Source organism: Cryobacterium roopkundense, from assembly GCF_014200405.1.
Classification (GTDB): Bacteria; Actinomycetota; Actinomycetes; order Actinomycetales; family Microbacteriaceae; genus Cryobacterium; species Cryobacterium roopkundense.
In genome coordinates, this window is the sequence record NZ_JACHBQ010000001.1 from 1,141,980 (window position 1) to 1,199,650 (window position 57,671).

The 57,671-nt window shown below is 64.8% G+C and carries 51 protein-coding genes (2 of these 51 cut by a window edge); 28 read left to right on the plus strand and 23 right to left on the minus strand.

Going from position 1 to position 57,671, the window contains the following annotated elements; translation table 11 throughout:
- A protein-coding gene (locus BJ997_RS21170) for a carboxylesterase family protein (protein ID WP_035836331.1) crosses the window boundary here: on the minus strand, positions 1-458 show its 5' portion. Its footprint begins 103 nt before the window's first position; only the first 458 of its 561 coding nucleotides appear in the window; its start codon is at positions 456-458; its stop codon lies beyond the left edge, outside the window.
- Positions 455-1,576, minus strand: coding sequence for a serine hydrolase domain-containing protein (locus BJ997_RS05375; protein ID WP_052542169.1), 1,122 nt, complete (start codon positions 1,574-1,576; stop codon positions 455-457). Before BJ997_RS05375 ends, BJ997_RS21170 begins: the two co-directional genes overlap by 4 nt.
- A 200-nt stretch (positions 1,577-1,776) precedes the next feature.
- Between BJ997_RS05375 and BJ997_RS05380 the strand changes: the two genes are divergently transcribed.
- The gene (locus BJ997_RS05380) at positions 1,777-2,016 is read left to right on the plus strand and encodes a hypothetical protein (RefSeq protein WP_221243927.1); all 240 of its coding nucleotides are present in this window, start codon (positions 1,777-1,779) and stop codon (positions 2,014-2,016) included.
- A gap of 102 nt (positions 2,017-2,118) precedes the next feature.
- Here the strand turns inward: BJ997_RS05380 and bla are convergent, their stop codons facing one another.
- Positions 2,119-3,066 (minus strand): class A beta-lactamase, encoded by a 948-nt coding sequence (gene bla / locus BJ997_RS05385; RefSeq protein ID WP_035836333.1) that lies wholly within the window; start codon positions 3,064-3,066, stop codon positions 2,119-2,121.
- Between the two features lie 217 nt (positions 3,067-3,283).
- On the minus strand, positions 3,284-3,850 hold the full coding sequence (locus BJ997_RS05390) for a hypothetical protein (protein ID WP_035836334.1): 567 nt from the start codon (positions 3,848-3,850) through the stop codon (positions 3,284-3,286).
- Positions 3,851-4,056: 206 nt separating this feature from the next.
- On the opposite strand from BJ997_RS05390, the gene BJ997_RS05395 reads away from it, so the two are divergent.
- Positions 4,057-4,833 (plus strand): MerR family transcriptional regulator, encoded by a 777-nt coding sequence (locus BJ997_RS05395; protein ID WP_052542173.1) that lies wholly within the window; start codon positions 4,057-4,059, stop codon positions 4,831-4,833.
- Positions 4,834-4,921: 88 nt separating this feature from the next.
- On the opposite strand, the gene BJ997_RS05400 is transcribed toward BJ997_RS05395, so the two are convergent.
- The gene (locus BJ997_RS05400) at positions 4,922-6,514 is read right to left on the minus strand and encodes an alpha/beta hydrolase (RefSeq protein ID WP_052542170.1); all 1,593 of its coding nucleotides are present in this window, start codon (positions 6,512-6,514) and stop codon (positions 4,922-4,924) included.
- A gap of 350 nt (positions 6,515-6,864) precedes the next feature.
- Here BJ997_RS05400 and BJ997_RS05405 point away from each other — a divergent pair, with 350 nt between their 5' ends.
- From BJ997_RS05405 to BJ997_RS05415, 3 genes are all read left to right on the plus strand, one after another.
- Positions 6,865-7,791, plus strand: a complete 927-nt coding sequence (locus BJ997_RS05405) for an ABC transporter ATP-binding protein (protein ID WP_183323277.1) — start codon at positions 6,865-6,867, stop codon at positions 7,789-7,791.
- A gap of 42 nt (positions 7,792-7,833) precedes the next feature.
- Positions 7,834-8,670, plus strand: a complete 837-nt coding sequence (locus BJ997_RS05410; protein ID WP_052542656.1) for an ABC transporter permease subunit — start codon at positions 7,834-7,836, stop codon at positions 8,668-8,670.
- A 252-nt stretch (positions 8,671-8,922) separates the two neighbouring features.
- Positions 8,923-10,479, plus strand: a complete 1,557-nt coding sequence (locus BJ997_RS05415; protein WP_052542655.1) for a GMC family oxidoreductase — start codon at positions 8,923-8,925, stop codon at positions 10,477-10,479.
- Between the two features lie 108 nt (positions 10,480-10,587).
- Here BJ997_RS05415 and BJ997_RS05420 read toward each other — a convergent pair whose 3' ends face one another.
- The 3 genes from BJ997_RS05420 to BJ997_RS05430 are packed head-to-tail and all read right to left on the minus strand — an operon-like array spanning position 10,588 to position 14,418.
- The gene (locus BJ997_RS05420; protein ID WP_084141698.1) at positions 10,588-13,335 is read right to left on the minus strand and encodes a helix-turn-helix transcriptional regulator; all 2,748 of its coding nucleotides are present in this window, start codon (positions 13,333-13,335) and stop codon (positions 10,588-10,590) included.
- Between the two features lie 6 nt (positions 13,336-13,341).
- Positions 13,342-13,980 (minus strand): TetR/AcrR family transcriptional regulator, encoded by a 639-nt coding sequence (locus BJ997_RS05425; protein WP_052542654.1) that lies wholly within the window; start codon positions 13,978-13,980, stop codon positions 13,342-13,344.
- Between the two features lie 51 nt (positions 13,981-14,031).
- Complete coding sequence (locus tag BJ997_RS05430) at positions 14,032-14,418, minus strand: SDR family NAD(P)-dependent oxidoreductase (protein WP_244962572.1); 387 nt, start codon at positions 14,416-14,418, stop codon at positions 14,032-14,034.
- Positions 14,419-14,566: 148 nt separating this feature from the next.
- On the opposite strand from BJ997_RS05430, the gene BJ997_RS05435 reads away from it, so the two are divergent.
- From BJ997_RS05435 to BJ997_RS05475, 9 genes are all read left to right on the plus strand, one after another.
- Positions 14,567-15,004, plus strand: coding sequence for a hypothetical protein (locus BJ997_RS05435; protein ID WP_035839635.1), 438 nt, complete (start codon positions 14,567-14,569; stop codon positions 15,002-15,004).
- Positions 15,005-15,035: 31 nt separating this feature from the next.
- Positions 15,036-16,241, plus strand: coding sequence for a sensor histidine kinase (locus BJ997_RS05440; RefSeq protein ID WP_035839632.1), 1,206 nt, complete (start codon positions 15,036-15,038; stop codon positions 16,239-16,241).
- Positions 16,238-16,903 carry a response regulator gene (locus BJ997_RS05445; protein WP_035839629.1) on the plus strand — a complete coding sequence of 222 codons (666 nt, stop codon included), beginning with the start codon at positions 16,238-16,240 and terminating at the stop codon, positions 16,901-16,903. The genes BJ997_RS05440 and BJ997_RS05445 overlap by 4 nt, the downstream gene beginning before the upstream one ends.
- Before the next feature lie 83 nt (positions 16,904-16,986).
- A complete protein-coding gene (locus tag BJ997_RS05450; protein ID WP_035839625.1) occupies positions 16,987-17,748 on the plus strand; it encodes an ABC transporter ATP-binding protein in 762 nt (253 codons plus the stop codon).
- Entirely contained in the window at positions 17,745-19,145 is a 1,401-nt protein-coding gene (locus tag BJ997_RS05455) for an ABC transporter permease (protein ID WP_035839622.1), read from the plus strand. The genes BJ997_RS05450 and BJ997_RS05455 overlap by 4 nt, the downstream gene beginning before the upstream one ends.
- 581 nt (positions 19,146-19,726) lie before the next feature.
- Entirely contained in the window at positions 19,727-21,316 is a 1,590-nt protein-coding gene (gene istA / locus BJ997_RS05460; protein WP_244962573.1) for an IS21 family transposase, read from the plus strand.
- Complete coding sequence (locus BJ997_RS05465; RefSeq protein ID WP_035840905.1) at positions 21,316-22,083, plus strand: ATP-binding protein; 768 nt, start codon at positions 21,316-21,318, stop codon at positions 22,081-22,083. Before istA (BJ997_RS05460) ends, BJ997_RS05465 begins: the two co-directional genes overlap by 1 nt.
- Positions 22,084-22,163: 80 nt before the next feature.
- On the plus strand, positions 22,164-22,904 hold the full coding sequence (locus tag BJ997_RS05470) for an SDR family oxidoreductase (RefSeq protein WP_338080938.1): 741 nt from the start codon (positions 22,164-22,166) through the stop codon (positions 22,902-22,904).
- Between the two features lie 65 nt (positions 22,905-22,969).
- On the plus strand, positions 22,970-23,728 hold the full coding sequence (locus BJ997_RS05475; protein ID WP_035839973.1) for a glucose 1-dehydrogenase: 759 nt from the start codon (positions 22,970-22,972) through the stop codon (positions 23,726-23,728).
- Positions 23,729-24,023: 295 nt separating this feature from the next.
- On the opposite strand, the gene BJ997_RS05480 is transcribed toward BJ997_RS05475, so the two are convergent.
- Positions 24,024-25,445: an AAA-type ATPase lid domain-containing protein gene (locus BJ997_RS05480; protein ID WP_035839970.1), complete on the minus strand. Its 1,422-nt coding sequence runs from the start codon at positions 25,443-25,445 to the stop codon at positions 24,024-24,026.
- A 208-nt stretch (positions 25,446-25,653) separates the two neighbouring features.
- Here BJ997_RS05480 and BJ997_RS05485 point away from each other — a divergent pair, with 208 nt between their 5' ends.
- Genes BJ997_RS05485 through BJ997_RS05495 form a run of 3 tightly spaced genes read left to right on the plus strand, consistent with a single transcriptional unit; the run spans position 25,654 to position 28,552 of the window.
- The gene (locus tag BJ997_RS05485; protein ID WP_035839967.1) at positions 25,654-26,697 is read left to right on the plus strand and encodes an amidohydrolase family protein; all 1,044 of its coding nucleotides are present in this window, start codon (positions 25,654-25,656) and stop codon (positions 26,695-26,697) included.
- Entirely contained in the window at positions 26,697-27,521 is an 825-nt protein-coding gene (locus BJ997_RS05490) for an iron-sulfur cluster assembly protein (RefSeq protein WP_084141742.1), read from the plus strand. Before BJ997_RS05485 ends, BJ997_RS05490 begins: the two co-directional genes overlap by 1 nt.
- Positions 27,518-28,552: an NAD(P)-dependent alcohol dehydrogenase gene (locus BJ997_RS05495; RefSeq protein ID WP_201771755.1), complete on the plus strand. Its 1,035-nt coding sequence runs from the start codon at positions 27,518-27,520 to the stop codon at positions 28,550-28,552. The genes BJ997_RS05490 and BJ997_RS05495 overlap by 4 nt, the downstream gene beginning before the upstream one ends.
- Before the next feature lie 597 nt (positions 28,553-29,149).
- Here BJ997_RS05495 and BJ997_RS05500 read toward each other — a convergent pair.
- From BJ997_RS05500 to BJ997_RS05545, 10 genes are all read right to left on the minus strand, one after another.
- Entirely contained in the window at positions 29,150-30,064 is a 915-nt protein-coding gene (locus tag BJ997_RS05500) for a hypothetical protein (protein WP_152602348.1), read from the minus strand.
- A 1,386-nt stretch (positions 30,065-31,450) separates the two neighbouring features.
- Positions 31,451-32,935: an aldehyde dehydrogenase family protein gene (locus BJ997_RS05505; RefSeq protein WP_183323279.1), complete on the minus strand. Its 1,485-nt coding sequence runs from the start codon at positions 32,933-32,935 to the stop codon at positions 31,451-31,453.
- Positions 32,935-33,579, minus strand: coding sequence for an HD domain-containing protein (locus BJ997_RS05510; protein ID WP_035837985.1), 645 nt, complete (start codon positions 33,577-33,579; stop codon positions 32,935-32,937). Before BJ997_RS05510 ends, BJ997_RS05505 begins: the two co-directional genes overlap by 1 nt.
- 5 nt (positions 33,580-33,584) lie before the next feature.
- The gene (locus BJ997_RS05515; RefSeq protein WP_035837983.1) at positions 33,585-34,877 is read right to left on the minus strand and encodes an NAD(P)/FAD-dependent oxidoreductase; all 1,293 of its coding nucleotides are present in this window, start codon (positions 34,875-34,877) and stop codon (positions 33,585-33,587) included.
- Between the two features lie 2 nt (positions 34,878-34,879).
- Complete coding sequence (locus BJ997_RS05520) at positions 34,880-35,191, minus strand: 2Fe-2S iron-sulfur cluster-binding protein (RefSeq protein WP_035837981.1); 312 nt, start codon at positions 35,189-35,191, stop codon at positions 34,880-34,882.
- A 9-nt stretch (positions 35,192-35,200) separates the two neighbouring features.
- Positions 35,201-36,007, minus strand: coding sequence for an SDR family NAD(P)-dependent oxidoreductase (locus BJ997_RS05525; RefSeq protein WP_035837979.1), 807 nt, complete (start codon positions 36,005-36,007; stop codon positions 35,201-35,203).
- Positions 36,000-37,925, minus strand: a complete 1,926-nt coding sequence (locus tag BJ997_RS05530; protein WP_183323281.1) for a PEP-utilizing enzyme — start codon at positions 37,923-37,925, stop codon at positions 36,000-36,002. The genes BJ997_RS05525 and BJ997_RS05530 overlap by 8 nt, the downstream gene beginning before the upstream one ends.
- Before the next feature lie 101 nt (positions 37,926-38,026).
- Positions 38,027-39,133, minus strand: a complete 1,107-nt coding sequence (locus BJ997_RS05535; RefSeq protein ID WP_035837977.1) for a PEP/pyruvate-binding domain-containing protein — start codon at positions 39,131-39,133, stop codon at positions 38,027-38,029.
- Positions 39,130-40,467 carry a cytochrome P450 gene (locus tag BJ997_RS05540; protein WP_338080920.1) on the minus strand — a complete coding sequence of 446 codons (1,338 nt, stop codon included), beginning with the start codon at positions 40,465-40,467 and terminating at the stop codon, positions 39,130-39,132. Before BJ997_RS05540 ends, BJ997_RS05535 begins: the two co-directional genes overlap by 4 nt.
- A gap of 63 nt (positions 40,468-40,530) precedes the next feature.
- The gene (locus tag BJ997_RS05545) at positions 40,531-41,355 is read right to left on the minus strand and encodes an IclR family transcriptional regulator (protein ID WP_052542473.1); all 825 of its coding nucleotides are present in this window, start codon (positions 41,353-41,355) and stop codon (positions 40,531-40,533) included.
- Positions 41,356-41,583: 228 nt separating this feature from the next.
- Here BJ997_RS05545 and BJ997_RS05550 point away from each other — a divergent pair, with 228 nt between their 5' ends.
- From BJ997_RS05550 to BJ997_RS05585, 8 genes are all read left to right on the plus strand, one after another.
- Complete coding sequence (locus BJ997_RS05550) at positions 41,584-42,765, plus strand: 4-hydroxybenzoate 3-monooxygenase (RefSeq protein WP_035837975.1); 1,182 nt, start codon at positions 41,584-41,586, stop codon at positions 42,763-42,765.
- A 62-nt stretch (positions 42,766-42,827) separates the two neighbouring features.
- Complete coding sequence (gene pcaH, locus BJ997_RS05555) at positions 42,828-43,628, plus strand: protocatechuate 3,4-dioxygenase subunit beta (protein WP_236629066.1); 801 nt, start codon at positions 42,828-42,830, stop codon at positions 43,626-43,628.
- Positions 43,621-44,235, plus strand: a complete 615-nt coding sequence (gene pcaG / locus BJ997_RS05560) for a protocatechuate 3,4-dioxygenase subunit alpha (protein ID WP_084141416.1) — start codon at positions 43,621-43,623, stop codon at positions 44,233-44,235. The genes pcaH and pcaG overlap by 8 nt, the downstream gene beginning before the upstream one ends.
- On the plus strand, positions 44,228-45,679 hold the full coding sequence (locus BJ997_RS05565) for a lyase family protein (protein WP_052542471.1): 1,452 nt from the start codon (positions 44,228-44,230) through the stop codon (positions 45,677-45,679). Before pcaG ends, BJ997_RS05565 begins: the two co-directional genes overlap by 8 nt.
- A complete protein-coding gene (gene pcaDC, locus BJ997_RS21905) occupies positions 45,679-46,896 on the plus strand; it encodes a bifunctional 3-oxoadipate enol-lactonase/4-carboxymuconolactone decarboxylase PcaDC (protein ID WP_052542470.1) in 1,218 nt (405 codons plus the stop codon). The genes BJ997_RS05565 and pcaDC overlap by 1 nt, the downstream gene beginning before the upstream one ends.
- A gap of 12 nt (positions 46,897-46,908) precedes the next feature.
- Positions 46,909-47,709 carry a CoA transferase subunit A gene (locus BJ997_RS05575; RefSeq protein WP_035837973.1) on the plus strand — a complete coding sequence of 267 codons (801 nt, stop codon included), beginning with the start codon at positions 46,909-46,911 and terminating at the stop codon, positions 47,707-47,709.
- A complete protein-coding gene (locus tag BJ997_RS05580) occupies positions 47,709-48,398 on the plus strand; it encodes a 3-oxoacid CoA-transferase subunit B (protein ID WP_052542469.1) in 690 nt (229 codons plus the stop codon). The genes BJ997_RS05575 and BJ997_RS05580 overlap by 1 nt, the downstream gene beginning before the upstream one ends.
- Complete coding sequence (locus tag BJ997_RS05585; RefSeq protein WP_201771738.1) at positions 48,395-49,612, plus strand: acetyl-CoA C-acetyltransferase; 1,218 nt, start codon at positions 48,395-48,397, stop codon at positions 49,610-49,612. The genes BJ997_RS05580 and BJ997_RS05585 overlap by 4 nt, the downstream gene beginning before the upstream one ends.
- 527 nt (positions 49,613-50,139) lie before the next feature.
- Here the strand turns inward: BJ997_RS05585 and BJ997_RS05590 are convergent.
- Entirely contained in the window at positions 50,140-50,490 is a 351-nt protein-coding gene (locus BJ997_RS05590) for a hypothetical protein (RefSeq protein ID WP_035837971.1), read from the minus strand.
- Between the two features lie 550 nt (positions 50,491-51,040).
- On the opposite strand from BJ997_RS05590, the gene BJ997_RS05595 reads away from it, so the two are divergent.
- From BJ997_RS05595 to glgX, 3 genes are all read left to right on the plus strand, one after another.
- Positions 51,041-52,108 carry an iron-containing redox enzyme family protein gene (locus BJ997_RS05595; protein WP_052542468.1) on the plus strand — a complete coding sequence of 356 codons (1,068 nt, stop codon included), beginning with the start codon at positions 51,041-51,043 and terminating at the stop codon, positions 52,106-52,108.
- Positions 52,105-52,362 carry a CDGSH iron-sulfur domain-containing protein gene (locus BJ997_RS05600; RefSeq protein WP_084141410.1) on the plus strand — a complete coding sequence of 86 codons (258 nt, stop codon included), beginning with the start codon at positions 52,105-52,107 and terminating at the stop codon, positions 52,360-52,362. The genes BJ997_RS05595 and BJ997_RS05600 overlap by 4 nt, the downstream gene beginning before the upstream one ends.
- Before the next feature lie 123 nt (positions 52,363-52,485).
- Positions 52,486-54,537 carry a glycogen debranching protein GlgX gene (gene glgX / locus BJ997_RS05605; protein WP_035837965.1) on the plus strand — a complete coding sequence of 684 codons (2,052 nt, stop codon included), beginning with the start codon at positions 52,486-52,488 and terminating at the stop codon, positions 54,535-54,537.
- 121 nt (positions 54,538-54,658) lie between these two features.
- Here the strand turns inward: glgX and BJ997_RS05610 are convergent, their stop codons facing one another.
- From BJ997_RS05610 to istA (BJ997_RS05620), 3 genes are all read right to left on the minus strand, one after another.
- Entirely contained in the window at positions 54,659-55,585 is a 927-nt protein-coding gene (locus BJ997_RS05610) for a response regulator (protein ID WP_035837963.1), read from the minus strand.
- A 526-nt stretch (positions 55,586-56,111) separates the two neighbouring features.
- Positions 56,112-56,879, minus strand: a complete 768-nt coding sequence (locus BJ997_RS05615) for an ATP-binding protein (RefSeq protein ID WP_035840905.1) — start codon at positions 56,877-56,879, stop codon at positions 56,112-56,114.
- Positions 56,879-57,671, minus strand: the 3' portion of a protein-coding gene (gene istA, locus BJ997_RS05620) for an IS21 family transposase (protein ID WP_035840902.1). 797 nt of this gene lie beyond the right edge of the window; 793 of the gene's 1,590 nt are visible here — the last part of the coding sequence; its start codon lies beyond the right edge, outside the window; its stop codon occupies positions 56,879-56,881. Before istA (BJ997_RS05620) ends, BJ997_RS05615 begins: the two co-directional genes overlap by 1 nt.

The window sequence follows — 57,671 nt, forward strand, 5'->3', positions numbered from 1 at the left end:
CGGTCGCCGGTGAATACTCCCGTGCGCGGCTGGAGGGGCTGGGGAGCACGCCAGCGCAGCTTGCCCACCGGGGCGTGGGCATAGGGGATGCCAGCGAAGATCCCTGTTGATCGGTCATCGATGAGTACGCCACGCACCAGGCCGTCGTGAGTCGGGACAACCTCGGTGGGCTGGGGATCATTGCCTCCGGCGTCGCGAACCGTCGGCGGCGGGTACATGCCGACAGCCGTGGTGCACACGATCGCCGCGGCCAGCATCCAGGCGCCGGTCTGCAGTAACACATGGCCTCGAAGCCATCGGCGGGCGGCGGCGCCAGCCGCCACCAGCAGGACGCCGATGAGTGCCCAACCCCACCATGGGCTTCGATTCAGCCACAAGACTAGCGCCGCGGTGGCCGTGAGCGGCACCAACGGAAGCCAGCGTATGAGCGATTTCGTGATGCCGGCATTCCGGCTCATGGAGAGCAGATGGCGGTGTCGATCAGGCCGCGGAGTCGGGCATCCGCTTCTATAGACGTAGCGTTCTGAGTTACCGCGATGGCGGCGGCGCGGCCGTCTTCCGTAGCCGCCACCCGGCTGACAGTGCCGGGAACATCGCCACCGTGTCCCCAAGCTGTCACTCCGCAGGAGACCTCAAAAGAGATGAGGCCCAGCCCGTAGGCGGCGCCCTCCCAGAGCGAATCGGCCGGGATCGTCTTGTGCATTTCGTCGAGCTGCGCATCCGCCACGACGTCGCCGTGCGCGAGTGCGGAGTAGAACAAGGTCAGGTCCTCGGTCGTCGACACCATCGCGCCGGCCGCGTGTCCCCAGGAAGGATCGAAGTCGGTGAAATCGACCGGGGAATCGCCCAGAGGAATATAGCTGTGAGGATGATGGCCACGGATGACTTGTTCGCCCTGTTCGGGGAAATAGGTGTCGTCGAGACCGAGGGGAATGACGATGCGTTTGTCTATCTCTTCGGCCAACGGCCTGCCTGAGACGGCCTCGATGATCAGCCCAGCCAGGATGTAGTTTGCATTGCTGTACGCGAAGCTCGCCCCAGGCGCGTTCGAGACGGGATGCGTGAAGGCGAGATCGAGTGAGGCCCGCGGTGATATGTATCGGTGCTGCCATTCCAGCAGGTGGTCGCCGATGTCGCCGTCCATGTCGGGCAGCCCGCTCGTGTGCTGCAGCAGTTGACGCACGGTGATGTCGTGTCCGGTTACCTGCGGGTGCCGGATTACTCCCGGGAGGTAGGTCTCGACAGCCGCATCGAGAGAAATGGTACCAGCGCCGACCAGTTGCATGACAATGGCGGCGGTGAAAGTTTTGGTGTTGCTCCCGATCCTGATTTGGCTGTCGGCCCGCACCTTGTCGGGCAGGCCGAGCTCCACCACACCAGACGCGTAGGTGCGAACCCTCTCGCCGGAGGAGCGAACGGCGACCAATCCTGCGGGCCACGCGTCGACGGTCATGGTGCGCTCGAGAGCGGCGCCGACAGGGTCGCGGGCCAGTGAGTTGTGCGTGGCCCCAGAGGGAATGCCGGACAGGATGAACATCAATGCGGATGCGGCGGCGATGGTCGGTGACATCTTCATGATCTCTCAATGAGAATCTATGTGCTCAGCACAGGGTCAAGTCTTTTCTTTCGTCCCTTGCATGCTGCTGCCGCCGCCGGGAGTGGAGCTTGACTGTGCGCCGGGAACACAGTCTTGACTATCCCCATGGACAAGATTCTCGATTCGACATCTGCACGCCTACGATTCTCCAGGTCTTCATCCAGTTCGGTCTGGGATCTGTGTACTACCTGGCACGTCGCTTCAGCGGTTCCTTGGTGCCGGCGATGATCTTGCACGGCCTGTGGGACTTCTCGACCTTCTCGTCCAACGTCCCCTACGCCGGGATTGCCTCGCCGTTCATCGGAGTGGCCGCAGTAGTCGTGGTCCTGGTTCTTCTTCGCCGGGACAAGCGCAGGGGCTTGGGCCACGCGGCGCCCCTCCGTGAGGCAGTGCTGACGGAGGTCCCGCATAGAGCCTGAGGGGGAGCCGGTGGGGACGGACGCCTCGTTCGGTGGTTTCGAGGTCTGCGATCGCGGAGAACGCTGCCCTGGTAATCGGTCTGGTGGTCATCCTTGAGCGATTCATGCTGGTGGCCGGTTCTCGCGGGCGGCTGCGATCGTCGCGAGCGCCAATCTCGCCGTCTCCGCGACGAGCGCGTCATCGTATGCCGTGTCGGGGTCGTTTCGAGTTGTGAAGACCGTGATGACCAACGGAATGCCGTCCGGGGGGATCACGACGGCGACGTCGTTGCGGATCGCTCCGGCGCCTCCGGATTTGTCGGCGACTTCCCAACCCTCCGGCGCCCCGGCACGAATCAGGGTGTCCCCGGTCGCATTTCCCGTCATCCAGTCGATGAGGGTGGAACGGTCGGCGTCATCCAGAATCTCGCCCGAGACGATTCGCTCGAGGGTCTTCGTGAAGGCTCGCGGAGTCGACGTGTTGGCCGTGTTGTCGATGGTGACCGTGTTCAGACCAGGCTCGTTGTCGACGACGTCGGTCACGGTGTCGCCGTACCCTTCGAGGATCTTGTCGAGGCCGGCTGGGCCTCCGAATTGCTTGAGCATGAGGTTCATGGCGGTGTTGTCACTCGTGCGTATGGCCGCCATGGCGACATCACCGAGTGGCAGGCCTGTGTCGAGGTGTTCGCTGGTGACAGGGGAGTAGCCGGACTCGAGGACATCCGCCTCAGACCAGGTGACGACACGGTCCAGCTCTTCAGGCGTCGTCTGGTCGAGCAGGGCTGCTGCGGCCAGCATTTTGAGAGTCGATGCGTAGCCAAAGCGGCTGCCGCCTCGGTAGTCGAGGGTCGAGCCGTCAGCGGTATCGGTCACGCTGAGCCCGATCCGAGCGTCGTACTGGTCCTCTAGTTCGCCTAGTGCGGTCTGCAACGCTGAGTCCGCCGGTTCCGTGGCGGCCCGCGAAGGCATACCGGGTGGCGCGTTCGGCTCCGCCGCGGTGCATCCGGAGGATGCGACCATCAGTAGCGATCCGAGGACGATCGTCGTCCACCGTTTGTTCTGGGTAGCCATGACTGCCTCCTTAGTCTTGTGTTGTGTCGGAGCCAGGCCGCTCGGGCGCAATTCTCCCAGCTTGATGCCTCACTCACCCCGGTAGTACCCATGCAGGCGAAGCAGGGCTGGGGCTTCCTCAATCGTGGTCCCGGTCATTCTTCGCCGGGACAAGCGCAGGGGCGTGAGCCGGGCGGCGTTCCTCCCCGGCTGAGAGGAACACCGACCGGTCTGATGCTCACAAGCCGAGGAGGCCGAGGACGCCGGACGCCGCGATCGCGATGACACTCGTCCACAGCACAATCGCCACGATCTGCCACAGCATGACCCAGCCCTTCCGGACGCCTGTGCTGACGAAAAACGCGGCGGTCAGCATCGTGGGGAGGGCGAGAGGGGCGAGGATGCTCGTGCCGGGGACTCCGAACTTGACCATCCAGCGACCCAGGCGCGCCCGGCCCTTCGAGCGTCCGTTCGGCTTCGGGTCAAGCGAGTCAGGCGCGTCGGGCGCGTCGGCGGGCAGCTCCTGCCCGCCAGCACCTACGAGTACAGGCTTCGCCGCACTCCGCGCGACGACGCGCTCGCGGATCCGGGACCCCAGGAAGACCACGCCGAAGACGCAAAGGATGTTACCGGTCGCGCCTGCGATTGCGGCTACGACAGGGTTGATACCCGCGATAATGCCGAAGGCTGCTGCACCTTCGCCCTCGATATAGGGGATCGCACCGGCAATTGCGACGATCAAGGGGTGGAGGATGTCGGGAACCTGCTCGATCAAGCTCCGAAGCCACTCGTAGGGGGTGTCCATGTTGAACCTTTCTGGGGAGTCCCGATCCGGGGCGACCGTTCGGCCGACACGTGAGATAGCTTTAGCAAAGACCGTGTGCTCGCCACAGAGTCAAGCGAGTGCGACAACACAGCGGAACCTTGACCCTGTGGCGGGAACATAGTTTTCACTGGTGTTGACGAGCGCAGCCGATGCTGCCGGCCGCCAGCGAAAGGACGGAGTCTGTGATGACGTGGAGCACGCGCGAGGTGGCAGAACTCGCCGGGACGACGGTGAACACGGTCCGTCATTACCACCAGACGGGCATGCTCGAACAGCCCGAGCGAACATCCAATGGGTATAAGCAGTACGGAGCCCGCCATCTGGTGAGGCTGCTGCAGATACGTCGGCTTCGTGACCTCGACGTGCCCCTCGCGCAGATCGAGTCAATGGATTTCGGCGGAGAGACACCGGCGACGGCGCTGAGGGCGGTCGACGCTGACCTGGCTGTGAGCATCAAGCGGCTTACGCGTGCTCGTGCCGAGATCCGGGCGATCCTGGACGGGACTACGGCCACCGATGTGCCGGCGGGCTTCGAACACCTTGCCGGCCGGTTGTCCAGCTCGGAGCGTGCCCTCATGCTCGTGATGTCGCAGCTCTACGACGAGTCGGCGATGGCCGACATGAAGAAGATGGTTGAGGCGGAGGCGGAGGATGCCGGCGTCGAATTTGATGCGCTGGCTCCCGACGCTGATGACGCCACCCGGCAAGAACTCGCCGAGGCGCTTGCCCCGCAGCTCGCTCAACACATCATTGACTACCGATGGCTGGCCGACCCGAAGGCGCATTCTCCGAAGGGTTCGCGGGTTACGCAGGAGACACTTCTCGAGGCCGCCGTGGAACTGTACAGCGAATCCCAGCTGGACGTCCTCGCACGCGCGAGCGTCATCGCGACCGAGCTGGCCGCTGAGAGCAACAACCCGACCTCGGGCACAAACGATCCTGGAGACCCGCCAGTTCTCTAGCGAGATCCCGCGGGTGCATCCGCTGCTGCCGATGACCCCGCCGCTCTCGTCGTAAACGAGGACAGCGGGGTCATGATGCCGGATTCTGCTACCGCGAGCAGCGCGCCCCTTCCTCAGGAAGCTCGAGGTTGATCAGGTAGTCCGCCACTCTCTCGTCTACACAGTCGATTCCGGAGGAGATCGTGCCGTGTTCGTTGACATCGACGGTTAATAGTCGAGCGCCGAGGGTTTCAGCGAGGCTGATCCCGCCGTCATGAGGCGTTACCGGATCTCCGATGGCGGAGGTCACGAGTACCTGGGGAAGTCCCTCGATGTCCGTGGCGTACGGGAAGCCGAGCGTGGATTTGCCGGGCCAGTCCGCGCATCCATTCAGTGACGCAGGGTCGGTGCCCGAGTCGATGAACGGTGCTGCTTCGTTCACCTTGTTGCCGAGGTCGCTCATCTCCTTCTCAGTGAGGCGTTCCTCGTCGACGCAGTTGATCGCGAAAGTCGCCTCCAAACTATTGGCGTATTCTCCGGTCGCCGAGCGGCCGTGGTGGCCGTCTCTCAGCGCGAGAAGCGCATCCGGCCGGCCTGCTTGCAGCTCGGCCAGCCCGTGTGCGATGCCTGGCCAGAGACTCTCCGAATACAAACCGGAGAGAATTCCGTCGCCCGCGGAGACGAAGGTCAGCTCACGGCCGTCGGCTGCCAGTAGCGGCTCCGTGACGAGCGGCTGTAACAGCCCCTGCACCGCAGCGGTCGCCAGTGCGGGGTCGGTCCCGAGTGGGCACGGATCCTGCGTTGCACAGAACTCTGCAAAACGGTCGAAGGCGGCTTGTATCCCCGCGGATTGTTGTAGCTGGCGTCCCTGGGTGTCTTGGAGCGGGTCCACGGCGCCGTCGAGAACGAGCGCGCGAACCTTGTCGGGGAACATCTCGGCGTACACAGTGCCGAGGCGCGAACCGTAGCTCAGGCCCGCGTAGGTGAGCTTGTCGTCGCCGAGAGCGGAGCGGAGGATGTCCATGTCACGCGCGACATCACGTGTTCCGAGGTGCGCGAGCATCTGCTCACCCCCTGACCCTTCAGCGCACTTGTCTGCGATCGCGCGGGTGGTCTCTTCTGTCCAGGTGCCGAATGCAGAGAGGGGTGCACCGGCGTCGCGTTCTTCGCCGGTGTAGCAGTTGACCGAGGGGCTCGTCAGTCCGACTCCACGCGGGTCGAACCCGACAATATCGAACTGCTCGGCGATGGGTCCGCCCGTCCAGACCGCCGCCATCCAGGCAGCAAAAGTCGTCGCCTGCGTTCCGGGTCCGCCCGGGTTGACCACAACGGAACCCAAACGGTCACTGCCACTGGCAGCGATACGAGACACCGCGATCTCGACCATCTCTCCGCCGAGGTTTTCGTAGTCGAGCGGAACCTCCAGCGTCGCACAATCCGCCTTTTCTGCTGCCGCGATGATCTGGGGGACGGGTGGCTGAGAACTCACAATCGTTGGGTCACAGGGCCCGAACACGAGATCCTGCTCCATGAACTGCTCGAGTCCTGCGCCACCTGCTTTGTCGTCATCGGTGGGAGAGGCGCAGCCCGCAAGGAACAACAGGGAGGCGACCGCTCCGGAGGCAAGTACCGCTGTCATCCATCGGCTGCGGGGAGTGTCATCGTGTCGACTCCGCTTTCGGTCGTCGGTCAGATTCGTCACTGCCCGGGACCTTCCTGGTACGGGGTGATGTCGATGCTTTCTGTGGGCGGTAAGGCGAGCGCTGCGGGGTCGATTGGCTCTGGGCGGTGCACGATCATGGTTCTCCTTAAACTGAGGTTCTGGTTGCCACCTGCGTGACTCCTGAATGAAAGACCCTGTGGATGGCACAGGGTCAAGCCCCGGCAACGAATTCGCTGTCATCCACGACGCGACGGTCCTCACAACCCATCGGTTTGACTGTGTCCTAGGCACATGGAGTTCACTCGAAATCATCGTCGGCGTGGGTCGGCGGTGAACGGGAGGCCACTTGACCTGCCGCTTCTGAGGCACAAGGACACGGAGCTCCTCTTTTGATTGAAGCCCACTCTCTGACCAAACGTTATGGCGCCAAGACCGCCGTCGACGCCATCAGCTTCACCGCGCGCCCAGGCCTGGTGACCGGATTCCTCGGGCCGAACGGCGCCGGCAAAACGACGACAATGCGGATGATCGTGGGTCTCGACCGCCCGTCCGGCGGGTCGGTGACGGTGAACGGCAAACCGTACGCCGAGCACCGCGCGCCGCGGCACCAGGTCGGGGCTCTGCTCGACGCCACAGCGGTGCACGCCGGGCGAAGCGCCCGCAACCACCTGCTCGCGATCGCAGCGACGCATCGCATGGGCACGAATCGGGTGGACGAGGTCATCGGCATGACCGGTCTCGAATCCGTGGCGCGTAAACGCGTGGGCGGCTTCTCGCTCGGCATGGGCCAGCGGCTTGGCCTCGCCGTGGCGTTGCTCGGCGACCCAGCCACCCTCATCCTTGACGAACCGGTCAATGGTCTCGACCCCGAGGGCGTCGCCTGGGTGCGCGTGTTCCTGCGCAGTCTTGCCGCCGAGGGACGCACCGTGTTCCTGTCCTCGCACTTGATGAGCGAGATGGCGCAGACCGCCGACCACATCATCGTTCTCGGGCGGGGGAGGATCGTGGCGGATGCCCCGGTGGGCGACATCCTCGCGAGGGCCGGTGGCGACTTCGTGCGGGTCCGCTCACCCGAGGTGGTGCGTCTCGCGGCGATCCTCGAGGCGGAGGTCGGTGCCGTCACGCTTGAGGGGCCCGACCTGCTGTCGGTGACGGGCATTGCCGCACGGCGGATCGCGGAGTTGGCCGCCGGAGCGGGCATCGCTGTTTACGAACTCACCCCGATCGCGGGCTCCCTCGAAGCTGCCTATATGACGTTGACTCGGAGCGAAGTCGAATACCAGACGACGCAGACGCGTGCGGGGGAGAACCGATGAGCTCCACTGCCACGAAGAGCTTTGCGCCCTCGGGTCACAATCTTGGGTTCGGGGGGCATCCTCTGGTCGGAGTGGGTGAAGCTTCGCAGCATCCGCTCGACGTGGTGGCTGTATGGGATGCTGTTTGCCGTCACAGTAGGTTTGGGCGCGCAAGTGGCATCCGCGCTCGGCTTCGGCACCGCGGACGTCGAGCCCACCCGCGAAGCGCTGCAGGCTCTGGGGGTGTACACGAGCGCTGTCAGCACAGACTTCACGGGCCTGATCGTGAGCGTTCTCGCCGTGCTGTTCATGGCGGGCGAGTACGGATCGGGAATGATCGGCACGACTCTGACGTCAGTCCCCAAGCGCGTGCCCGCCCTGCTCGCCAAAGCGATCGTCTTTGCCGTGGTGACCTTCGCGGTGAGCGCAGTGGCCGTCGTGATCACTGCCCTGCTCTCGGTCGCCATGTTGTCGGGACGGGGCATCGGCATCGACCTGGGCGACGCGCTCTACTGGCGTGCGCAGCTGGGCGTCGTGCTGTACCTCGTGCTTGCTGGTCTCATCGGGTTCGCGATTGGCGCGATCCTCCGCAGCACAACGGGGGGCATTGCGGTGGCGCTAGGCGTGTTGTTCGCGGCGCCGATCGCGGTGAGCCTGTTCATCAAGGGCTCGTCGCAGATGTGGATTCAGAATGTTGGGGGCCTGCTGCCGACAGAACTGGGAGAAGCCCTCTTCAGCCACCCCGGCCAGTGGGCGTTCATCGCTCCCGGCGCGCCCCCGCTGCAACCGACGCCCGGCCTCTGGGCGTTTGAACCCTGGCAGGCGGGACTCCTGCTCCTCGCCTGGGTGATCGCGTTGCTCGCCGTCGCCGCGACGCTTCTCAAGCGCCGCGACGTATGACACCCGCCACAAACGAGAAAAGCGCCACTCCACAAGATGACGGTTCAGAGCTCCATGATGCGTTCGAGGCGCTGCGGGTGGCTTGAACAAATGAGTTTCCGGCAGATTGCCACCCGCTGACGACCAAGCACTGACGGTTCACCGGTCACAACCAAACGTCGGTAGTTACACGGATGGACTCCACTACCCCCGTGCGTAGCGTCGAAGGTGAGCCGTATGTCTGCGGCCTAAACGAACACTTACGGAGAACAGATGTCCACCAGCCACCTTGCCCACGAGCCACGCGAGGCGCCCCAGACCTCTTGCGCTTACGACTACATCGTCGTTGGTGCAGGAACCGCGGGAAGCGTCATCGCCGCACGCCTGACGGAACGTCCCGACGTTCGCGTACTTCTGATTGAAGCAGGTTCTGCCACGGCCCTGCCCGACATGGCCATTCCCGTCGTGTGGCCGACGCTCCTTGGATCGTCGGCGAGCTGGGGCGACCAGACCGTGGTCCAAGACTTCACTGGCCAGACCATCCCTGCCCCGCGTGGCAAGGCCCTTGGCGGTTCGTCCAGCATCAACGGCCTGACCTTTGCTCGTGGCCACCGCTCGAGCTATGACGCCTGGGTAGATCAGGGCGCGACGGGCTGGGGATTCGACGATCTGCTGCCCTATTTCCAGCGCAGTGAATCAGCCCCGGAGCGTGACCCGGCCCTTCGCGGCAACGTCGGCCCGCTGACCATTGGGCCGACGCCCGAGCCCAGCCCTGCCGTGCTGGCGGCGCTCGCTGCTGCGGTGGGAGTTGGATTCGCTGCGGCCGATGACATCAGTGGTGGACTGGAGACGGGTTTTGGCCTGGCCGACGTCAACGTCAAGAATGGTGAGCGCGAAAGCGCAGCGGATGCCTACCTGCGGCCGGTGATGCGCCGCCCGAATCTCGATGTGGTCACCGACTCGATCGTGAGCCGCCTCATAATTACCGACGGAGTGTGCACGGGCGTCATCTACTCGACCGGAGCCGTGACCACCTCGGCAGCTGCGATGAAAGAGGTCATCCTGACGGCCGGTGCCATCGGCTCGGCCCAACTGCTGCTCCTGTCGGGAGTGGGGCCGGCGCAGCACCTCGCCGAGCTCGGAATCGACGTCGCTGTGGACCTGCCCGGCGTCGGGGCAAACCTGCACGATCACCCGATGTCGACGGTGCTCTACGAAGCGGCCGAGCACCTCACGACCAACCCCGCCAACGTCTGGGGCCAGGGCATCGGGCTCGTGCAGACCGACAACGCCCTCGACGGGCCCGACCTGCAAATCCTGCTGATCTCCCAGCCTTATCGAGCGCAGACGTTGCCCGGGACCGACAATGGGTACGCCATCGGCTTCTCCGCAGTGGTGCCCCACAGTCGTGGAACGGTTCGTTTGGCCAGTGCTGACCCGATCGCGGCCCCGGTCATCGATCCGAACTACCTGTCGGACCCGCGCGATGTTGAGGTCATGAAGGTGGGCCTGCGTGTGGCGCGCGAGATCGGGCGCGCCGAGGAGCTCTCCGCGTGGCGTGGCGCGGAGGTCCAGCCGGGGCGTCCTCTTCACGACGAGGCAGCCGTTCTTGAGTACCTGCGCGAGAGCCTGCTGGTCTACTTCCACTACGCGGGCACGTGCCGCGTCGGCACCGACGACCTCGCCGTCGTCGATCTAGATCTGCGGGTGCGTGGCATTGCCTGCCTTCGCGTTGCGGATGCTTCGATCATGCCGTCGCCCGTGTCGGCCAACACCAACGCGACCGTGTACGCGATAGCCGAGCGCGCTGCTGAACTCATCGCGGGATAGCTCCGGCTGATCGGCAACCAACGCTATCGCGTGCGCCGGCTGTCCCTCCGGGGGCCGTCGGCGCACGCGGCCTTCACCGCGATGTTCGTGCGCGAATGCCGACGCCCCCTATTGCGGCGGCTTCCGGAGCTTGGAACGCGAGGCCACGCCCGTTTTGCGCAGAACGGCCGAGACATGCGATTCCACCGTGCGCACGCTCACAAACAGCTCCGCGGCAATCTCTCGATTTGTCTTGCCGCTCAGCACTGCCGCCAGCACCCGGTTCTCTGATGCGGTCAGCCGAGACGGTGAACGACTTAGCCCTGACCCGCCTCGGGTCGCGCTCACCCGCGCGCTGACCCGTGCGCAGACATCGGCGTGATCGCTCTGCCTGGCCCGCTCCATCGCGGTGCTCAGTTCGTTCCTGCCGAGCGTGACCCGGCGCAGTCGAGTGAGAACCAGGGCTCGCTGAAGCCGACTGAGCGCCTCATCGGCCAGGCGCCCGGCCGCCACCGCGAGGTCTACGGCGCGTTCAGCTTCGGCTACGGCGCCGGTCAGGTCGCCCGAGGCCGCCAGATACATCGACGTCACCCGGTGCAATCCGATGCGCGAGATCGGCCGCGAGCGGGTCGCGAGAAACGCCCGAACGGATGCGAGGTGTATGCCCGCATCAGCATTCTCACCGTTCATGATCAACGCTTCAATGAGCGGCAGGTCAACGCGAAACCGGCTGCCCAGCTCAACAAGTTCCAGGCGGTCGGCGCAGTCAGCGGCCCGACGCAGGTGGGCGACGGCACCGGGCCAGTCTTCGGTGGCGAACGCCGAGAAGCCCCGCAGGGCGGGAGCGATCACGTCTCGAAACAGACCGGTTCCGAGGTCAGACGATTCCCCGCGGGCAATGAGCTCGGCGACCCCGGTGTGATCCCCGCGGGCGAGCATCTCCAGGCCAAGGATCGGAAGCGCCGAAGCGGGCAAATCCGCAGAGCGGATGTCGTGACCTGACTCCGTCATCAGTCGTCGGGTGGCAGCGACATCCGCGCCAATGACCTCGACGAGGGCTGCATGAGCCAGGAAGAGGCCTTCGACCCCGTCTTTACCTTCACTCCGTGCCCACTCGACGAGTTCCGCGAGGTCTCGTCGCGACGCGGCGACATCGTCGATGAGGTGAGCGTGGAATCCTCGCGTCGCGAGGCCCGTGTCGTCGAGGCCCACCACCAGCTGAATCCCTTGGCGTCGGGTGCTGTCGTCGACAAGCTGATGATTGAGACCGCCGCCACCGTCGAGCTGGGCCCGAATCATTCCCTTGATGGCACGATGGGTCGCGTTCGGAGCATCCGCCGTCTCGAGCACGGCTAACGCGGCAGCAGCTGCCGCGGCGCGTACGCTCACCGTCATGAGATCGTCGGCCACTGCGTTCGCCTGCACGATGGCCGTACGCACCGCATCAGTCGACACAGTCCCGACGTGACTTTCCAGGAAGCGGGCGACGGCATCCTGACCGTGGTTCCACGCGAGCGCGCTGCTCGACAGCGCGATGAAAGCATCGTACTGGTGCACGTCGAGCAGCGTCGCCGACACCCTGTCCAACGCTCGCAGGCTGGCAGCCATGTCGCCGGCAGAAAACAGCTGTTGGGCCTGGCTGAGCAGGCGATCCGGGTAGTGCTCCGAGCGCGGATCGGTCCGGTCCACAGCTTGGGCCGCGAAGTGCGCTGATCGAAGGCGCGCGCCACGTTGGCGCATCACGACGGATGCGGCGGTGAGGCACACGGCGATGTGTTCGCGGGGCCCGGTGGGCTCCGACAGCTGAAGATGCTGGGCTTGCACCACCACATCGGGCACGGCGTGCGCGATGAACGCGTGCAACTCGCGGCGACGTGCGGGGGTCAGGCGTGCGGCCGCAGCCGAGGCCTGCAGGGGATGTCCGGCCCGTGCCGTCTTCGTGGTGATGACGAGAAAACCAGCGGCCTCGGCTTCGTCCACGGCCGCCGCATCAATCTCGGCGAAGCGCAAAACCGAAGCCAGCAGTTCGAATCGAGGGTGCCCGAGCAGGGCGACGATCGACACCACGTCGGCGGCGGGCTCGCTCAGATTCTGCAATCGTCGGGCAATTGCCACGGCGAGAGAGGGCGGAGCCGCGAGCGTACCGACCGGGCGCGCACCGAGTTCGCCGAGGTGTCCGCCGGCGATGACTTCGAGCGCCCACAGCGGATTCCCGCCTGTGTGCTCGTGAAGTGCGACGACCTGGGCTCGTGTCATCGTGGATGGCCAGTGCGGCCGCGTCACGGACTCCAGCTCGTTGACAGACAGGCCGCCGAGTGGAAATAGATCGCGGCGATCGAACGCCAGCCCCACGGTCCCGCCAGCCGTGTCGGGGGAGTCCCGGCTGGCGGCAAGGAGATAGACCGGATGCCGGTCGAGCCTCCGGGTGGCGCGCTCCACGGCGGCCAGTGATTCCGCGTCGGCCCATTGCAGGTCGTCGATGACGATCACCACGGGAGTGGAGGCTGAGCACTCTTCCAGGATGCTCTCCAGTGCGATCGCCGCGGCCAGCGACGGCAGGTCGGTCGATGCGGGCTGCTGCCCGAGCGCGATCTGGAGGAAGTAGCGATACTCCGAGGGAAGGCTCGGCAGTGATGACAGGTCGAGACGCGCGAGGAGGTCCCACAACATGCTGTACGCGGTGTACCGTTCGGCGAATGCCGGGCTCGCCCGCAACACGACGACGCCCGTATCAGTGAACTGTCGCGCGGCGTCGGCGACGAGGGTGGACTTGCCGACACCCGGCTCGCCGATCACGAGGATGCGTCGCGATGGTCGCTCGGCCAGCGATGCAATCGTTGCCAGCAGCTCTATCCGGGGCATCGCTGATTCGGTCATGGTCGGTCAGGCCGAGGCCGTGCGTGGCGTTGAACCAGCTCGTGGCGTTGAACCCGCAGAGAGCAGGTGTGAGAGCAGAACGAAAACATCGTCCGGGTTGCATCCGTCGGGGTCGGCCAGCCAAGCGATATCAAGGCCATCGAAGACCACGGCACAGAGCTGGGCCACGGCCTCCGGCCCGCCCGGCAGGTCGACCTGCGCCGCCTCAAGCCACGCATCCGTCGTGCGTTTCGCGGTTTGGCGATACAGGGTGTACTGCCGGCGCGCCAAGTCGCGCATTGCCGGCGTTCGCAGCGACAGACTGGTGAGCTCGTAGAGGGCCAGTTGCGCCCCTGGATCATCGGCTTCGACCACCTTCCACGCACCTCGGAACGACTCCAGCAGGGTGGCGGGGGCGCTGACGGCCGCCCGATCCATGGCCTCGCTGAACTTGTCGAGAACGGATGCCACGACGGCCTCCATGAGGTCGTCCTTCCCCGCGAACCAGTAGTGCACGGTGCCGAGCGGGAGGCCGGCCTCCTCGGCGATCTTACGAGTGGTGGCCGCCGACACTCCTTCGCGGGCCAGCACGCGCAGGGCCGCGTCGATGAGTTCCGTGCGCTTTCCTGCGGAGGCGCGATCGCGGGATCTCGACATTACGGTCATCTCGGTATTATCTCACACAATGAGGTCATTTGAACTGGACGTTTGATCCGGTCAGATGACCAGTATCAGGCGCCGACCCAGGACGACGTCAGCCCGTGATCCTGGCTCCATCGAGGTCCGCGAGCTTCGCGCCCACGAATGCCCGGGCTGCCGCCGAGGTCTGCTGTCGGATGCGGAGGCGATATGGTCGAGGACCGCAGTGATGGTCTCTGGCCTGGTGATGTCGAGTACCTGAATGTCGAGTTCGACGCCGGCCGCGGCCGCCGCAGCGCCGAGGTGCTCTGCCGATTCGGGATCCCGCAGCGTGGCGACGGTACTCCACCCGGCTCGGGCCGCGGCGATCGAGACCGCCAGGCCGATACCGGAGGAGGTACCGGTGATCAGGGCCACGTTCGGTGCGGACGACGAAGATTCGGTGGTGTGTGACATTGTTTCCATGTAGTGAGTCCAGAAATCGAGCCCTGACGGAGCATCCGAGGAAGTACCGAGATACCGAAGTGCCGAGATGGCAGAGTCATCCTTGAGAGGTAGGAGCCGGCGACTTCGGAGGGACGACCCCTTAGTGCTGACGCGTCAGGCTGGAAACATGAACACACTGAAGCTCCTCCCTCTCTTCGCCGCCGCCGCTGTTACCGGCCTCACCCTCACCGGGTGCTCCAGCGTCATTGACAAAATTCAGCCTGAGAAGGCCCATGAATTCGCTTCCACCCAAGACCTCGCGCGGGACTGGAACCAGACCGCGGACTGGCTGCCCGCCGACTCGACCCAGATCAAGATACGGGAGGCGTCGACAGGCGGCCCCGCGATTCTGGCGACGACGACGGATGACGACCTCGATCCCGCACAGTGCGTCGAAACCGAACGGCAATCCGCGCCCACCTACTCCGACGACTGGTCGCCCACAGACGTGTACGTGGATCACGTCTTCGCGTGCGGAAACTGGGCCGTCATCAAGACCGACGGCGGATGGTACGGCTGGACGCCCAATGACCCCGACGAGAAGGCCGCGTCGCCGGCACAATGACTGTGAGAAGTTCAGCGCCTACGGTTGAACCATGATCCGCATCCTCTCACGCCGACAACTCACGGTGGATGCCGCGATCGCGGTGGTCCTTCTCCTCGCGCGCAGCGTGCTGGGATACGACACGTACGTAGTGTTCTGGGTGGCCGTGGGCATGGCCGTCGCCCTCCTGGTGCGCCGGCTCAGCCCCGCTGTCGCCCTCAGCGTGGCCTGGTGCACGGTGGCGGTTCAACTCGCTTCAGGGTCGCCTCCCGATGTGGCGAATGTGGCCATCCTCCCGGTTCTCTACGCCACCGGGGCCTATGGCCCCCGCCTCGTCTGCTGGCTCGGCCTGGCATCGGTACCAGTGGGGGCGGCCGTCGCGACCGTCTACGTGCTCATTCTGCAATCGGGCGGTCTGGACAACCTCGCGGGCTTGGTGTTGCAGGTGCGCACTGGCGAGGCTTTTCAGCCCGGCGCTCCCGGTGTGATCGGTTTCACGAGCGCCCTCGCGCTCTTCGGGTTGAGCTGGGCGTTGGGCCTGCTCGCCTCGACCTGGGGTAAGGCACGCGCGGGCTCGGCGGCACTACTGGCGGCGGAGGCCGAGCAGGCGGCGGCTCTGCGCGAAGTTGCCGTAGAGCAGGAACGCACGCGCATCGCCCGTGACATGCACGACGTCGTGGCGCATTCCCTCGCCGTCGTGATCGCTCAGGCCGACGGCGGCCGGTATGCCCGCGCAGCCAATCCCGAGGCAGCGGATGAGGCCTTCCGCACCATCGCGACGACGGCCAGAGAGGCCCTCGGCGACGTGCGCGTGCTGCTGCGCCAGTTGCGCTCGAAAGACACAGCCGGCCCGCAGCCGACGATGGAAGACCTCGATCGCCTCGTTGACCAGCTGCGCGCCGCCGGCCTCACGATCGAACGCGCGGACGAGGGTCAGCCTGTCCGGCTCGGCTCCGGGCAACAACTCGCGATCTATCGCGTCGTGCAGGAATCGCTGACGAACGTGCTGCGTCACGGCGACAGCAGCGAGTCGGTCATCATCCGCTTCACCTGGACGGACACCGCCGTTGAGTTCGCCGTCGCGAGCGGGCTCAGAAGTCCCCGCACGTCTCTCACTGGCCCGCCCGGTCACGGCCTGGATGGGATGCGCGAACGCGCGATCCTCGCCGGAGGAACCTTCGACGCCGGAGTGCGGGGCGATCGGTTCGTTGTGCGTGTGTCGCTGCCGGTCGTCACCGGGGGAGCGACTCCCGTATGACCGACCCGATCCGCGTCGCTCTCGTTGACGACCAGGCCCTCTTTCGCGCCGGCCTGCGCCTGCTGATCTCGTCCCAGCCCGATCTCGAGTGCGTGGGCGAGGCCGGAAACGGAGCCGACGGCATCCGCATGGTCGCGGAAGCGCGGCCCGACGTGGTGCTGATGGACATTCGCATGCCTGTCATGAACGGAATTGAAGCCACCACCCGCATCGTTGACGCGTCGATCGCGGCCGACGGCGGCCCGCGCATCATCGTGCTGACCACCTTCGACCTCGATGAGGCCGCCGCGCGCGCGATTCGGGGTGGAGCGAGCGGTTTCGTGCTCAAAGATGCCGACCCGGAGTTCTTGCTCGCGGCCGTCCGCACGGTGCACGCCGGGGCGTCCGTGATTGCGGCGGCCCAGATCATCGAACTGTTCGAGAGCTTCGGTACGAAGCGGATGCCCGCGGCGCCGCCTGCCGCCTACACCCGGCTCACCCCCCGGGAACAGGAGATCTTCGCCCTGGCTGCCCGGGGACTCAGCAATGCCGAGATCGCGGCGGCTGAGTTTCTCAGCGAGGCGACCGTGAAGACCCACATCAGTCGCACCCTGACCAAGCTCGACCTGCGCGACCGGGTGCAACTGGTCGTCTACGCCTACGAGAACTCGCTCATCGCATAGTTCCACCGTGTCATCCCTGCGGTGTAGACGAAACCATCCCAGCGCCCGACTCGGCCCGAGCGGGTGCTGGGCAGACTTGAGACATGAAACCAACAGCGACCGATCTCGGCCTCGTCGCCCGGGCTGCCCACCTGCACAAGTCATACGGAACCACGAATACCCGGGTAAACGCGCTCACCGACGTGAGTGTCGGCATCCGTCGCGGCGAATTCACGGCCATCATGGGGCCCAGCGGTTCAGGAAAATCAACCCTCATGCACATCATGGCCGGCCTCGACACACCGACCAGCGGATCGGTCTGGCTCGGTGATACCGACATCTCCCGGCTCGATGACTCGAGCCTGACCGTGCTGCGCCGCCGCCGGGTGGGCTTCATCTTCCAGTCGTTCAACCTCGTGCCGACACTGGACATCAGCGGCAACATCCTGTTGCCCTTCGAACTCGACGGCCGTGCGCCGACGGCTGAGGAACAGGCATGGATCGACCGCCTGATCGCGGTCCTCGGCCTCACCGATCGGCTGCGGCACCGCCCCCACGAGCTCTCCGGCGGGCAGCAGCAACGCGTGGCGATCGCCCGCGCCCTGTCGACCCGGCCCGACCTCGTGTTCGCCGACGAGCCGACCGGCAACCTGGACTCCCGCACCTCGCGGGAGGTACTCACGCTGCTGCAGACCGCGAGCCGCGAATACGGCCAGAGCATTGCGATGGTGACACACGACCCGGTTGCCGCGAGCTACGCCAACCGCATCGTGCTGCTGAACGACGGCCGGGTGGTCGACGACCGCGGCCGCAGTTCCGCCGAAGAGATCAGCAGCATCATGCTCGGCATGGAGGCGCTGTCATGACGCTCCTTCTGCGCGCGTTTCGGGAGCACGCGCCGAGCATCCTCGTCGCGGCGCTGTCGAGCGCCTTCGGCGTCAGCCTGATTTCGATCACCGGCGTGCTGACCGAGGTCATCAGCGACGCCGACCTGAACAGCGAAACTCTCACGTTTATCCTGTCGTTCATCGCGGTCGTGTTCATCGTGATTGCCCTCTACGTGGGCGCATTGGTGACGGCGAACACGTTCGCCACGATCATCGCGGGCCGGGTGCGCACGATCGCGCTGCTGCGGCTGATCGGCTCGAGCGCTGCGATGCAGCGGCGTGCCGTGGCCAGGGAAGGGCTCACCGTCGGAGTCGTCGGCGCGCTCCTGGGCGGGATTGTCGGCGTGCTGTTCCCCATAGTGGTCGTCTGGGTCGGGGTGGCCGGCGGCATGATTCCGGGCGGCACCTACACCTACCTGACAGCAACGATGCTGCTGCCCGCGGCGGCGGTAGCCCTCACCACGACGGCGGCTTCCTGGGTGGGATCGCGCCGGGTGCTCTCGGTGTCGCCGATGGATGCCCTCGGTGCTGCCGGCGAACAATCAATCGGTGAGCAGACCGCTCGACGAACGCGCAACCGCGTGGCGCTGCTGGACTTTCTTGTGGGCAACGTGATCCTCGGGGTGGCCGTCTTTATCGGGCAGACGAGCCCGCTCGCTGTTCTGATCGGCCTCGTCGGGGGAATCCTGTCGTTCTCCGGGGTCGTGATGGGGGCATCCGTTGTGATGCCGCGCGCCCTTCGGGCGATCGGCCGGGTGTTCGGATCGAGCCCCACGGCATGCCTGGCGCGCGAAAACGCGGTCCGGTACCCGGAGCGCAGCGCCCGCACGACGATCGGCTTGGTCATCGGCGTCACCCTGATAACGACCTTCGCGGTCACAGCCGCGAGTTACCAGAGGATTATCGAGACGGCACAGGAGGCGATGCCGGGGGTCTACGAAAGCGTAGGCCCGGTATTGACCGTAACGGTGGCGGTGTTCTCGGTGCTGATGGGATTCAGCGCCCTGATCGCGGCCGTGGGAATGGTCAACAACCTCTCGCTCAATGTGCTGCAGCGCACCCGGGAACTCGGACTGCTGCGCGCACTCGGCTTCACCGCGCTCCAGATTCGCCGCATGATCCTCATCGAAAGCGCCCAGCTCAGCGCTGCCGCGGTCGCCGTGGGGCTCGTGCTCGGAACGTTCTACGGCTGGGCCGGGGCGCAGTCCCTGATCGGCGGGATTCCCGGGTCGCCGGGAATCGTAATGCCGATCGTGCCGCTCGACCTGATCGGCGTGATCGTGGCAGCGGCAGCGGGACTCGCGGCGGTGGCGTCGATCGCGCCCTCACGCCGTGCGACCCGCATCACCCCCGTCGCGGCGCTCGCGACCGCATAGGTGCCTGTTCCTGCTCGTCAGGAATTTCTTCCCTGCAGACCGGTAGCGTCTCCGCTGACGTCTTTCTGGAATCCTCCTCGCCGCGGCCCTCCGTCTGCGCGTCGTCCCGTGGACCGCTGCCGGCGCGTAAACGGGGAGCGTCGGGGCGGTTCACTTTGCAACGGGTGCTCCTTCATACGCCGCGACCGTGCACCCAGATCGGCCTCGCCACTGAGGCGGCTGCAGTGGTGCGGGGTCACGTCCGGCCGGGTGGTGTGATTCGTCGCCACCGCGCAGACTTATGGCGGGTTGCCCACCATTTACCTACCTAAATCAACCGTGATCGACCAGGACTGTCCGGCTAAGATCGGAGGTAGTGAACCGCTTGGTTTGCTGCAAAGACATGGGAACCCGTGAGGTTCCGAGACATTCGGTGTCGACCACAACTGCTCCGGTTTGTGGCGAGTAGCGCTTGTAGGTAGCGGTAGTCCAGCGACTCGGTAGCAGGATTCCGGGAACACGGTAGCGCTGGCGCTAATGAACTGCTGGGCTGTGGAAGGACAACGCGCAAGGCGTTGTCGTTCCATTGTTAAGGGCGGGTCATGGCGGATTATCGGAAAATATTGGGGTTGTTGCTCGAGGGGCGGAGCTACCGCGAAGTCGTAGAGATCGCTGGGTGCTCGCATCGCGACGTCGCCCGGGTCCGGCAAGAGGTCCAGGAACGAGGTGTCACCTCGGCGGTCGCGGTCAGCGACGCCGAGCTGACGGAATGGTTCCCCGACGGGCGCCGGAAAGTGTCGGCGGAGTATGACCAGCCCGACTTGTCTCGGGTTCTGGCATCAATGAAGGCGAACCGGCACTTCACGTTGCTGCTGGCGTGGCGTCGGTACGTCGACGCCAAGGACGCCGGGAAAAAGTACGGGTACTCGCAGTTCTGCGCCCTGTTCACCGGCTACCTCCGCACCCACGATCTCGTCGCGGTGCTGCGCCATGAGCCGGGTCGGGCGATGCTGGTCGACTGGGCCGGCGACACGATGGACATCGTTGACACGATCACCGGCGAGGTGGTCCGAGCGATCTTGTTCGTCGCGGTGTTGCCGTTTTCAGGGCTTCTGTTCTGCCGAGCTTACGCGGATATGAAGTCCCCGGCGTGGCTCGATGCGCACGTTCGAGCGTTCGCATTCTTCGGCGGCGTGACGCAGATCGTCGTGCCGGACAACCCGACGACCTCCACTCACCAGACACATAAGGGCGATGCGGAGCGGGTCGTCAACGCGAGGTATCAGCAGCTCGCGGATCACTACCAGACCGCGATTGTCCCGGCCCGAGTGAAGAAACCCCGCGATAAGGCGGCTGCGGAGAACGCGGTGAACGTGGTCAACAAACGAGTCATCGGCTACCTCGAGGACGACGTCTTCACGACGCTGAGCGAGTTGAATACGGCGATCGAAGAGCGCGTGCGTGAGATCAACCATGACATCCGCCGCGCCGACGACACGACCAGGTGGGAACGCTTCGACATGGAGGAGCGCGAGTTGCTCGGCCCTTTGCCCGATGCCGGGTTCGAGGATGTGCAGTGGAAGGAGCTGAAGGTGGCCCGGAATTACCACGTCACCGCGGACACGCAACGGTATTCCGTGCCCTTCGGGTTGGCGGGCAAGCTGCTGCGGGTTCGGCTGACGTCGTCCCTGGTGACGGTCTTCGACGGGCACGAGAGCATCTGCGAACATCCTCGGCTGACGGGGAGGAAAGGCCAGTACTCGACTCTTCCGGACCACGTCCCGCCGCAGCACCGCGATATCGACGGGTTGTGGTCAAGGCGGTGGTTCATCGACCGGGCGCGCAGCGTTGGGCCGGCCACCGTCACGGTGATCGAGCACATCCTCGACAGCCAGGTGATCGAGGCGCAGGGCTACCTGGCCTGCCAGAACATCCTCGACGGGCTCGGTAAGAACAACCGGGAACGGCTGGAGGCGGCCTGCCAGGCACTCGTGAACCGAGGCACCCATCCGACGTATTCGACGCTGAAACGGTTGATGGCGGCGATCGATAGTGACGCGAAGAAGCCCCGGCCGGTGACCCCGGCAGCCTCGACAGGCAAACGCAGCAACACGGTCGTGTTCCGCGACACCATCTCGGACGTTTACGTCCGCGATGCCTCCCACTACGCAGGCGACGAGGAGGGGAAGTGATGTTCACCAGCATCGATTACGACAAGTTCCGGGCCCTGCGCGTGACCCACGTCGCGACGCGCCTGGAGGAACTCATCCAAGACGAAGGCAACGACACCCTCACCCCCGAGCAGCTGTTCCTGACCGCGGTCGACGACGCGTTGGAGTCCCGTCGTATCAACAAGGTCGACAAGCTCATCCGCCAAGCTGCTTTCCCGATCCCGGGGGCCACGGTCGCGGAGGTCGACTACCGCGACGGGCGCGGGATCACCCCAGTCAGAATGCGACGCTATGCCGCCCATGACTGGCGCTCCGATGCGACGAACCTCCTCATTATTTCGCCCACCGGAGGCGGGAAGACCTACCTCGCCTGCGCGCTGGCCATCGGCGCCTGCCAGAGTGAGCACTCCGTTCTCTACTTCCGGATGGACGACCTCGCCCGAAGGCTTGTCATCGCCCGCGGCGACGGAATCGCCCATCAGAAGCTGTTGAACGAGCTCTCCAACATCGACCTGCTCATCATCGACGACTTCCTCACAGTCGGCATCGACAGCGACGCCGCCAGCGACTTGTTCGCGATCCTCGCGAACAGGGAACACCGACTACCCACGATGATCGCCTCGCAGACCGGGCCAAAGCACTGGGTCGCCGAGCTGCCCGACCGGGTCGCCGCGGACTCGATCGTGAACCGCCTCGCCAACAACGCCCGGATCATCAACCTCGGCCAGATTGACATGCGCCGGCACCGCAACGACCAAGCCCGCGCCCACGAGACCTACTGGGAGTGACCGAAGCGGCCCGGGCGCAAAACCCGGGCCGCTACCGGCTCTTCAGAACTGCGCTACCAGGTGCCTGGACTACCGCTACCATCAAGCGCCACTCGCCAGGGGCAGCTCGGGGCATGGGCGCGGAGCATGCACGCCTCTTCATCGAGGAAGGCGCGCGGATTGTCATCGGCGACATCCTTGACGCTGAGGGGCAGGCGCTGTCTGTCGAACTGGGAGAAAATGTTGTCTACGTTCATCTGGACGTGACGAAACCGGGCGACTGGATCCACGCTGTCGACACGGCCGTCCAGCGCTTCGGCGGCCTGGATATCCTCGTGAACAACGCGGGCATCGCAGAGTTCGCGCCCATCGCGGAGACGTCCATGGCCTTGTGGGATCGAACCCTCGCGGTGAATCTCACGGGCCCGTTCCGCGGAGTCATGGCCGCCCTGTCCGAACTGAAGAAATCGGGACGTGCGTCCATTATCAACCTGTCCTCGACGGCAGGCTTTGTCGGTTACGAAGGGCTCAGCGTTTACAACGCCTCCAAATTCGGGGTCCGCGGACTGACGAAATCCATGGCCCTAGACCTGGCGAAGCACGGTATCCGCGTGAACTCCGTGCATCCTGGCGTCATCAAGACTCCGCTGTCGGCGGGCCTCAGTGAGAGCCCCAGCCATGTCGCCATGCGCCGCATGGGCGAGCCACGAGAGGTGTCCTATCTGGTGCTCTTTCTTGCCAGCGATGAAGCTTCGTTCTGCACGGGCGCTGAATACCTTGCGGACGGCGGGGAAATCGCCGGCCTAGCCAACAACGCCATCTTGTCGCGCCACACCGTCTGACACCCGCACGCCCGTGCGCCCAAGCGAGACAAATTCGAAAACACGAATGTTGAAGGAGCAGAACCATGGCACGTTTAGCGGGAAAAGTAGCACTGATCAGTGGAGCCGCTCAGGGAATGGGCGCGGCACATGCGCGCACCATGATTCGGGAAGGCGCCCGCGTTGTCATCGGAGACATCGGAGATGCCCAGGGTCAAGCGCTCGCCGAAGAGCTCGGAGACAATGCCAGATACGTTCATTTGGACGTCACCGAGTCTGAGGACTGGGACCGGGCCGTTGCGGTCGCAGTTGGGAGCTTCGGGGGTCTGGACATTCTGGTGAACAACGCTGGAATCGCGGAATTCGTGAGCCTGGAGGACACGACCATGGAGCTCTGGGACAGGACGCTTGCCATCAACCTCGCCGGCGCTTTTCGAGGGATTCAGGCGGCCCTGCCCGCGCTGAAGCAATCCGAGCACGCATCCATCATCAACATCTCTTCGATCGCCGGATTCGTCGGGTTTGAGGGGTTGGGTGTCTATAACGCTTCGAAGTTCGCCCTGCGCGGGCTGACCAAGTCGGTGGCCCTTGACCTTGCGGACGATGGTATTCGAGTGAACTCGGTGCACCCCGGCGGGGTGAGAACTCCGATGACGGTTGGGCTGAGTGCGAACCCGAGCAACACGGCTATGCATCGCCTGGGTGAGCCTGAAGAAGTGTCGAACCTCGTTCTCTTCCTTGCCAGCGATGAATCCTCATTCTGTACGGGAGCTGAGTACCTCGCGGATGGTGGCGAAGCAGCGGGCCTTTCTAACCTGATACCGCTGTCGCGTGTCGTGGTTTAATCCGGCCAGATAGTCACAGGACCTGCCGGCTGGACGGCCCGCGGCAGAGTCGATGCGTGCCGCTCATCTCCGATCCGGTCACCGCAGCCGCGGTGATGCGGATCTGAATGGCGATCACGGAGGTGATTCCGGGCACCACGGCTGGGAGTGCCGAGGTGCCCGCAATCCGTGCAGGGACGGCCTTGAGCTGTTTTCCGGGCGTAGCAATGGCGCGACACTGGGGCGTCGAGCGCGACGAATGCGACGAGAGATACCGCGTTTGAGGATAGCGTTGCCTCGCATTGGGAAACGTCGGTCAGTCGCGGCGGGGAAGTTGGATTCCGTACTGCGCCAGTTTGCGGTACACCGTGGCGCGGCTCATTCCCAGCTCGGCCGCCGCACTTTCTGAGGTCGCGCCGGGTCTATTTAGCACGCGCACGATCTCGTCGCGCTCGAACGCCTTGATGCGCGAAAGGTGCTCGCTGCGGGACAGCATCTCGGGCGGAAGGTGACGCACATCGACCACGTCGGTGCGACTCGCGGCCTCTCTCACAGTCTGAGCGAGTTCCTCGACGTTTCCCGGCCAGGCGTAGTCGGTAAGCGCCCGCGACGCGGAAGTCGTGAAATCGACCTCGCGGCGGCGCGCCCTCCAGGCGAGATGGTTGGCGAGGGGCATGATATCCGCCGCCCGTTCACGCAGCGGCGGCACTTGCACGACGGTCTCGACAAGGCCGCGCAACGGCAGCGGGATGGCGTCAAAATGCTCCGCGGACACTGGGCAGGCAGTCGCGTCGGAAGTACGCTCGCCGACCAGCATTGTCCGCAAGCGCTCGGCAGCGGGAGAGGAAAGATCATCAACGTCGCAGAGTACGAACCCGGTGTTGGGACGGCTAAGCTCGGGCGTCCAGACCGAGAACCACGAATCCGTGTCGCGCGGCGCTGGGGAACGTACAGCAAACAGCCGGTCGTGAGGATGCACCTGCCGAACCGCTTGTGCCAACAACGTAGCTCGTCCCGAACCTCGCTCGCCCACAGCTGCAACCATACGACCCGCGGTGAGGGCTTCGACGGTGCGGGTGACGGCCTTGTTCCAGACATCCGACAGATCACGCAGCGGAGCGTTCTCCGACTGCTCTCGCAGACCCTCGATGCGAAAGACCTGGCCGCGTGTTACCCGGCGGGGGTTGCGTCCCTGCGATCGAGCAAGCATGAGGTTCGCGGTCGATGTTGCAGCCGTCTGCGCCAACGCGAGCAGCAGGTCAGACGCTTTCTCCGACCAAGTCGTCAGGTTCACCGCGCCTTCGAGTCGACCGCTCACAGGGTCGAAAACCGGGGCAGCCGCACAGGTGTAGAGCCGCAAGCTCAGGGTGTAGTGATCCTCCGCCCGCACGAGGGTCGGCACTCGATCGGCGAGAGCGAGACCGAGGCCATTGGTGCCCGCCTGCCGTTCTGAGTACGAGAACCCCGGCGCCAAGTGCACATCGTCGAGTGCGTGCAATAGCTGGCGGTCTCCGCTGAATCGATTGAGCACGAGTCCGTCGGCATCGGTGAGCATGAGTCCGACAGGTTCGGACGAAAGCGTGTCGTGCAAATCCGTCAGGACCTCACGCCCACACTCGACGAACAGCGACTCGTCGTCGTAAGTGCCTGAGAACGTGGGCTGGACGTCTTCGAGGGAGACACCGTAATTTTCGCTGCGTTGCCATGAAGCCAGCAGGCGTGGGGAGATCGTCCGCATCGGCGCACTGTTCAAGAATGCACGGGAAGGCAAGTCGTGAGCGTCCATCGGCACCTTTGCGTTAGTCGGTCAAGATCAGCCTAGGTGTTCCGAGCACTGTGTTATGCGCACCAATCTCAGAATGAGACGCCACCGCCGCTCCGCTGGGGCGGGCGTCCCCTAACTTGGAAGGAATAATCGAATCCCCGCATGCAGCAAAGGAGCAGGTATGTATCAGAAGGATGGCGAGAGCTACTTTATTGTCGACGCCCATGTGGCGCTCTGGGACGCGCGCCCTGAGAATCAGCGCAACATTCACGGCAAGCAGTTCATCGACTGCTTCTACGACTACCACGCCAACCTGTCCCCAGTATCGGAGAAGTGGCCCTACGAGGAATACCTCTATCAGGGTGGCGAGCGTTTCATAAAGGATATTTTCACCGACGGCTACGTCGACCACGCCATTTTCCAGCCTGCCCACCTCGGCGAGTTTTACAACACGGGCTTCGGGCAGACCGAAGAAGCGTTCGCACTCACCCAGGCGAACCCTGGGCGGCTCACCTACAACCACAATTTCGACCCACGCAACGGCGAGGCTGGCCTCGACCAGCTGCGCGCCGACGCTGAGCGCTTCAACTTGAAGGGTGTCAAGCTCTACACCGCCGAGTGGCACGGCGACTCCCGGGGCTACAAGCTCAACGACCCCTGGACCTACCGGTACTTCGAGTTGTGCCGCGAGCTGGGAATCCGCAACATTCATGTGCACAAGGGGCCGACAATCCGCCCACTTGATCGAGATGCCTTCGACGTGGCCGATGTCGACCACGCAGCGACCGACTTTACCGACCTCAACTTCATCGTCGAGCACGTGGGCCTGCCCCGCCTCGAAGATTTCTGCTGGATAGCTACGCAGGAACCCAATGTTCACGGAGGGCTTGCGGTAGCGATGCCGTTCATTCACACGCGCCCGCGCTACTTCGCCCAGATCATGGGGGAGTTGCTCTATTGGATTGGGGAAGACCGCATCCAGTTCTCCTCCGACTATGCGATCTGGACCCCGCGCTGGCTCATCGAAGCCTTCGTGGACTTTCAGATCCCAGAGGACATGACGGAGTACGCACCCATCACGATCGAGCAGAAGCGCAAGATCCTCGGCCTTAACGCGGCGAAGATGTACGACATTCCGGTGCCGGTCGAACTTCAGCTTCCTAACGCCGATGAGACGGCGACAGGGCCGCGCCAGCCCGAACGTGCCGATCTGGCTCCAGTGTGATGGCCGCCACAACGCTGCCGGCCACGCTGGCGGCCACTCTGCACGGAGTGGCAGAGGTACCGGGGCCGCTCACGGAGGGCCGCGTGCTGAGGGCCTTGGATTCAGTCATCGACCCGGAGCTCGATGAACCTATCACCGACCTTGGATTCGTGCGCTCGGTGACGCTGACGGGTTCGAGCGTCGAGGTTCACCTGCGTCTGCCCACGTCATTCTGCGCACCGAACTTCGCCTATCTGATGGCGTCAGACGCCAAGGACGCCCTCACCGCACTCCCAAATGTCGGAGTCGTGACCGTCGAACTCGACGACCACCATGACTCCGACATCATCAACAGCGGACTGGTGGCGGACGCCGGCTATAAAGGAACGTTCCTCCACGAGGCAGAGAATGATCTCGACGAGTTGCGGGCCACATTTCAGCGTAAGGCCCACACCGCAGCGATGGAGCGCTCGCTCACCGAGTTCCTCCGTGCTCGGCCTGAACTGGCCGAGACGGCGCTCGCAAACGTGGTGTTGGGCGATCTGCCCGACGACTCGGCAAAGGCTGCCCTGCTGAGGCGCCGGGTGACGATCGGCCTAAGTACCGTCGACTCCGCATCGGTGCTCGTCGACGAGAGGGGATCGCCATACCCCGCGGTATTAGCTGCCCTCGCCCTGCGCCGGGCTCGATCGACTCGTATCTCGATCGACGGCAACGCTCATTTCTGCCGGGGCTTGCTCGCAACTCGGTATCCGGGCTCCGAGGTCGACCTAATGCCCAAGGCAGAGCAGAGTTACTTCCCCTTATCCTCAATCATTCGCACGCACAAAAGGAAAATTGCATGAGCACCATGAGAGCCGTTCAGGTCGTTGATTACCATCAAAAACTCGTCATGACCGAGGTTCCAAAACCTACGATCACCGGTCCGTTCGACGTGATTGTAAGGATCGGAGGCGCAGGGGTGTGCCGCACGGACCTGCACATCCTCGAGGGGCAATGGGAACAGAAGTCGGGAGTCACCCTCCCGTACACGATCGGTCACGAGAACGCCGGCTGGGTCGATGAGATCGGCGGTGCCGTGACGAATGTGGCTGTCGGCGACAAAGTGATCGTGCATCCGATCATCACCTGCGGGTTTTGCCGTGCGTGCCGATCCGGTGACGACGTACATTGCACCGAGAGCGCCTTTCCGGGGATCGACACCCACGGCGGCTACGCCGAATACCTGAAGACCTCGGCTCGCAGCATCGTGCGTATCGCTGACACCCTCGAACCGGCGGATGTTGCCGCGCTCGCAGACGCGGGCCTCACTGCTTATCATGCAGCGGCCAAGGCAGCCCGCCACCTGCGCCCCGCTGATCGCTGCGTCATTATTGGTGCGGGCGGGCTCGGGCATATCGGAATTCAGGTGCTGAAAGCTCTCACGGCCTCGGAGCTGATCGTCGTCGACCGCAATCCGGCTGCCATCGAACTCGCTATGTCGCTTGGCGCCGATCACGGCGTGATCGCCGACGGTTCACACGTCGACCGAGTTCTTGAGCTGACTGGTGGCGCAGGAGCTGAGGCTGTTCTGGACTTCGTCGGCGAGGGCGGGTCGACAGCCGAGGGTATTCGAATGTTGCGCCAAGCCGGCGACTACTACGTCGTAGGCTACGGCGAGAATATCGACGTTCCCACGATCGACATCATTTCGAGCGAGATTAACTTCATCGGCAACCTCGTGGGTAGCTATACCGATCTCACCGAGTTGATGGTGCTTGCCGCACGAGGCCAGGTCACACTGCACACGACGTCCTACGCCCTCGACGACTTCCAGCAAGCGGTCGACGACCTTGGGTCCGGGCTCGTTCGCGGGCGCGCCATTCTCATCCCCTGAAACCAGCTGCGTCGCACCAGACGCGGCTGCTCACAATTCTCGTGTTTTGTTGTGAGGGAATCGCCATCGGCCATCGCTCGCTAGGCTGCCCGTTCCAGGGGAACACCCGGTAAAGGAGTCTCTACAAGTGCTCGGCAAAGGCGTCCGCCCAGAGGGTGGTCTGTTGCCGAAATGGTGGAACGGCCAGGTCGGATTTGGTTTTCCGACATGACCGAAAGCGCTCGACGTCCTAGTAATCGATCGTCTTTATGCCCACCATTTACCTACCTAAATCAACCGTGATCGACCAGGACTGTCCGGCTAAGATCGGAGGTAGTGAACCGCTTGGTTTGCTGCAAAGACATGGGAACCCGTGAGGTTCCGAGACATTCGGTGTCGACCATAACTGCTCCGGTTTGGCAGGGGGCCGCAGGTTCAAATCCTGTCAGCCCGACAAAAGTCCTGATAAACCTAGGTTTATCAGGACTCTTTTCGTTTAGAAACACGTGTCGTCACCATTTACCCACCGTTTGCGCATCGCATATGAGCCCGAATCCCGGAATCTTCATTGCATCTCGGTGAGAGGCCAGTGCTCGCGGAGTCGTATGTATCTCTCCCTTACGATTTCAGTGAGATGGCCTTCGGGGCCGCGCGCGATTCTTTCGCATTCGCTATCTCTTTGGCTCGGGCGCTCGCGAGTGCTCTATTCGCGCGTGCTTCGGTCATGGCAATCTGCGCTTTGGGCGCCCAGAGGCTCCCCAAAGGGGCTTCTCCGCTCTGGTTGGCCGTCGTGTCGTAGGCCGCTCGGTAGGTGCGGGGCGGGTGTCCGTTGTGTGCATCCAGGAAGGCGCGGATATCGCTGGCGTAATCGGTGGCCGTGTCCACGCGCATACTGGCCAGCCGCATCAGCACCAGAACCTGGTTCAACCGGGCCCGGTTCCGGAACATGAATGCTCGTGTCTGGAGCATCTGCCGGATCTCCCGCAGGGGTTGTTCGACGGCACCGTTGGAGGAGACCGGTGGGATCTGTGCTCGCCGTTCAGTCTGCCGCCGCATCCAAGTCATGTTCTTGGCCATCCACCCGTTCGTCAGCAACAGCGTTGGTCGGCTGATGACCTCGGCCTCGAACGCATCCCACTGCTCCCGGGAGGTGAAGGCCCCGTGGAAAACCTGCCGCAGACGGTCGTCAGCGGCGACCTTGTCGCTCTTGAACGCTGCGCGAACCCGTTCGGTGAGGTGGTGCTCGCAGTAGTGAACCAGATCCATCGCTGCCCAATCTCCCCAGTGAGAAATGATGCCCGCGATGATCGCCCTGTCCTGATCACAGACGATTGAGTCAGGTTTTCCGGGCAGTGAGCCAAGGAATTCCGCCCACGCGGCGCCGTCGCCGACCGGGGCAGCTTCGACCTTCCAGAGCCGGCCATTCTTGCCGTCCTTGTCATACCCAAAGGCAGCCAAAATGCAGTAGAGGGCGAGGCTCTTGCCCGTCAGGGGATCGGTCCAGAAGAAGGTCGACGAGTCGAGCACGAGCACCGACGGCCACTGAGTCACAAGGTGTCTGGCAGCGACCGCGGGCACAACGTCGGCCATCCAATCCGCGACGGTCTGCCCATTGATCACCTCCCGGCGTGCGCCCGTCTTGCCGATGTTCCCTCGAGCCCGAACCCGTTTCGCAGCGTCGGTATAGGTCTGGCCACGGCCGATATCCACAAGCGCCCCAGCGATCTCACGCACCAAGTACTCGCCCTGGGCCGGCGCCACTGGGCCCTCGTGAGAGGCGATGTGGTTCTCGCACTCCACACAAGTCGAATCCGCCGCGATCGTCCTGCTCATCGCCCCCAGGAACCGGTGATAAGACCCATCCGGAAGCACACACCGCCACCGCTGCTTCGCGCGGCCGCCCATGCGCTGAATTCCATCACGGACGATGCGGGAGGATTTATGGCCACGTGGACATTTCCCAGCGTCACTGCTCATGGCGAGCCATATCGATCACGAAATCAGGGTAGGCCTATCTCACTGAAATCGTAAGGGGGATGTATCCCTGGGTAGGGTTTTGTTTATGCTGATCAGGGAAGTTTCTGCGTTTGTGCGTGGAGCTGTTGGGCCTGGCCCACGGATTTGATTGAGAGTCGCCGGGTCGCAGGATCAAATCCCGGGAAATCTCTTTGGTCAGGGATTCCATTGCGTCAGCTCTCGGTCACAGGTCACGATTATCACGATCGCCCGAAGCTGACGAACCGGAGCGTGGGCTGGCAGCGCGAGTTGCACCAGCTTCGAGCGTCTCGAGGAGGCTCTGCTTCCTCAGCAACCTGGACGCCCAAGGCTAGAGAAGTTCGTGAGTCTTTGCGTTTGTGGGCGCCAGCGTTATTGACGTTTGGGGCCACGGGGTGATATTGCCAGGAGCGCAAATACTCATACTTTTGCTGGTGCGTGGCGAAGGTGGTCTGAGGGGGCGTTCGTGGAGACTTCTTGATCCGCACGACGGACAACACCGCAGCGGTGGGGACAGCAGTGGGGACAGCAGTGGTTGCTATGGCCGTTGGTATCCCCGTGATGGTCATGCGTGTTCGTCCTTCGAACGGCGGTTCGTGAGGTGATCGCTGCTGCCCTATTTTTCCGTTCCGATCACTCGAAATCAGTGAACGACCATACTCGCCGGCAGAAGTACATCCAGCGTCTTTCCCAATACCTGCCGTATCGCGGCGCTATGCTGCGTCGCTCGGCCCACTTGCTGGTGCGGATCACGTTTACTATGACGGGCGCCGGGGTATCCGCCGCCAGCAGTGGCCGATATCACGCGCCAATGGGCAGACCAACCACCACCCAGGCATTCCGGGAACATGCCCGCATGCAGTAGCTCGGCCGTCATGACCCTCACAAAGGCCGCCACCGCAGTAGCGCAGCCGGGAATTCGGGTCAGCGGATGCGTCTGTGCACCGACTGCACGCTGAGGTACGCGCGCAGACCCTCCGGTCCGAATTCTGCGCCGAGGCCCGAGTCGTGGCGGCCCGCGAACGGCGCGGCGTGGTTGGACGCGAAGAACCCGAGGCCGACCGAGCCGGTATCGAGCCGCGGCGCGAGGGCGAACGCGGCGTCGGGGTCTTCCGAGAAGATCGTGCCGCCGAGGCCGAACGGCGTGTTGTTGGCAATCTCCACCGCGTCGTCAAGCGAGGAGTACCGCATGATCGACAGCACCGGGCCGAAGATCTCTTCCTGCGCGATGCGCATGCCGGGGGTGACGCCCGCGAACACGGTCGGTTTCACGTAGAAACCCCGGTCAAAGCCGGAAGGCACGTCACCGCCGGTCGTAGCGCGGGCGCCTTCGGCGATACCGCTCCGAATGTACTCGCGCACAACCTGCTCCTGGGCCCGGGTGGCCGAAGGCCCGAACACCGTCGCCGGGTCCATCGGGTCGCCCTGCGGCGCCGCGGCAATGGTCGCGGTGACCATGTTGACAAGCTCGTCGTACCGGTCCGCTGGCGCGAGGATGCGTGTCGAGATGTAGCAGGTCTGCCCGGTATTGCGCATGCAGCTGCGAATCAGCACCTTCGACATAGCCTCGAGGTCGACATCGGGCAGCACCAGGGCCGACGACTTACCGCCGAGCTCGAGGGTCACCGGGCGCAGCAGCGTGCCGCAGGACGCGGCGATCGAGCGGCCGACCGGCGTCGACCCGGTGAAGGCGACCTTGCTGATGCCCGGGTGCTTCACGAGGGCGTCGCCGAAGCTGCCGGGCCCGGTCACGAGGTTGATGACCCCGGCCGGAATTCCGGCGGCGACCGCGGCATCGAGAATGAGTCGCACCGACAGCGGCGTCGGCGACGCCGGCTTGATGACGACCGTGCAGCCCGCCATCAGTGCTGGGGCCAGCTTGGCCACGACCAGGTTGATCGGAAAGTTCCACGGGGCGATCAGCGCGCAGACCCCGACCGGGTCGAGGCGCACCACGGTTTCGGCCGAACCGTCAGGGAACGGGCGAATGTCGGGAGTCTCGAGCAGGGGAGCGAGCGAGGCGAAGTAGCGAAAGATCGAGGCCGCGTTCGCCGCCGCCTTCGAGGTCTCCGAAACCGGCGATCCGTTCTCCCAGGTATTTGTGTGCGAGATGGCTTCGGCCCGTGTTTCGACCTCGGCTGCCAGTCGCATAAGCAGGCGGGCTCGCTCTGCGGGGGCCACGTCGCGCCATCCGCTGTCGCCGCTGTTGGAACCCGTGAAGGCACGACGGGCCGCGACCACGGCCGCGTCGAGGTCGGCGATTGATGCCTGCGGCACCGAACCCCATACCTCCCCTGTCGCCGGGTTGGTCACCTCTGTGCGCCCCGGTCCCGTGGAGCGCCGCCAGATGCCATCGATGAAGTGGTCGTCGGTGTGCGTGTACGGCAGAGTCGCGTGCAGCAGGCCCATCAGAGCACGCCGATGCGCAGCAGCGATTCGGAGCGTTCCAGCTCGCACACGGCCATATCGAGGCCGGCGGCGGTGATCAGTTCCGGCAGAATGTCGGTGCGCAGCCGAGAGCAGTATGACGAGGGCGTCTGCCCGAACCAGCCGGAGGCGAGGGCGATTCCGGCCGTCGTGAAGCGCCACAGCCGATCGGAATCGCGCACGAGGGAGTCCTCGATCGAATAGGACTCCGCCCGGGTGTCGTGGCCGTCGATGATGTCGGTCACCCGGACTACGAACTTCTCGCTGTAGCCGAGGGCTGGCAGCACCTCGCGGGCGATGTCGCAGCCCCTGGCTTCGTGTTGGTAGCGGATGTCGGCCTGCCGCCAGTTGGCACCGAACCCCTCCGAGATGATCTTGGTCTCGTCGACGCGGGCCCAGCCGGTGTCGTGCAGCAGAATGGCAACCCGCACCACGAGGGCGTCGGCCTCGGGGTAGACGAGGCAGAGCCGCTCGGCAAAGGCGAACGAGATGGGGATGTGGATGTCGTTGCCCCGGGTGCGCATCTCGGTGACCACGGCGCGCCAGAGCGGGTCGAGGTCGGTCAGCAGCGTGTCGGCCTGTCTGATCGGGGAGGTGTCGACGGCGTGGACGGTATGTAGTGTCATGGTCTTTACTTTCCGGCCAGCGCGGGAGCCGCGGACACGAGCTTCTTGAGCGGGATGGTCACGTCGCCGGCCAGGTCGGCTGGCACGTTCTGGCCGTGGTTCAGAGCGCCGCGCACGGCAATGAAATCCAGGGGCTTGTTGATGCAGTCCGCCGCGATGAGTTGGCCGGCGCGGTAGTACAGCACCGAGAACTTCTCGCTGTCGGGTTCGCCGCGCAGCACGATCTGGTCGTGCCCGCCGCTGAGGCCGGCGATCTGCAGCTTCAGGTCGGCCTGGTCGCTCCAGAACCACGGCACCGTGGAGTATTCGGCGGGCAGCCCCAGCAGAGTCGCGGCAGCGACCTTGCCCTGTTCGATCGCGTTCTGCACGCTCTCGAGGCGCAGCCGGGCCACGCCGCCGGGCGTGATCGACGGGTTGGGCAGGTTGGCACAGTCGCCGGCAGCGACCGTGAACCCGTCGGAGCAGAGGGCGCTGCCGTCGACGACGATGCCGTTATCGATGGCGAGCCCGAGCTGTTCGGCCAGCTCGGTGCGCGGAATCACGCCGACCCCGATCAGCACGACGTCGGCCGGTACGACGGTTCCGTCGCCGAGTTCAACCCCGGTGACCCGGTCGTGCTCGCCGAGAAACCGCACGACCTGGGCGTTCAGCACCACGCGGGTGCCGCGGCGCCGGTGCGCCTGCAGGTAGAACTCGCTTGTCTGCTCGCTGACGGCGCGACCGACGAGGCGAGGGGCGGCCTCCAGTACGGTGACCGTGAGGCCGGCGACGCGAGCCCCGGCGGCGACCTCGAGGCCGATGAAACCGCCTCCGACGACGACCAGCTTGCGGGCGCTTCCGAGCGCCTGTTCGAGCTGCGTGGCATCCGTCGCCGTGCGCAGGTAGCCGACGCCCTCGAGTTCTGAGCCGTCGAACGGAATCTGGCGCGGCACGGCCCCGGTCGTCAGGGCGAGCCGGGCGAAGTCGAAGCGGCGGCCGGATTCGGCCACGGCTGTGCCGCCGGAACCGTCGCGGCTGATGCTGACAATACGTTCGCGGGTGACGAGTTCGATGTTGTGCTCGCGGTAGAAGTCGTGGGTGCGAAAGGTCAGGGAATCGGCCGTGATCTCGCCCTTCAGAAACGCCTTCGAGAGCGGCGGCCGCTGGTACGGCGCGTGCGGCTCCTCGCCGACGAGCACGATCGGGTCGGTGTCTCCGAGCTCGCGCAGCGAACACGCGAGCTGCACGCCGGCCTGGCAGTTGCCGATGATGAGGGTTCCGAGTGACGCGTGGCGAGCGGATGCGGCAGTGTCGGTCATCTCTACACCTGCGTTTCCGGTGTGGCCACGCGAATGTCGGCGTCGCCTAGCTTCAGCTGGCAGGAGAGCCGCGAGTTTTCTTCACGATCGATGGCGGTGCCGTCGAGCATGTCGTCTTCGAGGTCTTCCATCGCGGGGAACACGCTGCCGGCGCAGACGAAGACGTGACAGGTGGCGCACGAGAGGCTGCCACCGCACTCGGCGACGATGCCCGGCACGCCGTTACGCACGGCCGTCTCCATGACGGAGTCGCCGGCGAATCCCGCGACGGCGGTTTCTCTGCCGGTGGCGGAGATGTAGGTTACAGACGGCATTTTTTCTCCTTACAGAAACTGTCGGCCACCGTCGACCACGAGGGTCTGGCCGGTGATGTATCGGGAGCCGGGGCCGGCCAAAAACAGGGCCGCCCCAACGATGTCGTCGGGTTCGCTGGCCCGTTTGATGGAGCCTCGCTCCACGCCGTACTCGGCGGCGCCCTCAATGAGGCCGTAGCTGGCCTCGGTGAGGGTGAAGCCGGGCGCGATCGCGTTCACGGTCACGTCGCGCACGCCGAGCTCCTTGGCGAGTACCCGGGTCAGGGCGATCACCCCGCCCTTCGAGGCCACATAGTGCGCCCACTGGGCGGAGCCGCTGAGTACGGTCGCGCTGGACAGGTTGATGATCGCGGCGCCGGGCGCGAGGTAGGGGGAGCAGGCCCGCGTGACGAGCCAAGGGCCCTTGAGGTTGACGGCCATCACGCGGTCCCACTCGTCCACGTCGATGTCTTCGAAAGGGGAGCGGGTGATGGTCGCGTAGATCGCGGCATTGTTGATGATGACGTCGATCTGGCCGGTGCTGCCCGCCGCACCGGTGTAGCCCGAGAAAGCGGCGGCATCCGCTGCCAGCTGTGTCACCGAATCGAGCGCGGTGACGTTGGCGTGGAGGGCGAGGGCAGTGCCGCCGGCGGCCTCGACGAGGGCCACGGTCTGCTGTGCGCCCTCGAGGTTGGTGTCGGCGACGACCACTCGGTCGCCCTGGCCCGCGAAGCCCAGCGCAAAGGCACGGCCCAGCCCGCCGGCGGCGCCGGTGATCAGCACCGTTCTGGCGGTGTTCTGCCCATGAGCGGGCTGGTCCGTGCGCGGATCAGGCATGGCTGCCTTCGAAGACGGTGCCGTCGAGGGCCTCGAAGCCGGCTGGCTCGAGGGCGTCCTCAAGCTGGCTGGCCGCGTCGCCGGCTAGGGTGAGGTCGTGAGTGTGCCCCTCGACGATCGTGACGGTGCCGTTGTTGCCGTCGACGCGCAGCCACTGGCCAGTCGTGATCTGCGCCGAGGCGGTGCCGGTTCCAGTGACGGCCGGCATGCCATATTCGCGGCAGACGATGGCCGCGTGGCTCATCATGCCGCCGATGTCGGTGACGGTGGCGCGAATCTTGCCGAAGATCGGTCCCCACGACGGGGCCGTGACGGGGGCGACGAGGATATCGCCCTCCTGCACTTCGGAGAGCTGGTCGGAGCTGCTGATGACTCGGGCCGGTCCTTCGGCCACGCCGCTCGAGGCCGCCATTCCGCGAAACTCGCCCTCCGGCGCGTCGGAGTCGCCGAGCCAGTTCTTGATCTGGTCGCTCGTGATGCCCCAGAGCATGAGGGTGAAGGGTTCGGTGATCACGGCCGGCGGGGTATTGAGGGCAGGCTGCGGGCGCTGCTGCTGCAGGGCGTCCACGATCGCTCGGCGGCGTTCGACCTCGTCGGGCCAGTAGTCCGGCCCGATCGCAGGGGCGCCGACAGCCCAGCCGGTGACGTAGTCGAAGAGCGCCTCGCGCACCTCGTCGCGGCGCAAAAAGAACATGCCGTCGGCCTCGGCCCAGAAGCCCTGCTGCTGCAGCATGGCCGACAGTTCGCGGGCCTTGCGCCAGAAGACGCCCATGGTCCAGTGCTCGATGTAGAAGTTGTGGTTCTCCACGTAGGGGTAGACCTGGCGGGCCAGGCCGAGCTTGCCCTCGAAGGCGGCGAGCTGTTCGGGGCTGAGGAGCTCCGAGTACTCTTCGGTGATGCGGTCGCGTTCGGCGACGAGCTCGGCGACCGGGCGGTCGATGACCTGGCCGGCCTGCAGGCGGCCGATGTAGTCGCGAATGTAGCCGAGCGGCAGTTCGAGGTGGTCGATCCAGTACTTGTCGTGGGCGTAGAAGCCGTTGCCGACGGTGAAGTTGAACCAGGGGTCCTTCGCCTCGTTCCAGGCGGCGATCCATTCGGCGCCAGCGGATGCCGCGGCCAGGCCTACAAGGGTCGCTTCCGGGTTCTCGGTATCACCGAACAGGCCGGTGAGGCCGAGCTCAACGGCGAGTTTGGCGAGCTTCTTGAGTTCGTCGTCGGGCCGGAAGAGCTCCATGTCGACGCCCTGCACCATTTTGGCAACGGCCTGGTCGGGAATGCCGGGAAAGACCTCCTTGCAGAAGCTGAAGAAGTCGAGGTAGGCGACGTAGCCGAGGTTGAGAAACTCGAAGTGGTACTGCCAGGCGCGGTAGGTCAGCGCGATGAGCTCGTCATAGCGGGCGAGCAGATCGTTGTTCGGGCCGGTGCCCTTGCCGCTTGTGACGTCGTCGATGTCGACCCGGTCGGGCAGCGCCTCGAATGAGAGGGCACCGAGCTCGTCGATCGTGCCGCGGATCTTGCCCTGCCACTGCTCGAGCAGGGTCTCCCAATTCTGAAAGTAGTGGCCGGCGCGGGCCATGAACTCGGGCACGCGCGGGGCGATCTCGGCTTCGGGCACGCCGACCGGCGACATGAAGACGTAGCCGTTGTGGATGCGGAATTCGATGCCGTTGGCCGGCGGAATGAGCAGGTGGCGGGTGTTGTACTGGCCGAGGCAGCTGACGGCGAACTCGAAGCCGATGGTCTCGAAGGGCTTGGTCACGGTCGGCCAGTGCTGGCTGTCGCAGAACCAGAACTTGCCTTGCTCAACCTCGCGGCGGTTCTCCTGAAACACCAAGTTGTACGCGTACAGATCTTTCCAGCCTTCGGCGCCGGCGGCGGGGGCCTGGTCGTAGGGGCTGGGAAATGACTTCTCTGTCATTGGTAAACCATTCTCGAAGTGGTGCGTCGGGGTAAGCGGAGAGGGAGCAGACGAGCGGATGGCGCGGGTCGGGCGGGAAAATGGGGTGCGGCGGGTGCGGGTCAGGCCTTGCCGGCCTGCACGAGCAGCGCCTGGGTGATGCTCGCGATACCGAAGCTGGTGGCGGGGGCGGCATCCGCTCCCGGGGCAGCAGCTTTCGCAGCGGAGGAGTGCACGGTTTCGGGGCGGGACTGCAACAGGAGCAGGTTCTGGCCGTCGGGCAGGTCGCCGTCAAGGGCCCACTCGATGTCCTGTGGGCACTTGAAATGCTTCTCGGCCTTCTTGGCGATGGTCGCGATCGCGGTGATCTCGGTCTCACTGATCGAGAGCACGGCGCGGCGGTCGGCCGAGACCTCGAGTTCGACCAGGCCCGCAGCAGCCGAGTCGGGCACGAGCTCGGCGTGTTTGCTGCCGATCGCACGCTTGACGACCATGAGCATAATCTTGTCGACGGTGACGTTGTCGGGGGTGACGAGCCCGGAGACGACGAGTTCGCCGAGCCCATACGAGGATTCGATCACGACCTTGGAACGGTCGCCGGTGGTCGGATCCATTGTGATGGCCACGCCGGCGGCGCGAGCGTTGACCATCTTCTGCACGGCGACGGCCATCGACAGGCCCTCGTTCGGAATGTTGTTCTTGAGACGGTAGGTGATCGCGCGGGAGGTGAACAGCGAGGCCCAGCACCGGCGGATGTGCTCGGTGACGTCCTCGATACCGGTGAGCCAGAGGTAGGTGTCCTGCTGGCCCGCGAAGCTCGCGTCGGGCAGGTCTTCGGCGGTCGCGGAGGAGCGCACGGCGACTGGAACAGGCTCCTGGAAGCGTTCCTGCAGGGCGTGATACGCGGCGACGAAGTCGGCGCGCACATTGGCGGGAACCGGGCGGCTCTCGATCTCCAAACGCAGTTGGGCAGAGACCCGGTCGACTTCGGCCACGTCGTCGGCGTCGAGGCCAGCTAGGAGTGAGTGGATGTCGTCCTGGATGCCGGCGGCGGCGATGAAGGCGTCGTAGGAGGCAGTGGTGATGGCGAAGCCGGGCGGCACCGGCATTCCGGCCTGGGTGAGGGCGACCAGCGAGGCGCACTTGCCGCCAAGTAGCTCGTGGCGGTGTTCGCCCGTGCCGTCAAAATCGGGGCCGTCAAAGAACTGGATGTAGGGCGTGGTGGTCACTTCTGGTCTCCCCAGGTAACGGGCACGGAGGTGGGCGCCCTGAACGACAGGTTGTTTCCGAACACGATGTTGTCGGCGTCGACTAGGCGCAGCCCGGGGGCCGCTTTGAGGGTCTCTTCGACGACGATCTTGTCCTGCATCTTGGCGAGTAGGTTGCCGAGGCAGTAGTGGATGCCAAAACCGAACGACAGGTGGTTACGGGCGTTGACCCGGTTGATGTCGAAGGTCTCTGGCTCATCGAACGTGCCGGGGTCGCGGTTGGCCGACCCCATCAGCAGAAGAATGTTCGAGCCAGCCGCGATCGGTACACCGCCGATTTCGGTGTCCACGAGGGCTTTGCGGCGCCACCCGACGATGCTCGGCGAGAAGCGCAGCGTCTCGTCGATCGCAGCCGGGATGCGGCTCGGATCATCGATCAGTTTCTGCCACTCGGCGGGGTGGGTGAGCAGTTCGCGGATCGTGTTGGAGATCAGGGTCGTGGTGGTCTCGTGACCGGCGAAGAGCAGGCTGTAACAGACCGAGGCGATCTCGTGGTCGGAGATCTCGGACCCGGTCGACTGCGCCTGCACCAGGTCGAAGACGAGGTTGTCACCGTTTTCTCCAGCCGCCAGCTGCTCGTGGGCGTTCGCGACGAGCCGCAGGCACTCCGTCCAGTAGTCCACGAGATTGTGGGCGTGGGGAATCTGTTCCTCGTCGCTGAGGTCGCCCCAGGTCATCGCGGCGCGGGAATCCGACCATTTCTTGTAGGTCGAGACCATCTCCGCACCGACGCCGAGCAGCCCGAGGATCGTGATCGTGGGGATGTCCACCGCGACGTCTTTCAGAAAGTCGCCGCGGGCATCCGCGTGGGCGAGCATCTGATGCAGCAGGCGAGAGGTATTCTCGCGAATCGTCGGCTCTAGCTTCTTGTAGCGGCGGGGCGTGAATTCTTTCTGCACGATGGCGCGCATGCGTGTGTGCTCTGGGGGGATGCGGGCGGAGAGGCCGGAGTAAGCGGTGAAGCCGCCGTCGTTCATGATCTTCGTCGCAGCGGCACCACGGGCTCGCACCGGGGCCTGGGCGTTCTCGCTGCTGAAGACCTGCCAGTTGTCGAAGGTCGCCTTGATGTCCTCGTAGCGGGAGACGACGTAGTAGCCGATCTCCGCGTCGAACATGACGGGTTCGTTTTCGCGCAGCGCGGCATAGGCGGGGAACGGGTCGGTCATGGCGAAGGGGGAGTAGCCGTGGTGCGCCGCGGATATGGAGGCAGCGGAGGCCGGGGCGTGGACCACGGGGCATCCGCTCGCTGCCGACGGCGCAGTTTCGGGCTGCGCGGCAATGGGCTGAGCGTTCACAATTGCTCCTTCATCTGCGTCCTCGTCTCTGAGGTCTCGGTAGGTCCATCTAAAGCGCCAGGGTCACTCAGCGCTGCTGGCTGTCCCACTGGATGGAAGTGGCTTGGGCTCGGGGGCTGCGCGAGGGGTCGGCGGCAGGTGGCTGATCCCGGCCTGAAGGCGCTCGGCGGTGCCGAGCAGCGCGGGCAGGTAGCGCTCGAGCTGGTGAATGCGGCTGGTCGGCAGCACGATGCCGACTCCACCGAAGATAATGCCATCGGACTGAAACACCGGAACTGCCAGCGAACAGGAGCCCAGGCGCACCTCCTCCGAGGCCAGGGCGAAACCGCGGGAGCGTATCTTCTCAAGCTCCCGGTGCAGCTTGGCGGGGTCGGTCATCGTCTGGGGGGTGCGCGGGTCGAGAGGGCCGTCGAGGATGGCGCCCTGCACCCAGTCCTCCTCGAAGGCCAAAATCGCGCGCCCCACGGCGGTCGCGTGCAGGGGCAGTCGCCCGCCGACCCGGCTGGCCTGGGGCACGCGCCGGCTGCCGTAGACCCGGTCGATGTAGAGCACCTCTGAGCCGTCGCGAATGGCGAAATGCACTGTCTCCTGGGTGAGCCCGAACAGGTCCTGCAGGTAGGGGCGGGCCACGTCGCGCAGCTTGCGGCCGGCGTGCTGGCCGAGTTCCCAGAGACGCAGGCCGATCTGGTAGCGGCCCTGGGCATCCCGTTGCACGGCGCCCCAGCTTTCTAGTTCTCCGAGTAGACGGTGTGCGGTGCTCTGCGGCAGCCCGCTCGCCGCGCTGATCTGCGAGAGGGTGCGCGCCGCGGGGCTGTCCTCGAAGGCGGCGAGAATGCTCAGTACCCGGCTCGTGACCGATTGGCCCGGAGCTGTTGTGTGACCTGCCACGGTGCCTCGGCTCGCGGATCGTCTCCCGAAAGCTCGGGAGACCCCCACTCTAGAGGTCTGCAACCACCCGGGCCGGGCACAACGCCCCTAATCCGCAGGTAGCTGCCCCTGGCACGAGCCGCACGCGTTCACCGGAGACACTTCCACTGAATGGAAAGGTGCGGTTTTTCCCGGCGCCGCAGGCAGCACACTGTTCTTACCGCCTGTCATCGTCGCTAGGAGAGCCCTGTGTCCCCAGAATCCACACCCGTCGCCATTATCGGTGCCGGTCCCGCCGGCCTGTTGCTCAGCTGGGCGTTGCGCGACGCTGGCATCCATACCATTGTGATCGAGAACCGCTCCCAGGACTACGTGCTTGCCCGTATCCGTGCCGGGGTGCTCGAGCAGGGCTCGGTCGAATACCTCACCCGGCTCGGCCTCGGGGATCGTCTCAAGGCTGAGGGGATGGAGCACGACGGCATCTATCTGCAGTACGGCGGGGAGCGCCATCGGGTCAATTTCAACGACCTCATCGGTCGTACCGTCACCGTCTACGGCCAACAGCAGGTTGTGAAAGACCTCGTCGCCGCCCATCAGGGCGCCGGATCGACCGTCTACTACGAGGCGGCGGATGTCGCGGTGCACGATCTCGACTCGGCCACACCGAGTGTCACCTTCGTTCACGAGGGGGAGAAGCACACGATCGCTGCAGACTTCGTGGTCGGTGCCGACGGGTTCCACGGCATCTGCCGGTCCTCGATCCCCACGGAGAAGATCACCCTGTTCGATCGCAGCTACCCGTTCGCCTGGCTCGGCATACTCGCCGACGTCGCCCCCTCGACCGAGGAACTCATCTACGCCCTGCACGAAGACGGTTTTGCCATGCACTCGATGCGCTCGCACACGGTGTCGCGCCTGTACCTTCAGGTCGATCCCGCCGATGACATCACGAACTGGTCGGACGAACGTATCTGGCAGGCGTTGCAGACCCGGCTGGCCGTGCCCGGCTGGACCTTGACCGAGGGCGTGATCACCGACAAGTCGATCACGCCGATGCGCAGCTTCGTCGCGTCGACGCTCAGCTACGGCCACCTGTTCCTGGTCGGCGACGCCGGGCACATCGTGCCGCCCACCGGCGCCAAGGGACTTAACTCCGCAATCTCCGATGTCACTCAGCTCGCCGAAGCCCTCACCGCGCACTACCGCAACGACGATTCGCTGCTCGGCCGGTACAGCGACACCGCGCTCGCCCGGCAGTGGCGGGTGCAGCAGTTCTCCCGCTGGATGACCGACATGCTGCACCGCAGCCCCGGCGACCTCCAGTCCGACGCCTTCGACTACCGCAGTCAGGTCGGCCAGCTCGACTACGTTACCCACTCGCCGCTCGCGCAGCGCATGCTCGCCGAGCAGTACACCGGCCTGCTGCTGTAACGGCTCGCCCCGCCGAGTCGTCCCCCGCACGCATACTGCAACCACCATTGTTAGGAGATTCTGTGCCCCTCGAAAAACCGAGCGTCGCTCTGGGTCGTGATACCCAGGGCACCATTAGCGCTGAAATCCGCGCTATCGAAGCGGATGCCGCCCGCCGCGTTCAGCAGGGCGGCCCGCCCGAGCTGCACCCCCGCCGGGACTACCCGCCGTACCGCAGCTCGCTGCTTCGCCACCCCACGCATGAGCTGGTACGTGTCGACCCCGAAGAGGTCGAGCGGGTCTCTCCAGCCTTTGGTCACACGGACGTGAACGTGCTCGAGAGCGACCTGACCATCCAGCACGTGGGGGAGCCGCTCGGCGAACGCATGACCGTGAGCGGACGGGTTCTCGACGGTGAGGGCCGCCCGGTACGCCACCAGCTGGTCGAACTGTGGCAGGCGAACGCCGGTGGCCGGTACGTGCACAAGCGCGACCAGCATCCTGCCCCGCTCGACCCCAATTTCACCGGCGTCGGCCGGGTCATCACCGGCGACAACGGCGAGTACAAGTTCACCACGATCAAGCCCGGCGCCTACCCCTGGAAGAATCACGTGAACGCCTGGCGGCCGGCGCACATTCACTTCTCGCTGTTCGGAAACGCATTCACGCAGCGGCTCATCACCCAGATGTATTTTCCGGGCGACCCGCTCTTCGCCCTCGACCCGATCTACCAGTCGATCGCCGACCCCGCAGCCCGGGCCCGGCTTGTGGGAACCTATGACCACGACCTCAGCGTGTCGGAGTGGTCACTCGGCTACCGCTGGGACATTGTGCTCACCGGCTCGAAGGCCACCTGGATGGAAGGCGAAGACGCCCATGACTGACCTGCTTCCCACCGAGACACGCGCGACCGAGCCTGCAACCGGTACGCCCGCGACCGGGACCTTCGTGCAGACCCCTTCGCAGACCGTCGGCCCGTTCTACGGCTACGCGCTGCCCTACGACAAAGGCCCCGAGCTCGTGCCCGGCCATCACCCGCACGCGATCCGCCTGCACGGCACCGTCACCGACGGCGCCGGGGAGCCGGTGATCGACGCCCTTCTCGAAATCTGGCAGGCTGACGGCGAGGGTAACCTCAGCCGCGAGCTGGGCAGCCTCGACCGCGACGGCTTCACGTTCACCGGTTTCGGCCGCGCCGCCGCCACGATGGCCGGCCAGTACACGTTCACCACCGTGAAGCCCGGCCCGGTCGCGGGCCACGCACCGTACGCGCTGGTCACCGTCTTCGCCCGCGGGCTCACGCACCACCTCTTCACCCGTGTCTATTTCGAAGCGGATGCCGCCCAGCTCGAGACCGATGCCGTGCTGGCCTTGGTGCCCGCCGATCGCCGCGATACCCTCATCAGCGTTCAGGACGGACCCTCCTCGTACCGGTTCGATATCCGCCTGCAGGGCGAGGGCGAAACCGTCTTTCTCGACTTCGATGCCTGACGCCGATACCATCGACGCCGGCCTGCTGAACCCGCTCGGCCACGGCAGTAGGGAGACGCAGCTCACGAGCGACTCCGCCTGGCTGCAGGCGATGGTCGACGCCGAGGTCGCCCTCACCCGTACGCTGATCACCGCCGAGCTGGTGCCCGACTGGATGAACGATGTCTGTGACGAACTCACGAACGCGGCACACCTCGATCTCGCCGCGATCGCCGCGCAGGGCCGCGGCGGCGGCAACCCCGTGATTCCTCTCGCTAAACACCTGGGAGCGGCCGCGGAGGCGGTTCAGGCCGGGGCATCCGACCACATCCACGTGGGCGCGACGAGCCAGGACATCCTCGACACCGCGGCGATGCTGGTCGCGCACCGGGTCACGGCCGAACTCATCACCCAGCTCACTGACCTGGCGCACTCGCTTGCCGGCCTCGCCGACGGCCACCGGGACACGATCATGGCCGGTCGCACCCTCGGCCAACAGGCCTCCCCGACGAGTTTCGGTTTTCTTGCGGCCGGCTGGCTTGACGCCGTCTTGGCCGTGCTGAACCGCGTTAACGAAACGCACGATGCACTGCCCGTACAGCTCGGCGGCGCGGTGGGAAACCTCGCCGTGCTTACCGAGATCGCCCGAACTCGACGGCCCGACGCGCCCGTGCAGCACACCGTCGACGCGATCGTGCAGGGCTTTGCCCGGCAACTGAGGTTGGTGGTGCCGACCTTGAGCTGGCACACCAACCGACTGGTGATCGCGGACCTGGCCGGAGTGCTCGCATCCGCTGCCGCCGTGGCCGGCACCATCGCCCTCGACGTGAGCGTGATGTCGCGCACCGAAATCGGTGAGGTCAGCGAGCGTCTCGGTGCGGGGGAGGGCGGGTCGAGCGCAATGCCCCACAAACGCAACCCGGTGTCGGCCGTTCTCGTGGTGGCCGCCGCCCGCCAAGCCCCCGGGCTCGTGTCGACGCTGGTTGGCAGCGTTCTGGCCGAGGACCAGCGGCCCAGCGGGGCCTGGCACGCCGAGTGGCAACCCCTGCGCACCCTGGAGGGACTCGCGATCTCGGCCGTGACCGGCGCAGCATCGCTCGCCGCGCGCCTCTACGTCGACCCCGAGCGCATGCGCGCCAACCTCGAGCTCACCGACGGCCTCATCTTCAGCGAACGCGTCACGACCATTCTGGCCGAAGCCCTCGGCAAGGCATCAGCTTTCGACATGGTGCAGCGCGCCTCCCGGGAGGCGTTTGACACGAACCGTCCGCTGCAGATCGTGCTCGAGGGAGTGCTGGCCTCCGACGGCTGCGACGATGCACTTCGTTACCGTATCTGGGACGCCTTCACCTGCACTGCCGACCTGGGCCAGTCCTTGGCCGGCATTGACCGGGTTCTCATCCGCTATCGCGCCCAGTGCACCGAAGCGGATACCGCCTCCGAACCAACAAGGACCGCCCACTGATGCCCGTGCACACCACCACTGTCCCCACCCTGATCGGAACCGTCACCCCCGTGCGCGGGCTGGCTCCCGCCCCACCGCTCGTGGTGCTGGGGCCATCGCTTGGTACCACTTCCGCGCTGTGGAACGGGGTCGTCGGCGCCCTGGCCGAAACGTCCCGGGTATTGCGCTTCGATCTGCCGGGGCACGGGGCGAGCCCGGCCGCGTCGCATCCGTTCACCGTCGCCGATCTCGCCGACGCCGTGATCACCCTCGTCGACTCGGTCGGCGGTGGCGCCTTTCACTACGCCGGCGTCTCGCTCGGCGGTGCCGTCGGCCTCGAGCTGGCCGTGCGACACCCCGACCGCCTGCTGAGCCTCGGTGTGATCTGTTCCGGCCCTAAAATCGGCACCCCAGAGGGCTGGCGAGACCGTGCCGCCCAGATTCGCGGCAGCGGCACCCCGAGCGTCATCGTGAGCAGCGCCGAGCGCTGGTTCGCGCCCGGCTTTCTCGAGCGGGACCCTGCCTCCGGGTCGGCCGCGCTGAACGAGCTCAGCAGCATCAACGACGAGTCCTACGCCATGTGCTGCGAGGCCCTCGCCGGCTACGACGTGACGCAGGCCCTCGGCGGTATCCACACACCGACCCTGTGCCTGTCGGGGGAGTTCGACATTGCCACCCCGAGCCGGCTGCTCGCCGACCTGGCCGCGGTGATTCCGGGTGCGCGCCACGAGGTCATCGCCGGGGCCGCCCACCTGCCCGCCTTGGAACGCCCGGCCGAGGTGGCCGTGCTGCTTCAGTTGCTGTTCGAGGGGCCGAGCCCGGCGGCGGGATCGTCGCGTACTGCGGCATCCGCTTATACCGACGGCATGACCGTGCGCCGGGAAGTGCTCGGCGACGCGCACGTCGACCGCGCGTCGGCCGCGATCACCCCTGAAACCGCTGACTTTCAGGACTTCATCACCCGGTACGCGTGGGGCGAGATCTGGACCCGCCCCGGCCTGGACCGCCGCACCCGCAGCTTTCTCACGATCGCGGCACTCGTCACCGGCGGCCATGAGGGCGAGCTCACCATGCACGTGCGCGCCGCGCTGACCAACGGGCTGAGCCGTGCCGAGATCAGCGAGGCCATTTTGCATACCGCGATCTACGCCGGTGTGCCCGCCGCGAACGCCGCATTCGCAGTAGCCCGCGACACCTTCGCGGCGCTCGACACCGAGCTCACCGACCCCACAAGCTAAAGGACCCGTTCCATGGACAAAACGTATTCTTCGGCGGCATCCGCTGTGGCCGACATTCCCGATGGTGCTTCGATCGCGGTCGGCGGGTTTGGGCTGGTTGGCGTGCCGATCGTGCTGATTCGCGCGCTGCTGGCGCAGGGTACGACTGCCCTGCACGTGGTGAGCAACAATTGCGGCGTTGACGGTTGGGGCTTGGGCGAGCTGTTGCGCGAGGGCCGGATCAGCCGGGTGATTGCTTCCTATATCGGAGAGAACAAGGACTTTGCCCGCCGCTACCTCGGAGGCGAGCTCGAGGTTGAGCTGACCCCCCAGGGCACCCTCGCTGAGCGGATGCGGGCCGGCGGCAGCGGGATCCCGGCGTTCTTCACCGCGAGTGGGGTGGGGACGATGGTCGCCGATGGCGGCCTGCCGTGGCGGTACGGGCCGGATGGGCAGGTGACGGTCTCCAGCCCGGCGAAGGAGACCCGGCTGATTTCGTCGCTCGGCTCCGCGAAGGAGTACGTGCTCGAGGAGGCGATCGTCACCGACTACGCCTTCGTACGCGCGGCGAAGGGTGACCGGCACGGCAACCTCGTCTTCGAGAAGTCGGCCCGCAACTTCAACCCGGTCGCCGGCATGGCCGGTCGCATCACGATCGCCGAAGTCGATGAACTCGTCGAACCAGGCCAGATCGACCCCGACGAGGTGCACCTGGCCGGCATTTACGTGAACCGCATCGTGCAGCTCGGCGCAGCGGATGCCGCCGATCTCCCCATCGAGAAGACCACCACCCGGCCGCGCGCCGCGGCGGCAACCTTGAACGGACAGCGCTGATGCCCCTCACTCGCAACCAGATGGCCGCCCGCGCCGCGCAGGACCTCACCCCTGACTCGTATGTGAACCTCGGCATTGGCCTGCCGACCCTCATCCCGAACTTCCTGCCGGACGGCGTTCACGTGGTGTTGCACTCCGAGAACGGGGTGCTGGGCGTGGGCCCGTACCCGTGGGAGGGCGAGGCCGACCCGAAGCTGATCAATGCCGGCAAGGAGACCGTCACCGTCAACCCGGGCGCCGCGTATTTCGATTCGGCCCAGAGCTTTGGCATGATCCGCGGTGGCCTGATCGACGTGGCCGTTCTCGGCGCCATGCAGGTGTCGGTGTCCGGCGACATCGCGAACTGGGCGGTGCCGGGAAAGATGATCAAGGGAATGGGCGGCGCGATGGACCTCGTGCACGGCGCCGATACGGTGATCGTGGTGATGGAACATGTCACCAAGACCGGCGAGCACAAGATCAAGACGGTCTGCGACCTGCCGCTCACCGGCAAGGCCGTGGTCACCCGCATCATCACCGACCTTGCCGTGATCGACATCACTCCCGGCGGTCTCGTGCTGCGCGAGCTGGCGCCGGGCGTCACGGTCGACCAGGTGCGGGCCGCGACCGAGGCGACGCTGCTGGTGCCGGTCCCGCCGCTGACCATCCGAACGATGCTCGACTACGCCAAGGCGGGAGTGGCCGTATGACCGCGCTGCGCGAGGTCGTCATCTGCGAACCCGTGCGCACCCCGATCGGCCGGTTCGGCGGCGCCCTCAAGACGGTCGCGCCGGCCGACCTGGCCGCGGCGGTGATCGCAGCGCTGATCGAGCGCACCGGCCTCGACGGCGCCCTCGTCGATGACGTGATCTTCGGCCAGGCCTACCCGACGGCAGAGGCCGCGCCGGTGGCCCGGGTCGCCGCACTGAACGCTGGACTGCCGGTGGCCGTCGGCGGCGTGCAGGTCGACCGGCGTTGCGGCTCCGGGCTGCAGGCCATCCTCGACGCCGCGATGCAGGTCCAGACCGGGGTGAGCGACCTCGCCATCGCCGGCGGTGTCGACGTGATGAGCCAGGCCCCGTTCTATGCGGTCGAGTCCCGCTGGGGCGTGGGCGGAACCGCCGGGATACTGCTGCGCGACGCGCTCGGTCGCGGCCGCGAAACTGCCGGCGGGCGCCGATACCCGGTGCCCGGTGGCATGCTCGAAACCGCCGAAAACCTGCGCCGTGACTACGGCATCGACCGGGTGGAACAAGATGAACTCGCGGTCGAATCGCAGCGCCGCGCCCTCGCATCCGTTGCCGCGGGCCGGTTCACTGACGAGATCGTGCCGGTCTCCGTGCCCGGCCGCAAGGGCCCCACCGTGGTCTCGGTCGACGAAACCCCGCGCGAGACCACGCTCGAGGCCCTCGCCGCCCTGAAGCCGATCCTGGGGAAAGCGGATGCCGCCGCGACCGTGACTGCCGGCAACGCGAGCGGGCAGAACGACGCGGCCGCCGCGTGCATCGTGACCACGCCGGAGCGCGCCGCCGAACTCGGCCTCGCCCCGCTCGTGCGCCTCCGGTCGTGGGCGCGAGCCGGAGTCGAACCGTCCCGCATGGGCCTCGGCCCGGTACCCGCCACCAAGCTTGCCCTTGAGCGCGCCGGACTCACGCTCGCCGACATGGACCTCATCGAAATGAACGAGGCCTTCGCCGCCCAGGTGCTCGCCGTGACACGGGAGTGGAACTTCATCGAGAAGGACTGGGACCGCACCAACGTGAACGGCTCCGGCATTTCACTCGGTCACCCGGTCGGCGCGACGGGCATGCGCATCCTCGCCACCGCCGCCCGCCACCTGCACCGCACTGACGGACGGTTCCTGCTTGAAACCATGTGCATCGGAGGCGGCCAGGGCCTCGCCGCCATTTGGGAGCGCGTGTAGTTGCGGGCTTGCGTTCATGCTTATGCCCACCATTTACCCACCTAAATCGACCGTGAATGACCAAGAGCGTTCGTCTATGATCGGGAGTAGTGAACCGTTCGGTTTGCTGCAAAGACAAAAGTGAAAAAGCCCCGGTGAGACATGGTTTCTCGCCGGGGTTTTTCTGTGCCTGGAAATCATGCCGGTTGCATAGTTGGAAATCAACCAGGATCAACCTGAGCTAACCCAGAATGTCGGCGACGGGCAGCGAGAACCTCCTTGTCTCGCACTATTCCGGGGGAGTCTGCGTTGTTCGGGCGCCGAATTCTCGACACGGTGCCTACGCACCATCGCGATCGAGTGTCGAGGGAACGAAGGGGGTCGATGGTGGATAGAGGGTGTGTCGGTGACCGATGGAGCACTGTGATCGGGCTGCACCTACGCTCGAGCACACAATCGGCCTGCCGGAGGTCGGACGAGCGTGCGGGCTGCCTGGTGTCCCGACGAAACCAGGGGTGGGGGCCACCAGTTGTGATGGACCGAGGAATTTAAGCGTTCCGACCGAAGTCTAAATCAAGCCCCACAGAATCGTCCATCGACGCAACGTCGGCCGCGGATAAGGGCTGGACATCTTTGATACCCACCGTCAGCAACAGGGGAATGGGAAATTGTTCGAGTTCGTTCTCGCTAGCGACGACTTCAGTCTCAGTGACATGCAGCTGGGTCGAAGCGCTCAGCACGAGCGTATGCAACGCAATTTCGTTGTTGGGCTCTAAAACGGGCACCTCGATGGCGACAGGTGTCTCCATCGGCATGGCATGAGTGACAAAAAGTACCAACGCGTCAGAAGTCTCTGTACCGGTAATGAACATCTCGCCGTTGTACGAAATTTGCTTCATGGCAAGACCGTAGGCCGAAATAGGACCATCGAGAATGCCCTTGACGAAAGCTGATCCGCGTGATGTGCAGAATGGGTGCACTGGGTCCGGAGCCAGCACATTAGGCACGGCGTTTGCCGCCCGTCAACATCTTGTTAGCGGCCATGCCAAGTTGGGCGGTTTCAAGTGATCGTCGCAATACTGCGGGTGGACAAGTAGAGATGAGTAGATCACGAAAGCGCTCCGCGGGAGTATCCCAGCCGCGAGTTGGACACTGTCAGCTCCGCCAGATCGAGCAAGCGCTGCCGCGAACTTGACGACCAGCTCGGCTACTTCGTTGCTAATGAGCAAGCTCTTGCCGTCAAACGTCAGATTCATCATCCGAGCACCGTATTCACACTTAACTGGATGCTCTAGGGGTTGCATTCTGCAGATTCGGTGCGCGCCTTATTGCACCCTTTGGCTGTCCACCCGTGGTTCCGGCCGAAACCATCGTGGCCTCAACTTTTTCGGGTTCGGCCGCGCTATGATCCGTGCCAGGCCGTGCTGCCACTGGGGCAGTTCGCGCCACATGACATGGAGGACACACGTGAAAACGCCACGCCCCCGGGGCCCAGTCAGTGCTGCGTTAGTAGATCTTTTCTCCAATCGTACCTCCTCCGCGGCAACGGAGCTGTCCGCGGCATTGCAGAAGAGCACCGCAGCAGCCCTCGACGAGTTGCCTGACCTGCTGCAGAATGATGATGTTCAGGTTGCGCTATTTGCCGCATATGAACTTCGCTACAGCGGACTCACCGGTGTCACCGATGACTGGGAATGGCACCCCGCCGTGCTCGAATTCTGCGCCGCGATTGAGCGCTCCTTCGAGCAAACACTGCGGGAACGGGTACCTCTGCCACCGGTGCCGGCGCCGGGCACTGACAGCGTCGCTGCTGCGTTGTTCGAGCTGACCGGTTCCAATAGCGGGCCGAGCGTGTCGAGGTACATCGCGAAGAAGGCAACAGATGAGCAGGCTCATGAGTTCCTCATCCAACGCTCGGTGTATCAGCTGAAGGAGGCAGACCCGCACAGTTGGGCGATTCCTCGACTCCGCGGGCGGGCCAAAGCGGCTCTCGTGGAGATTCAAGCAGATGAATACGGCGGCGGCCGGTTTGAGCGCATGCACTCCGAGCTCTTCGCGCGAACCATGCGCGGGCTGGGCCTCGATGACACGTACGGGCACTATGTGGATGCGGTGCCGGCGATTACTCTCGCGTCTAGCAACATGATGACCATGTTCGGCACCCACCGCCGGCTACGCGGCGCTATTGCCGGGCATCTCGCTGCGTTCGAAATGACATCCGCCCTGCCGAACCGCCTCTACGGAAACGGATTCCGACGACTCGGCTACGACGCCGGGGTGACCCACTACTTCGACGAACACGTCGAAGCCGACGCCGTGCACGAACAGATAGCCGCTCGTGACCTCGCCGGCGCGCTCAGCGAAGATGAACCAACCCTTGTTGCAGACATCATTTTCGGCGCAGCGGCCGGGCTCTATATAGATGGACTCGCTGGCACTCAAATGCTTACCGCGTGGGCGGGCGGCGAATCGTCCCTCCGCACCGAGTCACCAATACAGGCGGGTGTGCCGGCATGACCGGGGCCGGTCTTCCTACCGGCGGTGACATCCCGGTGAGCATCACTGCCTGCCCTAACGGCCCCCTACTTGTTCGGGGCTCGTTTGAAATACTCACTCCGGCCGGCGAAGTCATTCCTCCGCGCCGAAAAACAGTGGCGCTCTGCCGTTGCGGAATATCCGCACTCAAACCATTCTGTGACGGCAGCCACAAAGCCATCAACTTCAGGACTGAACCAGAGCCACCAGCCTCACAGCCGCGACTACCGTCCTGACGTTCCCCGCCAGCGATCTGAAAGTCTGCTGGAACGCTACGGTTTCCATTTTCCAATGAGGTCCTGCTCGGAAGCTGCTCAGCCTGCTGTCCGCACACTAGAGAATCTAGATTGAGAGTCACCATGCAATCCATTGCGCACCGCTCCCTGCCCTATCCGTTGGGCGCCACCCTCATGGACGGCGGTATCGACATGGCGGTCTATTCCGAGACCGCCGACATGGTCGAATTCTGCTCATTTGACGAATCGGGCACCGAAACGTGCACTCGGCTCAGCGAACGTACCGGACATGTTTTTCACGGAATTGTGCCTGGCGCTGGCGTCGGCACGCTCTACGGCTTACGTGTGTACGAACCGTGGGATCCCGGAAACGGTCTGCGGCACAATGGCAAGAAGCTGCTGCTCGACCCGCACACGCGGGCCATGCCGGGCACTTACACCTGGGGTCAGGAGGTCTTCGGGCATAGTCAAAACAACCCATCTGACCTCGACCCGTCCGACTCGGCCGCCTTCACTCCGTACTGCGTGATCCCCGACCCTGCGTTTGATTGGGCCGGAGACACCGCCCCGCTCACCCCTCTGAGCAGCTCGGTAATCTACGAGGTGCACGTCAAGGGATTCACTCAAACCCACCCGGACGTGCCCGAAGAGCTGCGCGGCACCTATGCCGGGTTAGCGAGCCCAGCAGCCATTAAACATTTGACCGACCTCGGCGTCACCGCGGTCGTACTGCTCCCAGTGCAACAATTCGTGCAAGATAGTCACCTCGAGGAGAAGGGGCTCCACAACTACTGGGGCTACAACACCATCGGCTTCTTCGCCCCGCACGGCGCTTACGCGGCGGGCCACTCCACGGGAGCCCAAGTCGCGGAGTTCAAGGAAATGGTGAAAGCCCTGCACACGGCCGGACTTGAGGTAATTCTCGACGTGGTTTACAACCACACCGCTGAGGGCAACCACATGGGCCCAACCCTGTCGTTCAAAGGCATCGACAATGAGGCCTACTATCGGCTGGTTTCTGATGACCGCAGCAGCTATTTTGACACCACCGGCACCGGTAACAGCGTCAACGTCAGCCACCCGGCGGCGCTGGGGCTCATCATGGACTCGCTGCGCTACTGGGTAACCGACATGCATGTGGACGGGTTCCGTTTCGATCTGGCGACCACCCTGACGCGGCAGGGCGGTGACGCAGAACTCCACAGCGCCTTTCTGACACTGATCCAACAAGATCCCGTGCTGGCACCCGTGAAGATGATCGCCGAACCGTGGGACACAGCAGGCTACCAAGTCGGCGGCTTTCCGGCGGACTGGTCCGAGTGGAACGGCAAGTTTCGTGACGATGTGCGCGGTTTCTGGCATGGAAAATCTGCGCTGCTGGGCACCGTCTCCCAGCGGGTGCTCGGCAGCCCTGACGTCTACGAAGCGGACCGGCGGTCACCGCTGAGCAGCGTGAATTTCGTCACCGCACACGACGGCTTCACACTCGCCGACCTGACGATGTACGACGAGAAGCACAACGACGCCAACGGCGAAGACAATGCCGACGGCGAGAGCGACAACCAGTCAATGAACAACGGTGTTGAAGGGCCTACCGATGATCCTGCGGCGACCGAGCGGCGCGACCGGATGCGCCGAAACTTGATGGGGACGCTTTTGCTCTCGGCGGGCGTACCCATGATCCTTGGCGGCGACGAACTTGGTCGCAGCCAGAGTGGCAACAACAATGCCTACTGCCAGGACAACGAGATCTCGTGGTTCGACTGGGAGCACACGGATCAGAGTCTGCTCGACTTCACCCGGACGCTTCTCGAGCTGCGTCGAGAAAATCCGGCCCTGAGACCCGCCTGGTTCCGGCAGGCACCCTGCGGCGGCGACGACGACACAGTGAAAGTCCTCCGGACCGACGCCGAAAACTTCACTGCCTCTGATTGGGATGATGTCGGCGCACACGCGATCACGTTTGTGCTGGTACACACCACCTGTGCCGACGCTTTCGCACTCCTGATGAATGCGGCATCGAACGTCGTCGAATTCAGCGTCCCAGCAGCGCCGAATCAGGAATGGGAACTCGCCATATCCAGCGACCCCGACCAAGAAGTGGAGGGGGCGGTGAGCACGCTGATCGTACGGGACGGTTCGTTCACTCTTCTCCGCTCCCGGGCCTCAGAGTGACTCGTTCGTATCCAGCTCGTTCAAAGTCGTCGCATCGTCGGTGGGCCGGCTCGACCGACCAGCAAATGGATCTGCTTCGAGTGACCGTAGTGGCTTCGATGATGAAACTGTGGCAACGGTGTCACTTTCTCGATCGGGTGATGCCTGATGATAATGCGCGTCTGACTTCGTAGATGAACGCGTGCCGGTTGAAATTCTCAGCTCCAATCACGCTGACCGGCTGGGACGGGTCGCTGTCCACCGCGGCTGCTTCTTGATGGGTGACCTGTTTGCCCGTCACGACGAGGATAGGAATATGCCTAGTTGTTTCGTTGTGCTGCAGGGCCAACACGACCTGGTAGCCGCTGGAACTGCCCATCGTGAGGTTGAGAAGGATGAGATCCGGGTCCAGCCGCCCGGCCATTTCGATGACACTTTCTTTGGTCAGAGCGCGTTCAATGACATATTCTGGCGGGTTGAGAAAGCGGGTTACAATATCGATCGTCTCCGGATCGTCGTCGGCGACGAGCACCCGGTGGGTGCGGCTGGCATTGGGGCTGAGCTCTAGAGCGTCGAGGGATTGTTGCAGGGCTGCCCGGCTGATCGGTTTCTCCAGCACGGCCGCCGCACCGTGCGTCAGAGCGCGGCTGATGTCGGCTTCCCCGGCTACGATGACAATCGGTACGGGGGCGAGATCGACGTACTCGCGCAGTCGGATAAGAAAGCCCCAGCCATCCATCCTGGGCAGTCGAATATCGAGGGTGATGAGGCTGAGGTGTTGCATTGATGCGATTTCTAGGCCTTGCTCGCCATTGGTGGCGACAAGAACCCGGAAACCCTCCGCCTCGAGTAAAATTCTGAGCACTTTGGCGCCTTTGGCATCGTCTTCAACCACGAGGGCTACGTGCCGCTCAGAATCTTCCTTACCTACCGGCAGGTGTTGCACGATGTCCGTGTCCGTGTCCGTGTCCGTGTCCGTGTCCCTGTCCGTGTCCGCGGACGAGTTCGTGGCTGTTGTCCCGTCTGCAGCCTCGTCCGCGTTGGCCAGGGGCGGCTTCTCCGAGTCCATCCCCTCCTGCGGTGAAGTGCAATTCGTGCCCTTAAGGCGGGTCCTATGTCCAGCGCCTTTCAAAATGGTGATGCCAAACCAGCCACCACATAAATCACCTGGCAAACGATGCGCCCGCAGACTCGAATTGATCGCAGATGACATGCCGGGGGCGCTCGCACACTGAGCACTTCCATAGGACGAGCCACACTGCCCGATGTATCCCAGCACTTTCTCGGGCGACCGTTCGGGGCACCGGTTATCGCCCACCCGCCACTCATACTCGGACAGTCTGCGGATTTCTAGATTTTCGACTGGGCAGGGCGCGGCAGACCGAGACAACCACGACATTTGGTCGTCCGAACCGTCTGAACTCCTACCTGTCTTGCCCACATCCGGTGTATTTCGGATGCTATCTTTCATTGCATTCCTTCATGTTGGATCACACGTGGCGAGTGGCGCTTGATGGTAGCGGTAGTCCAGGCACCTGGTAGCGCAGTTCTGAAGAGCCGGTAGCGGCCCGGGTTTTGCGCCCGGGCCGCTTCGGTCACTCCCAGTAGGTCTCGTGGGCGCGGGCTTGGTCGTTGCGGTGCCGGCGCATGTCAATCTGGCCGAGGTTGATGATCCGGGCGTTGTTGGCGAGGCGGTTCACGATCGAGTCCGCGGCGACCCGGTCGGGCAGCTCGGCGACCCAGTGCTTTGGCCCGGTCTGCGAGGCGATCATCGTGGGTAGTCGGTGTTCCCTGTTCGCGAGGATCGCGAACAAGTCGCTGGCGGCGTCGCTGTCGATGCCGACTGTGAGGAAGTCGTCGATGATGAGCAGGTCGATGTTGGAGAGCTCGTTCAACAGCTTCTGATGGGCGATTCCGTCGCCGCGGGCGATGACAAGCCTTCGGGCGAGGTCGTCCATCCGGAAGTAGAGAACGGAGTGCTCACTCTGGCAGGCGCCGATGGCCAGCGCGCAGGCGAGGTAGGTCTTCCCGCCTCCGGTGGGCGAAATAATGAGGAGGTTCGTCGCATCGGAGCGCCAGTCATGGGCGGCATAGCGTCGCATTCTGACTGGGGTGATCCCGCGCCCGTCGCGGTAGTCGACCTCCGCGACCGTGGCCCCCGGGATCGGGAAAGCAGCTTGGCGGATGAGCTTGTCGACCTTGTTGATACGACGGGACTCCAACGCGTCGTCGACCGCGGTCAGGAACAGCTGCTCGGGGGTGAGGGTGTCGTTGCCTTCGTCTTGGATGAGTTCCTCCAGGCGCGTCGCGACGTGGGTCACGCGCAGGGCCCGGAACTTGTCGTAATCGATGCTGGTGAACATCACTTCCCCTCCTCGTCGCCTGCGTAGTGGGAGGCATCGCGGACGTAAACGTCCGAGATGGTGTCGCGGAACACGACCGTGTTGCTGCGTTTGCCTGTCGAGGCTGCCGGGGTCACCGGCCGGGGCTTCTTCGCGTCACTATCGATCGCCGCCATCAACCGTTTCAGCGTCGAATACGTCGGATGGGTGCCTCGGTTCACGAGTGCCTGGCAGGCCGCCTCCAGCCGTTCCCGGTTGTTCTTACCGAGCCCGTCGAGGATGTTCTGGCAGGCCAGGTAGCCCTGCGCCTCGATCACCTGGCTGTCGAGGATGTGCTCGATCACCGTGACGGTGGCCGGCCCAACGCTGCGCGCCCGGTCGATGAACCACCGCCTTGACCACAACCCGTCGATATCGCGGTGCTGCGGCGGGACGTGGTCCGGAAGAGTCGAGTACTGGCCTTTCCTCCCCGTCAGCCGAGGATGTTCGCAGATGCTCTCGTGCCCGTCGAAGACCGTCACCAGGGACGACGTCAGCCGAACCCGCAGCAGCTTGCCCGCCAACCCGAAGGGCACGGAATACCGTTGCGTGTCCGCGGTGACGTGGTAATTCCGGGCCGCCTTCAGCTCCTTCCACTGCACATCCTCGAACCCGGCATCGGGCAAAGGGCCGAGCAACTCGCGCTCCTCCATGTCGAAGCGTTCCCACCTGGTCGTGTCGTCGGCGCGGCGGATGTCATGGTTGATCTCACGCACGCGCTCTTCGATCGCCGTATTCAACTCGCTCAGCGTCGTGAAGACGTCGTCCTCGAGG

Excerpts from the sequence above, each read along its gene's own strand:
- BJ997_RS05465 (WP_035840905.1), top strand. The coding sequence starts at position 21,316 with ATGTTCACCAGCATCGATTACGACAAGTTCCGGGCCCTGCGCGTGACC.
- BJ997_RS05590 (WP_035837971.1), bottom strand. The coding sequence starts at position 50,490 with ATGAAGCAAATTTCGTACAACGGCGAGATGTTCATTACCGGTACAGAG.
- BJ997_RS05595 (WP_052542468.1), top strand. The coding sequence starts at position 51,041 with ATGACATGGAGGACACACGTGAAAACGCCACGCCCCCGGGGCCCAGTC.
- BJ997_RS05580 (WP_052542469.1), top strand. The coding sequence starts at position 47,709 with ATGCCCCTCACTCGCAACCAGATGGCCGCCCGCGCCGCGCAGGACCTC.
- BJ997_RS05440 (WP_035839632.1), top strand. The coding sequence starts at position 15,036 with ATGATCCGCATCCTCTCACGCCGACAACTCACGGTGGATGCCGCGATC.
- BJ997_RS05480 (WP_035839970.1), bottom strand. The coding sequence starts at position 25,445 with ATGCGGACGATCTCCCCACGCCTGCTGGCTTCATGGCAACGCAGCGAA.
- istA (WP_244962573.1), top strand. The coding sequence starts at position 19,727 with ATGGCGGATTATCGGAAAATATTGGGGTTGTTGCTCGAGGGGCGGAGC.
- BJ997_RS05475 (WP_035839973.1), top strand. The coding sequence starts at position 22,970 with ATGGCACGTTTAGCGGGAAAAGTAGCACTGATCAGTGGAGCCGCTCAG.
- BJ997_RS05495 (WP_201771755.1), top strand. The coding sequence starts at position 27,518 with ATGAGCACCATGAGAGCCGTTCAGGTCGTTGATTACCATCAAAAACTC.
- BJ997_RS05375 (WP_052542169.1), bottom strand. The coding sequence starts at position 1,576 with ATGAAGATGTCACCGACCATCGCCGCCGCATCCGCATTGATGTTCATC.
- BJ997_RS05530 (WP_183323281.1), bottom strand. The coding sequence starts at position 37,925 with ATGACAGAGAAGTCATTTCCCAGCCCCTACGACCAGGCCCCCGCCGCC.
- BJ997_RS05425 (WP_052542654.1), bottom strand. The coding sequence starts at position 13,980 with ATGACCGTAATGTCGAGATCCCGCGATCGCGCCTCCGCAGGAAAGCGC.
- BJ997_RS05420 (WP_084141698.1), bottom strand. The coding sequence starts at position 13,335 with ATGACCGAATCAGCGATGCCCCGGATAGAGCTGCTGGCAACGATTGCA.
- BJ997_RS05395 (WP_052542173.1), top strand. The coding sequence starts at position 4,057 with ATGACGTGGAGCACGCGCGAGGTGGCAGAACTCGCCGGGACGACGGTG.
- BJ997_RS05490 (WP_084141742.1), top strand. The coding sequence starts at position 26,697 with ATGGCCGCCACAACGCTGCCGGCCACGCTGGCGGCCACTCTGCACGGA.
- BJ997_RS05505 (WP_183323279.1), bottom strand. The coding sequence starts at position 32,935 with ATGGGCCTGCTGCACGCGACTCTGCCGTACACGCACACCGACGACCAC.
- BJ997_RS05575 (WP_035837973.1), top strand. The coding sequence starts at position 46,909 with ATGGACAAAACGTATTCTTCGGCGGCATCCGCTGTGGCCGACATTCCC.
- BJ997_RS05485 (WP_035839967.1), top strand. The coding sequence starts at position 25,654 with ATGTATCAGAAGGATGGCGAGAGCTACTTTATTGTCGACGCCCATGTG.
- BJ997_RS05455 (WP_035839622.1), top strand. The coding sequence starts at position 17,745 with ATGACGCTCCTTCTGCGCGCGTTTCGGGAGCACGCGCCGAGCATCCTC.
- BJ997_RS05510 (WP_035837985.1), bottom strand. The coding sequence starts at position 33,579 with ATGACACTACATACCGTCCACGCCGTCGACACCTCCCCGATCAGACAG.
- BJ997_RS05450 (WP_035839625.1), top strand. The coding sequence starts at position 16,987 with ATGAAACCAACAGCGACCGATCTCGGCCTCGTCGCCCGGGCTGCCCAC.
- pcaG (WP_084141416.1), top strand. The coding sequence starts at position 43,621 with ATGACTGACCTGCTTCCCACCGAGACACGCGCGACCGAGCCTGCAACC.
- BJ997_RS05525 (WP_035837979.1), bottom strand. The coding sequence starts at position 36,007 with ATGCCTGATCCGCGCACGGACCAGCCCGCTCATGGGCAGAACACCGCC.
- glgX (WP_035837965.1), top strand. The coding sequence starts at position 52,486 with ATGCAATCCATTGCGCACCGCTCCCTGCCCTATCCGTTGGGCGCCACC.
- BJ997_RS05565 (WP_052542471.1), top strand. The coding sequence starts at position 44,228 with ATGCCTGACGCCGATACCATCGACGCCGGCCTGCTGAACCCGCTCGGC.
- BJ997_RS05610 (WP_035837963.1), bottom strand. The coding sequence starts at position 55,585 with ATGGACTCGGAGAAGCCGCCCCTGGCCAACGCGGACGAGGCTGCAGAC.
- bla (WP_035836333.1), bottom strand. The coding sequence starts at position 3,066 with ATGGCTACCCAGAACAAACGGTGGACGACGATCGTCCTCGGATCGCTA.
- pcaDC (WP_052542470.1), top strand. The coding sequence starts at position 45,679 with ATGCCCGTGCACACCACCACTGTCCCCACCCTGATCGGAACCGTCACC.
- BJ997_RS05520 (WP_035837981.1), bottom strand. The coding sequence starts at position 35,191 with ATGCCGTCTGTAACCTACATCTCCGCCACCGGCAGAGAAACCGCCGTC.
- BJ997_RS05415 (WP_052542655.1), top strand. The coding sequence starts at position 8,923 with ATGTCCACCAGCCACCTTGCCCACGAGCCACGCGAGGCGCCCCAGACC.
- BJ997_RS05445 (WP_035839629.1), top strand. The coding sequence starts at position 16,238 with ATGACCGACCCGATCCGCGTCGCTCTCGTTGACGACCAGGCCCTCTTT.
- BJ997_RS05430 (WP_244962572.1), bottom strand. The coding sequence starts at position 14,418 with ATGGAAACAATGTCACACACCACCGAATCTTCGTCGTCCGCACCGAAC.
- BJ997_RS05390 (WP_035836334.1), bottom strand. The coding sequence starts at position 3,850 with ATGGACACCCCCTACGAGTGGCTTCGGAGCTTGATCGAGCAGGTTCCC.
- BJ997_RS05515 (WP_035837983.1), bottom strand. The coding sequence starts at position 34,877 with ATGACCGACACTGCCGCATCCGCTCGCCACGCGTCACTCGGAACCCTC.
- BJ997_RS05435 (WP_035839635.1), top strand. The coding sequence starts at position 14,567 with ATGAACACACTGAAGCTCCTCCCTCTCTTCGCCGCCGCCGCTGTTACC.
- BJ997_RS05585 (WP_201771738.1), top strand. The coding sequence starts at position 48,395 with ATGACCGCGCTGCGCGAGGTCGTCATCTGCGAACCCGTGCGCACCCCG.
- BJ997_RS05600 (WP_084141410.1), top strand. The coding sequence starts at position 52,105 with ATGACCGGGGCCGGTCTTCCTACCGGCGGTGACATCCCGGTGAGCATC.
- BJ997_RS05615 (WP_035840905.1), bottom strand. The coding sequence starts at position 56,879 with ATGTTCACCAGCATCGATTACGACAAGTTCCGGGCCCTGCGCGTGACC.